The 56,605-nt window shown below is 69.9% G+C and carries 50 protein-coding genes, 1 tRNA gene and 1 riboswitch (2 of these 52 running past the window's edge); of the genes, 29 read left to right on the plus strand and 22 right to left on the minus strand.

What is annotated here, in order from left to right:
* From BLT25_RS02965 to uvrB, 6 genes are all read left to right on the plus strand, one after another.
* Window positions 1–282 carry the 3' portion of a hypothetical protein gene (locus BLT25_RS02965; RefSeq protein WP_218131217.1) on the plus strand. It extends 885 nt beyond the left edge of the window, so 282 of the gene's 1,167 nt are visible here — the last part of the coding sequence; its start codon lies off the left edge, out of view; its stop codon occupies window positions 280–282.
* A gap of 59 nt (window positions 283–341) precedes the next feature.
* Window positions 342–2,702, plus strand: a complete 2,361-nt coding sequence (locus tag BLT25_RS02970) for a serine/threonine-protein kinase (protein WP_091041707.1) — start codon at window positions 342–344, stop codon at window positions 2,700–2,702.
* A 40-nt stretch (window positions 2,703–2,742) separates the two neighbouring features.
* Complete coding sequence (locus tag BLT25_RS02975) at window positions 2,743–3,537, plus strand: SDR family oxidoreductase (RefSeq protein ID WP_091041710.1); 795 nt, start codon at window positions 2,743–2,745, stop codon at window positions 3,535–3,537.
* The gene (locus BLT25_RS02980) at window positions 3,530–4,699 is read left to right on the plus strand and encodes a sulfotransferase family protein (protein ID WP_091041712.1); all 1,170 of its coding nucleotides are present in this window, start codon (window positions 3,530–3,532) and stop codon (window positions 4,697–4,699) included. The genes BLT25_RS02975 and BLT25_RS02980 overlap by 8 nt, the downstream gene beginning before the upstream one ends.
* Before the next feature lie 102 nt (window positions 4,700–4,801).
* Complete coding sequence (locus BLT25_RS02985; protein WP_091041715.1) at window positions 4,802–6,502, plus strand: phospholipid carrier-dependent glycosyltransferase; 1,701 nt, start codon at window positions 4,802–4,804, stop codon at window positions 6,500–6,502.
* Window positions 6,503–6,512: 10 nt separating this feature from the next.
* Window positions 6,513–8,654, plus strand: coding sequence for an excinuclease ABC subunit UvrB (uvrB, locus tag BLT25_RS02990; protein WP_091042448.1), 2,142 nt, complete (start codon window positions 6,513–6,515; stop codon window positions 8,652–8,654).
* A gap of 273 nt (window positions 8,655–8,927) precedes the next feature.
* Here uvrB and BLT25_RS02995 read toward each other — a convergent pair whose 3' ends face one another.
* Window positions 8,928–10,121, minus strand: coding sequence for a macrolide family glycosyltransferase (locus BLT25_RS02995; RefSeq protein ID WP_176883557.1), 1,194 nt, complete (start codon window positions 10,119–10,121; stop codon window positions 8,928–8,930).
* A 146-nt stretch (window positions 10,122–10,267) separates the two neighbouring features.
* Between BLT25_RS02995 and BLT25_RS03000 the strand changes: the two genes are divergently transcribed.
* From BLT25_RS03000 to BLT25_RS03015, 4 genes are read left to right on the plus strand one after another with little or no spacing between them, the layout of a single operon-like run.
* Window positions 10,268–11,893: an ArnT family glycosyltransferase gene (locus tag BLT25_RS03000; RefSeq protein ID WP_143033618.1), complete on the plus strand. Its 1,626-nt coding sequence runs from the start codon at window positions 10,268–10,270 to the stop codon at window positions 11,891–11,893.
* 9 nt (window positions 11,894–11,902) lie between these two features.
* Window positions 11,903–13,201 carry an MFS transporter gene (locus BLT25_RS03005; RefSeq protein ID WP_256328420.1) on the plus strand — a complete coding sequence of 433 codons (1,299 nt, stop codon included), beginning with the start codon at window positions 11,903–11,905 and terminating at the stop codon, window positions 13,199–13,201.
* Window positions 13,202–13,249: 48 nt separating this feature from the next.
* Window positions 13,250–14,809, plus strand: coding sequence for an ArnT family glycosyltransferase (locus BLT25_RS03010; protein WP_256328421.1), 1,560 nt, complete (start codon window positions 13,250–13,252; stop codon window positions 14,807–14,809).
* A 45-nt stretch (window positions 14,810–14,854) separates the two neighbouring features.
* Window positions 14,855–16,840, plus strand: a complete 1,986-nt coding sequence (locus tag BLT25_RS03015; RefSeq protein WP_091041727.1) for a phosphocholine-specific phospholipase C — start codon at window positions 14,855–14,857, stop codon at window positions 16,838–16,840.
* Here BLT25_RS03015 and BLT25_RS03020 read toward each other — a convergent pair.
* A complete protein-coding gene (locus tag BLT25_RS03020) occupies window positions 16,837–17,454 on the minus strand; it encodes a DUF1707 SHOCT-like domain-containing protein (RefSeq protein ID WP_091041729.1) in 618 nt (205 codons plus the stop codon). The two genes, BLT25_RS03015 and BLT25_RS03020, sit on opposite strands and share 4 nt — an antisense overlap.
* Window positions 17,455–17,583: 129 nt before the next feature.
* On the opposite strand from BLT25_RS03020, the gene BLT25_RS03025 reads away from it, so the two are divergent.
* Genes BLT25_RS03025 through BLT25_RS03035 form a run of 3 tightly spaced genes read left to right on the plus strand, consistent with a single transcriptional unit; the run spans window position 17,584 to window position 20,725 of the window.
* Window positions 17,584–18,840, plus strand: a complete 1,257-nt coding sequence (locus BLT25_RS03025) for a glycosyltransferase family 4 protein (protein ID WP_091041731.1) — start codon at window positions 17,584–17,586, stop codon at window positions 18,838–18,840.
* A 3-nt stretch (window positions 18,841–18,843) separates the two neighbouring features.
* Window positions 18,844–19,611: a class I SAM-dependent methyltransferase gene (locus BLT25_RS03030; protein WP_091041733.1), complete on the plus strand. Its 768-nt coding sequence runs from the start codon at window positions 18,844–18,846 to the stop codon at window positions 19,609–19,611.
* Between the two features lie 7 nt (window positions 19,612–19,618).
* A complete protein-coding gene (locus BLT25_RS03035; RefSeq protein ID WP_091041736.1) occupies window positions 19,619–20,725 on the plus strand; it encodes a prenyltransferase in 1,107 nt (368 codons plus the stop codon).
* Here BLT25_RS03035 and BLT25_RS03040 read toward each other — a convergent pair.
* The gene (locus BLT25_RS03040) at window positions 20,702–21,337 is read right to left on the minus strand and encodes a class I SAM-dependent methyltransferase (RefSeq protein ID WP_256328422.1); all 636 of its coding nucleotides are present in this window, start codon (window positions 21,335–21,337) and stop codon (window positions 20,702–20,704) included. The genes BLT25_RS03035 and BLT25_RS03040 overlap by 24 nt on opposite strands.
* Window positions 21,338–21,411: 74 nt before the next feature.
* Between BLT25_RS03040 and BLT25_RS03045 the strand changes: the two genes are divergently transcribed.
* Entirely contained in the window at window positions 21,412–21,984 is a 573-nt protein-coding gene (locus BLT25_RS03045; RefSeq protein ID WP_091042449.1) for a 2'-5' RNA ligase family protein, read from the plus strand.
* On the opposite strand, the gene BLT25_RS03050 is transcribed toward BLT25_RS03045, so the two are convergent.
* From BLT25_RS03050 to BLT25_RS03060, 3 genes are all read right to left on the minus strand, one after another.
* The gene (locus BLT25_RS03050) at window positions 21,948–22,805 is read right to left on the minus strand and encodes a DnaJ domain-containing protein (RefSeq protein WP_091041741.1); all 858 of its coding nucleotides are present in this window, start codon (window positions 22,803–22,805) and stop codon (window positions 21,948–21,950) included. The two genes, BLT25_RS03045 and BLT25_RS03050, sit on opposite strands and share 37 nt — an antisense overlap.
* Before the next feature lie 191 nt (window positions 22,806–22,996).
* Window positions 22,997–23,072, minus strand: a tRNA-Gly gene (locus tag BLT25_RS03055).
* Between the two features lie 57 nt (window positions 23,073–23,129).
* Entirely contained in the window at window positions 23,130–24,224 is a 1,095-nt protein-coding gene (locus BLT25_RS03060; protein WP_143033619.1) for a coiled-coil domain-containing protein, read from the minus strand.
* Between the two features lie 100 nt (window positions 24,225–24,324).
* Between BLT25_RS03060 and BLT25_RS03065 the strand changes: the two genes are divergently transcribed.
* Entirely contained in the window at window positions 24,325–25,287 is a 963-nt protein-coding gene (locus BLT25_RS03065; protein WP_218131218.1) for a tyrosine-type recombinase/integrase, read from the plus strand.
* Between the two features lie 3 nt (window positions 25,288–25,290).
* Here the strand turns inward: BLT25_RS03065 and BLT25_RS03070 are convergent, their stop codons facing one another.
* The 4 genes from BLT25_RS03070 to BLT25_RS03085 all read right to left on the minus strand — a co-directional run bounded on the left by BLT25_RS03070 (window position 25,291) and on the right by BLT25_RS03085 (window position 28,972).
* Window positions 25,291–25,893, minus strand: a complete 603-nt coding sequence (locus BLT25_RS03070; RefSeq protein WP_091041745.1) for a TetR/AcrR family transcriptional regulator — start codon at window positions 25,891–25,893, stop codon at window positions 25,291–25,293.
* A gap of 66 nt (window positions 25,894–25,959) precedes the next feature.
* On the minus strand, window positions 25,960–27,414 hold the full coding sequence (locus BLT25_RS03075) for an amidohydrolase (RefSeq protein WP_091041748.1): 1,455 nt from the start codon (window positions 27,412–27,414) through the stop codon (window positions 25,960–25,962).
* A gap of 23 nt (window positions 27,415–27,437) precedes the next feature.
* Window positions 27,438–28,178, minus strand: a complete 741-nt coding sequence (locus BLT25_RS03080) for a hypothetical protein (protein ID WP_091042455.1) — start codon at window positions 28,176–28,178, stop codon at window positions 27,438–27,440.
* A gap of 32 nt (window positions 28,179–28,210) precedes the next feature.
* A complete protein-coding gene (locus BLT25_RS03085) occupies window positions 28,211–28,972 on the minus strand; it encodes a DUF5058 family protein (protein ID WP_091041749.1) in 762 nt (253 codons plus the stop codon).
* A 133-nt stretch (window positions 28,973–29,105) separates the two neighbouring features.
* Window positions 29,106–29,197, minus strand: a riboswitch (glycine riboswitch).
* A gap of 214 nt (window positions 29,198–29,411) precedes the next feature.
* Between BLT25_RS03085 and BLT25_RS03090 the strand changes: the two genes are divergently transcribed.
* Together BLT25_RS03090 and BLT25_RS03095 are read left to right on the plus strand one after the other, a co-directional pair.
* Window positions 29,412–30,995: a GMC family oxidoreductase gene (locus tag BLT25_RS03090; RefSeq protein WP_091041752.1), complete on the plus strand. Its 1,584-nt coding sequence runs from the start codon at window positions 29,412–29,414 to the stop codon at window positions 30,993–30,995.
* Window positions 30,996–31,047: 52 nt separating this feature from the next.
* Window positions 31,048–32,658 carry an AMP-binding protein gene (locus BLT25_RS03095; protein ID WP_091041753.1) on the plus strand — a complete coding sequence of 537 codons (1,611 nt, stop codon included), beginning with the start codon at window positions 31,048–31,050 and terminating at the stop codon, window positions 32,656–32,658.
* Window positions 32,659–32,670: 12 nt separating this feature from the next.
* On the opposite strand, the gene BLT25_RS03100 is transcribed toward BLT25_RS03095, so the two are convergent.
* From BLT25_RS03100 to BLT25_RS03110, 3 genes are all read right to left on the minus strand, one after another.
* Window positions 32,671–33,444 carry an anti-sigma factor family protein gene (locus BLT25_RS03100; protein WP_091041755.1) on the minus strand — a complete coding sequence of 258 codons (774 nt, stop codon included), beginning with the start codon at window positions 33,442–33,444 and terminating at the stop codon, window positions 32,671–32,673.
* 76 nt (window positions 33,445–33,520) lie between these two features.
* On the minus strand, window positions 33,521–34,024 hold the full coding sequence (locus BLT25_RS03105; RefSeq protein WP_091041757.1) for a sigma-70 family RNA polymerase sigma factor: 504 nt from the start codon (window positions 34,022–34,024) through the stop codon (window positions 33,521–33,523).
* A 39-nt stretch (window positions 34,025–34,063) separates the two neighbouring features.
* On the minus strand, window positions 34,064–34,735 hold the full coding sequence (locus tag BLT25_RS03110) for a YceI family protein (protein ID WP_091041759.1): 672 nt from the start codon (window positions 34,733–34,735) through the stop codon (window positions 34,064–34,066).
* Window positions 34,736–34,874: 139 nt separating this feature from the next.
* Between BLT25_RS03110 and BLT25_RS03115 the strand changes: the two genes are divergently transcribed.
* Window positions 34,875–36,059, plus strand: a complete 1,185-nt coding sequence (locus BLT25_RS03115) for an acyl-CoA dehydrogenase family protein (protein WP_091041762.1) — start codon at window positions 34,875–34,877, stop codon at window positions 36,057–36,059.
* A gap of 58 nt (window positions 36,060–36,117) precedes the next feature.
* Entirely contained in the window at window positions 36,118–37,110 is a 993-nt protein-coding gene (locus BLT25_RS03120; protein ID WP_176883559.1) for a DUF389 domain-containing protein, read from the plus strand.
* Window positions 37,111–37,245: 135 nt separating this feature from the next.
* Here BLT25_RS03120 and BLT25_RS03125 read toward each other — a convergent pair whose 3' ends face one another.
* Complete coding sequence (locus BLT25_RS03125; RefSeq protein WP_091041764.1) at window positions 37,246–38,133, minus strand: AurF N-oxygenase family protein; 888 nt, start codon at window positions 38,131–38,133, stop codon at window positions 37,246–37,248.
* Between the two features lie 55 nt (window positions 38,134–38,188).
* Here BLT25_RS03125 and BLT25_RS03130 point away from each other — a divergent pair, with 55 nt between their 5' ends.
* Both BLT25_RS03130 and BLT25_RS03135 read left to right on the plus strand, forming a co-directional pair.
* Window positions 38,189–38,869, plus strand: coding sequence for a TetR/AcrR family transcriptional regulator (locus tag BLT25_RS03130; protein WP_176883561.1), 681 nt, complete (start codon window positions 38,189–38,191; stop codon window positions 38,867–38,869).
* A gap of 79 nt (window positions 38,870–38,948) precedes the next feature.
* Window positions 38,949–39,224, plus strand: a complete 276-nt coding sequence (locus BLT25_RS03135; protein WP_091041767.1) for a DUF4873 domain-containing protein — start codon at window positions 38,949–38,951, stop codon at window positions 39,222–39,224.
* Window positions 39,225–39,236: 12 nt separating this feature from the next.
* On the opposite strand, the gene BLT25_RS03140 is transcribed toward BLT25_RS03135, so the two are convergent.
* Window positions 39,237–39,998, minus strand: a complete 762-nt coding sequence (locus tag BLT25_RS03140) for a sulfite exporter TauE/SafE family protein (protein WP_091041770.1) — start codon at window positions 39,996–39,998, stop codon at window positions 39,237–39,239.
* The gene (locus BLT25_RS03145) at window positions 39,995–40,696 is read right to left on the minus strand and encodes a FadR/GntR family transcriptional regulator (protein WP_091041773.1); all 702 of its coding nucleotides are present in this window, start codon (window positions 40,694–40,696) and stop codon (window positions 39,995–39,997) included. Before BLT25_RS03145 ends, BLT25_RS03140 begins: the two co-directional genes overlap by 4 nt.
* Before the next feature lie 110 nt (window positions 40,697–40,806).
* On the opposite strand from BLT25_RS03145, the gene BLT25_RS03150 reads away from it, so the two are divergent.
* Entirely contained in the window at window positions 40,807–42,135 is a 1,329-nt protein-coding gene (locus BLT25_RS03150; RefSeq protein WP_091041775.1) for an SLC13 family permease, read from the plus strand.
* 5 nt (window positions 42,136–42,140) lie between these two features.
* Window positions 42,141–43,322, plus strand: a complete 1,182-nt coding sequence (locus BLT25_RS03155) for a CaiB/BaiF CoA transferase family protein (RefSeq protein WP_091041777.1) — start codon at window positions 42,141–42,143, stop codon at window positions 43,320–43,322.
* 73 nt (window positions 43,323–43,395) lie between these two features.
* Here the strand turns inward: BLT25_RS03155 and BLT25_RS03160 are convergent, their stop codons facing one another.
* The gene (locus BLT25_RS03160; RefSeq protein WP_091041779.1) at window positions 43,396–44,139 is read right to left on the minus strand and encodes an SDR family oxidoreductase; all 744 of its coding nucleotides are present in this window, start codon (window positions 44,137–44,139) and stop codon (window positions 43,396–43,398) included.
* Between the two features lie 158 nt (window positions 44,140–44,297).
* On the opposite strand from BLT25_RS03160, the gene BLT25_RS03165 reads away from it, so the two are divergent.
* The 4 genes from BLT25_RS03165 to BLT25_RS03180 all read left to right on the plus strand — a co-directional run bounded on the left by BLT25_RS03165 (window position 44,298) and on the right by BLT25_RS03180 (window position 49,089).
* Window positions 44,298–45,800 carry an MFS transporter gene (locus BLT25_RS03165; RefSeq protein WP_091041781.1) on the plus strand — a complete coding sequence of 501 codons (1,503 nt, stop codon included), beginning with the start codon at window positions 44,298–44,300 and terminating at the stop codon, window positions 45,798–45,800.
* Window positions 45,801–45,902: 102 nt separating this feature from the next.
* Entirely contained in the window at window positions 45,903–47,633 is a 1,731-nt protein-coding gene (locus BLT25_RS03170; protein ID WP_091041783.1) for an L-aspartate oxidase, read from the plus strand.
* 76 nt (window positions 47,634–47,709) lie between these two features.
* On the plus strand, window positions 47,710–48,585 hold the full coding sequence (locus BLT25_RS03175; protein ID WP_218131219.1) for an RNA polymerase sigma-70 factor: 876 nt from the start codon (window positions 47,710–47,712) through the stop codon (window positions 48,583–48,585).
* A 24-nt stretch (window positions 48,586–48,609) separates the two neighbouring features.
* Complete coding sequence (locus BLT25_RS03180; RefSeq protein WP_091041787.1) at window positions 48,610–49,089, plus strand: OsmC family protein; 480 nt, start codon at window positions 48,610–48,612, stop codon at window positions 49,087–49,089.
* Here BLT25_RS03180 and BLT25_RS03185 read toward each other — a convergent pair.
* The gene (locus BLT25_RS03185; RefSeq protein WP_091041790.1) at window positions 49,086–49,604 is read right to left on the minus strand and encodes a potassium channel family protein; all 519 of its coding nucleotides are present in this window, start codon (window positions 49,602–49,604) and stop codon (window positions 49,086–49,088) included. The genes BLT25_RS03180 and BLT25_RS03185 overlap by 4 nt on opposite strands.
* Window positions 49,605–49,822: 218 nt before the next feature.
* Between BLT25_RS03185 and BLT25_RS03190 the strand changes: the two genes are divergently transcribed.
* A complete protein-coding gene (locus BLT25_RS03190) occupies window positions 49,823–51,541 on the plus strand; it encodes an AMP-binding protein (protein ID WP_091041792.1) in 1,719 nt (572 codons plus the stop codon).
* Here the strand turns inward: BLT25_RS03190 and BLT25_RS03195 are convergent.
* Entirely contained in the window at window positions 51,532–52,092 is a 561-nt protein-coding gene (locus tag BLT25_RS03195) for a TetR/AcrR family transcriptional regulator (protein WP_091041795.1), read from the minus strand. The genes BLT25_RS03190 and BLT25_RS03195 overlap by 10 nt on opposite strands.
* 99 nt (window positions 52,093–52,191) lie before the next feature.
* Between BLT25_RS03195 and BLT25_RS03200 the strand changes: the two genes are divergently transcribed.
* Entirely contained in the window at window positions 52,192–53,634 is a 1,443-nt protein-coding gene (locus tag BLT25_RS03200) for an MFS transporter (protein WP_091041797.1), read from the plus strand.
* Between the two features lie 4 nt (window positions 53,635–53,638).
* On the opposite strand, the gene BLT25_RS03205 is transcribed toward BLT25_RS03200, so the two are convergent.
* From BLT25_RS03205 to BLT25_RS03215, 3 genes are all read right to left on the minus strand, one after another.
* Entirely contained in the window at window positions 53,639–54,418 is a 780-nt protein-coding gene (locus BLT25_RS03205; RefSeq protein WP_256328423.1) for a thioesterase family protein, read from the minus strand.
* Entirely contained in the window at window positions 54,415–56,043 is a 1,629-nt protein-coding gene (locus BLT25_RS03210; protein WP_091041802.1) for an AMP-binding protein, read from the minus strand. Before BLT25_RS03210 ends, BLT25_RS03205 begins: the two co-directional genes overlap by 4 nt.
* Window positions 56,044–56,108: 65 nt before the next feature.
* Window positions 56,109–56,605, minus strand: the final stretch of a protein-coding gene (locus BLT25_RS03215; RefSeq protein WP_091041804.1) for an MFS transporter. The gene runs 820 nt beyond the window's last position; 497 of the gene's 1,317 nt are visible here — the last part of the coding sequence; its start codon lies beyond the right edge, outside the window; its stop codon occupies window positions 56,109–56,111.

Raw genomic sequence — 56,605 nt, forward strand, 5'->3', positions numbered from 1 at the left:
CCCGACGGCGTGATGCGCTTCGTGATCTCGGAAAGCCCACCCCTGGACGGGCAGCCGATCGCCAACTGGCTCGAGACCACCGGCCACCGCACCGGCTCGTTGATGCTGCGCTGGCAGCGGCTCGAACGCGACCTCACCGCGGCCGACGGACCGGTGGTCCACAAGGTGGGTCTGGCGGACGTGGCCGACCTGTTGCCGCACACCGAGACGCTGAACCCTGGGGGGTATGCGGAGCGGATCGCCGCACGTCAGCGGGCAGTTGCGCGCAGAATGCTGAGCTGATCTCGGGGATGAGGAGGGGTCCGCGACGCGATGGCGTTCGGCCCCTATGATTGCCGCCCATGGCCAGCCCCCACCTCGAGCCACCGACGATTCCGGGATTCCGGCACCGCCGGCTGATCGGCGCCGGCGGGTCCTCCGATGTCTTCCTCTACGAGTGGTCCCAGGAGAAGGCGGACGTCGTCGTGAAGGTCTGGAAGGACCGGCTCAGCAGCGAGACCCAGGACGCGCTCGCCCGGGAGACCAAGGAGGTCGCCGAGCTCGCCGCCCACCCGCACGTGCTGCCTCTGCACGCCGTCGGCGTCTCCGACGACGACCGCAGCTTCGTGGTGATGGACTACCGATCCGGTGGAGACCTGAGCCCAGCCTGGGAGGGTGAACGGCTCTCGGTCGCCGAGGCGCTGAGCATCACGATCAAGATCGCGGGCGCGCTCGACATCGCCGCCCGGCACGGGATCCTGCACGGCGACGTGAAGCCCGCGAACATCCTGCTCACCGCGGCCGGAGAGCCGCAGCTGGTCGGCTTCGGCGGCCTCTCCTCGGCCGGGCGTCCCGGTGGCGCCGGCTCGACCTCGCTGCCGTGGATGGCGCCGGAGATGCTCTCGGACCCACCCGAGCCGAGCGCGTGGGCGGACATCTGGAGCCTGGGCGCGACCTGCTACACGCTGCTGGCGGGACGTACGCCGTTCGACGGGGCGCGCGAGGCGCCCGAGGCGCTGCCGGAGCGGATCCGGGAGCAGGACCCGGTGGCCATCGACCGCGACGACATCCCGGCCTCGTTCGAGGAGGCGCTGCGCAAGGCGATGTTCAAGCGCCGCGCCGCGCGGCACTGGAGCGCGGCCGACTTCGCCAAAGCGCTCCAGGCGGTCGAGGAGGAGATCGGGCTGCCGGTCACTCCGCTCGCCGAGATGCCCGAACCGGGGTCCGAGGTCAAGGTCACCGAGGTTCCCGAGGTTCCCGAGGTTCCGGAGGTTCCTGCGGCTCCTGTGATCGAGGTGGCGCCGGACCCGGCCCCGGTCCTGGAGCAGGCCGAGTCGTCGGCCGCGGGGGACACTGCCGAGGTGCCGATCGTGACCGGCCCTGTCGCCGGCCCTGTCGCCAGCCCTGTCGTCGAACCGGAGTGGGTCGACCATGACGACGACGTCCTCGGCCACCGGTTCGACGTCGACCGCATGGCCCGGCTGCTGGCCTCCGCCTACACCCAGCTGCCGATCACGGTGGCCGTCCAGGGGCTGCCCAGGAGCGGCCGCTCGACCTTCATGCGCAGGGTCGAGGAGCGCATCGAGTGGCTGGGCGAGAACGACGCCGCCTATGCCACCCGCGCCAGGCACGTACGCATCGACGCCCGTCACTACAGCGACGGCGACGTCGCCGGCGCGGTGCTCGACAGCGTCCGAGGTGCGGGGCGGAGCCAGCCGCCGCCGCTGGTCGCGAAGCATCAGGCGGCGCAACGGCGGAAGGCCGAGCTGCAGGCGGCGCTGGCCGGGGTGACGGAGGACGACGGTCAGCGCGGCAAGCGCCGGTCCCAGCCGATGGGCGCCACCATGGCGCTCGCGGCGATGGATCGGGAGGTCGCGGCCTACGAAGCCGCGCTCCGGGCGGCGCCGCCCGGTCCGCCGCCGGGCCCGCAGTCGAGCCGGACCATCGTCTACGTCGACGACCTGGACAGGTGTGATCCGGCCACGGCGGCCGGAGTGCTGCGGGCGATCGACGAGCTGGGCGGCCGGGAGGGTGTCGCGGTCGTCGCGGCCGTAGATGCGCGGATGCTGCGGCGGTCGCTCGAGGGACGGGTGGCGGAGCCTGCGGCGTACCTCTCCCGGATCTTCGACGTGCCGTTCGCGCTGCGGGCGTTCTCGGGCGATCCGGCGGTGCGGTTCATGCGGTCGCTGATGCGCCAGGCCGTGCCTTCGTGGCCCGCGGCGCTGGCCACGGGCACCGGCGACCGGTCCGGGCGCCAGGTCGTGGTGGAGAGCTTCGAGCTCTCCCCGGGGGAGGCGCTGTTCACCAGCGAGCTGGCGCGGTTCTGCGCGACGCCGGGAGGCGCCAGGAAGCTGCTCACGCTCTATCGGCTGGCGCGTACGGCGCCGGTCGCGAGCACCACCGCGGAGCCCTCGGCGCTGCGCGCCCTCGGGATCCTGATGGCGATCCTGGTCGGCGCCCCCGCCCAGGCCGCGCAGGTGCTCGGCGCCGTGGTCGAGGCGCTGGCGGAGGGCGATGACGCCGCCACGTTCCGGAAGGTCCTCGAGAAGGTCGCCCGCGAGCACACGGCCGGTTGCGGGCGGGCGACGTGCGGCTCGTGTGCCGACTGGTCCCGGGTGCACCGCGCCTTCGCCGACCTCGTCCGCACGCAGGACGTGCCGCAGGAGGTCGGGGCGTACGCCGAATGGGTCGACGAGGTCGCCAGATTCGCTCTTCCTGACTGACCCCTTACAAAAAACTGAAACACGTTCTAGTCTAGGCGCCATGACTGGACTCCTGGATGGCAAGGTCGTCGTACTCTCGGGGGTCGGCCCCGGCCTCGGCCGCTCGCTGGGCGAGCAGGCTGCGCTGATGGGCGCCGACCTGGTGCTCGCCAGCCGCACCGAGAAGCGACTGCAGAAGATGGCCGGCGTCATCGAGGAGCACGGACGCCGTGCGCTGGTGGTGCCGACCGATATCACCGAGGAGGACGCGCGCCGGCACCTGGTCGACGCCGCGCTGGAGGAGTTCGGGCACGTCGACGTGCTCCTCAACAACGCCTTCGGCATCCCGCCGATGGACCCGCTCACCCAGATCCCGCTCGACGCGCTCCGGCTGGCCCAGGAGTCCAACGTCTACGCCCCGCTGCGGCTCTCGGCGCTCTTCGCCGACGCGCTCGCGGCCACCCCGGACAAGCCCGGCGGCGCGATCGTGATGATCAACTCCGCGGTGCTCTACCAGAGCCAGCCGGAGTTCGCGGGCTACAAGCTCTCCAAGGGCGCCCTCGCGCACCTGTCCTCGTCACTGGCCACCGAGCTCGGCCCGCGCGGCATCCGGGTCAACTCCGTCGCGCCGTCCTACATCTACGAGGACGTCAACAAGTCCTACTTCGACTGGATCGCCTCGGAGTCCGGGCGGACCCATCAGGATGTCTACGACGAGAAGGCCGCCCCGACCGACCTGAAGCGGCTGGCCACCCCCGAGGAGGTCGCCCGGGCGGCGCTGTTCCTGGCCAGCGACCTCGCCTCCGCGGTCACCGGGACCGTGCTCAACGTGGACTGCGGGGAGTTCCATGACTGAGGCGCGCCCGGAAGAGAGCGCACCGCGCGAGCGGGCGGATGTCGGGACGTACGAGGACATCTGCGCCGCCGCCACTCGCACCACCGGGCTGAGCGACTTCAACGGGACCGACCACGAGGAGGGGCTGCGGCTCCTCGTCGAGGACCTGGCGAGCCCCGAAGCCGGGCTGACCCCGGTCGGCAACTACTTCCAGCGCTCCCAGGTGAAGTCGGCCCTGGTGGGCCGGCTCATGACGCAGGCCCGGCTCGCGGAGTTCCCCCAGCACCAGGACGTACGCATCGAGCGCCCGATCTTCGTCACCGGGCTCGTCCGCACCGGCACCACCGCGCTGCACCGGCTCCTGGCCGCCGACCCGGCGCACCAGGGGCTGGAGACCTGGCTGACCGAGTTCCCCCAGCCGAGGCCTCCGCGCGAGACCTGGGAGGACGACCCGATCTTCGCGGCGATCCAGAGCGCCTACCGGCAGCACCACGTCGCCAACCCCGAGTTCATGGGGATCCACTACATGGACGCCACCAGCGTCGAGGAGTGCTGGCGGCTGCTGCGGCAGAGCGGCAAGTCGATCTCGTTCGAGTCGCTGGCCAACGTCCCGCGCTACTCGGCCTGGCTGGCGAAGCAGGACTGGCGAGACGCATACGAGGTCCATCGCCGTTCGCTGCAGCTCATCGGGCTCAACGACGCCGAGAAGCGCTGGGTGCTCAAGAACCCCTCGCACCTGGTGGCCCTCGAGGCGCTGATGGAGGTCTACCCGGACGCGCTCGTGGTGGTCACCCACCGCGACCCGGTCGTCTCGGTCGCCTCGGGCTGCTCGCTCTCCGCCGAGGCGACCGCGGGGATGTCGACCACGTTCGTCGGGGAGACCATCGGGAAGACCCAGCTGGAGATGCTCTCCCGCTCGTGGCGCTCCTTCGGCGAGACCCGGAAGAGGTACGACGCGGCGCAGTTCCTCGACATCGACTACCGCGGGTTCGTCAAGGACCCGGTCGGCACCGTCGAGAACATCTACGCCCACTTCGACATCCCCTGGAGCGAAGCTGCCCGAGCCGAGGTCTCCCGCATCGACGCCGAGTCCCGTTCGGGGAGCGCCCGGCCCAAGCACGACTACAGCCTGGCCGACTACGGGCTGACGGAGGACGAGGTTCGCCAGGCGTTCACCCTCTGATTCCGCACGGCCTCCACCACTGCTCCACCGAGGTGTCCTACGGTTCGACGCGAGCTCACGGGGGTGCGGCTCTCGACGCCGTCCGACCAGGGGAGCCATGTGATGAGCCATGCCGCTGCGGTGCTCAGTGCCGAGCCGACGGACGCGCCGGCCAGGCCGTCAGCCAGGCCGTCAGCCAGGCTGGTCACGGTGCTCGCCCTGCTGGCCGCCTTCGCAGCCTCGATGAGCCTCTACGTCGCCACCACCCAGGCGCTGTCGTACCACGCGCGTGACGAGGGCCCGAACGCCTCGTACGCTATCTCGCTCCACGCGGGCGACCTGCCCACGATCGACACCCCGGTAGCGCACGACAGGGAGCGCTTCCCCCAGATCGCCCGCGGCGCGAACCGGGAGGAGTTCGATCGCCACCGGATGATCTGGACCGCGAACCATCCACCGCTCTACTACCTCCTCGGCGTGCCGTGGGTCGCCCTGGCCGACGCGCTCGAGAACCCGCAGGTGCTGATCGTCGGGATGCGTGCGGTGAGCGCCCTGGCGTACGGGGCGCTGGTGTTCCTGGTCGGTCTGATCGCCTTCGAGGTCACCCCGCGGCGCCCGGCCGCAGCGATGCTCGCGACCGCGATCACGGCCTCGCCGGCCGTGCTGGCGGTCGCCGCGGGGTTCGTCATGAACGACAGCGTCGCGGTGGCGGCCTCGTCGCTGACCGTGCTCGCGACCCTGCGCATCCTCCGCCTCGGGGTGACCCGGAACCGGATGATCGTGATGGCGGTCGCCGGCACCCTGGCCGCCGCGACGAAGGCGCCCGGCGTGATCACGGCGATCATGTGCGGGGCCGCGCTCGGGGTGACGCTGCTGCTCCGTGACCGCACCCGGAAGGGCTTCCTCCGGGCCACCTGGCTGACCGCGATCGCCACCGGGGTTCCTGGCCTGGCGATCGGCTGGTTCTACGTACGCAACATCGTGCTCTACGGCGACGCGACCGCGAGCTCGGCGCTCCTGGAGCGCTACCAGCGGGTGCAGATCGACACCTGGTTCGAGGTGATGACCGCGCCGCGCTTCTGGCACGGCTGGTACGACCACCTGTGGGTGCCGCTTCAGCTGCGTGGCACCGGGCTGCACTGGGTCATTGACGTCATCACGTTCGTGGCGCTGCTCGGGCTCGCCCTGGGAGTCGTCGCGCGCCTGCGGGACCACGGTCGCGAGCGGGGCCTCGTGGTCAGCGCTCCGCGGGTGCCGTCGGTGGCGACCGTCGGTCTGCTCGTGCTGATCGCGCACGCGTTCGTGATCATCGTCAACCTCGCGCAGTTCCGCTCCGGCGGCGGCAATCCGCACGAGCGCTACCTGATGACGATCATGCCGCTGGTCGCGATCATGCTGGCCGTCGGCCTCCTGGCCATCGTCGGCGCGATGCCGTGGGGCGAGATCCGCCGGCGTGAGGAGATCGCGGCAGCACTCATCTCGGCGTTCCTCGTGGGGATGACCGCCGCGACCTTCGCCACCTGGGTGCGCACGCAGGTCCGGCTGGGGGCCGATGTGATGCTTCCCGAGATCCGGCCGGTGCCGTACGTCGTTCTGGGCGTCGGGGCGGTCTGCGCGGTCGTCGGGGTGGTGCTGCCGCTCGTTTGGCGGCCGCGTGGTGACGCTCCGGGAAGCAGCACGGGTCTCGACCCGCTTCGCGGGTTCGCAGGCTCACCCGCTGCGCTCGCTCGACCCTTCGACAAGCTCAGGACATCGCCTTCTCGCGTTGCTCCGTCGCTCGTTCCTCGCGACGGAGCAGGCTCGAATGTCGGTGGTGCCGCGTAGCCTTGGTGACATGCGTCCAGTCACCGATCTCGAGCGTCGTGTCGCCCCGTTCAAGGTGGTCTCCGACTACCAGCCCTCGGGTGACCAACCGGCGGCGATCGCGGAGATCACCAAACGGATCCAGGACGGCGTCAAGGACGTCGTCCTCCTCGGCGCGACCGGCACCGGAAAGACGGCGACCGTCGCTTGGACCGCCGAGCAGCTGCAGCGGCCGCTACTGGTGCTGCAGCCCAACAAGACCCTCGCCGCCCAGTTCGCCAACGAGCTGCGCCAGCTCTTCCCGGACAACGCGGTCGAATACTTCGTCTCCTACTACGACTACTACCAGCCCGAGGCGTACGTCCCTCAGACCGACACCTACATCGAGAAGGACTCCTCGATCAACGAGGAGGTCGAGCGGCTGCGCCACTCGGCCACCAACTCGCTGCTGACCAGGCGCGACGTGATCGTGGTCTCGACCGTCTCCTGCATCTACGGTCTCGGCACCCCGCAGGAGTACGTCGACCGGATGATCCGGCTGCGGGTCGGGGAGGAGCACGACCGCGACTCGATCCTGCGGCGGCTGGTGGAGATCCAGTACACCCGCAACGACCTCTCCTTCACCCGGGGCACGTTCCGGGTGCGCGGCGACACCCTGGAGATCTTCCCGGTCTACGAGGAGCACGCGGTCCGGATCGAGTTCTTCGGCGACGAGATCGAGCGGCTGATGACGCTGCACGCCGTCACCGGCGAGGTCCTCACCGAGGACCAGGAGCTCTACGTCTTCCCCGCGACCCACTACGTCGCCGGTCCCGAGCGCATGGAGCGCGCGATCGACGGCATCGAGGCCGAGCTCGACCAGCAGCTGAGCACCTTCGAGAAGCAGGGCAAGATGCTCGAGGCGCAGCGGCTGCGGATGCGTACGACCTACGACATCGAGATGATGCGCCAGGTCGGGTCCTGCTCCGGGATCGAGAACTACTCGATGCACATCGACGGCCGTGAGCGCGGCTCGGCGCCCAACTGCCTGCTCGACTACTTCCCGGAGGACTTCGTCCTCGTCGTCGACGAGTCCCATGTCGCGGTCCCGCAGGTCGGCGGGATGTACGAGGGCGACATGTCACGCAAGCGCAACCTGGTCGAGCACGGCTTCCGGCTGCCCAGCGCCCAGGACAACCGGCCGCTGAAGTGGGAGGAGTTCCTGGAGCGGATCGGTCAGACGGTCTACCTGTCCGCGACGCCGGGCAACTACGAGCTGGACCTGGTCAGTCGCGACGGCGGCGAGCCTGATGTGGTCGAGCAGATCATCCGCCCGACCGGCCTGATCGACCCCGAGGTGATCATCAAGCAGACCAAGGGCCAGATCGACGACCTGATCGGCGAGATCAACGACCGGGTCGCCAAGAACGAGCGCGTCCTGGTCACCACGCTCACCAAGAAGATGTCCGAGGACCTCACCGACTATCTCCTCGACGCCGGGATCCGCACGCGCTATCTCCACTCCGAGGTCGACACGCTCAAGCGGATCGAGCTGCTCCGCGACCTGCGGCTGGGGGAGTACGACGTCCTGGTCGGCATCAACCTGCTCCGTGAGGGGCTCGACCTCCCCGAGGTGTCGCTGGTCTCGATCCTCGACGCCGACAAGGAAGGCTTCCTGCGCTCGGACAAGTCGCTGATCCAGACCATCGGACGTGCGGCCCGAAACGTCTCCGGCCAGGTGCACATGTACGCCGACAAGATCACCCCCTCGATGGAGTCGGCGATCGAGGAGACCAACCGCCGCCGCGCGATCCAGATGGCCTACAACGAGGCCAACGGCATCGACCCGCAGCCGCTGCGCAAGCGGATCGCCGACATCACCGACATGCTCGCCCGCGAGGAGGAGAGCACCCAGGAGCTGCTCAACACCTGGGCCGGCACCGAGGCAAAGGGCCGTGCGGGCAAGACCGCCGCCAAGTCCCCGACGCCGATGCTCGGCGACGCCGCCCGCGAGGCCCGCGAGCGCGGCCTCGTCGGCCTCCCCTCCTCCGACCTCGCCCAGCTCATCGGCGACCTCACCGAGCAGATGAAGGGCGCCGCCGCCGAGCTCCAGTTCGAGGTCGCCGCCCGCCTCCGCGACGAGATCTCCGACCTCAAGAAGGAGCTCAGGCAGATGATGGAAGCGACGAAGTGAGGAGGGGGTCGGCGTAAGCCTCTTCGCGCCGAAGGCGCCTTCTGGGTTTATGCCGACCCCCGACGAACGAGGAGCTGCGCGCGAGCGAAGCGAGCGCGCTGGCTACTAAGTAAGAGCTCCGCCGCTGGTCGAGCCGCCGTAGCCGCTAGGCGGAGGCGTGTCGAGACCAACACGGTCCCATCGAGCGAGCGCCTATGGGACCGTGTTGGTCTCGACACGCTCGCTGGCGCCCGCGGCTCGACCAGCGGGGTCGCTGGGTAGCGACCAGCGGGATCAGCGGGGGAGCATGCCCTCGATCAGATCAGCAGCCCGCCGGGTGCCGCCCTCGGCGAGCGCGTCGGCACGCAGCTGCGCGGACCGCGCGGCACGCTCCGGGTCGGCGAGCAGCCCCTCCAGCGCCGTACGCAGCGCAGCGGCCGTGACGTCCTCGGCGTCGATCCGCCGGGCGACGCCGAGCTCGACGAGCCGGTCGGCGTTCATGAACTGGTCGACCGCCTGCGGGACCGCGACCATGGGCACGCCGGCCATCAGACCCTCGCTGCTCCCGCCCATCCCGGCGTGGGTGACGAACGCGTCGGCCTGGGCGAGGACGGCGCGCTGGGGCAGCCACGAGTGGACCTCGACGTTGCCGGGGAGATCGCCGAGATCGGCCGGCTCGAGCTGGGTGCCGATCGACATCACGACGTGCCAGCCGGGGAGGCCGGCGTACGCCTCGATGCAGGCGCGGAAGAAGCCCGCGTCGGCGGTGTAGGCCGAGCCGAGGGAGACCAGCAGGACGTGATCGGCGTCGGCGGGTCGGTTCCAGGTCTCATGCTCGGAGTCGAGCGCGAAGCACGGTCCGACGAAGGTGACGACCTCCTCGTCGACCTTGTCGGCGTTGGGCTGCATCGCCCGCGGGATGAGAGCGAGGGCCCGCTTCGGCGCTCCGGCGAACGTCTCCGGGTCGGTCGTGGCCGCCCCGGCGTCGGCGAGCCAGGCCCCGAACCGGCTCAGGTAGTCGTCGTAGCCCGGCAGCTGCCGCACCTGGGCACCGACCTCCTCGGCGTACCCGTCCCAGGCGACGAACGTCGGCGAGAGCTGCACGAACGGGCGCTGCTGCTTCTCCGCGAGGGCGCGGGCGGCATAGCCGCCGATGTCGTAGAGGTAGAGATCGGCCGGCTCGGCCACGTAGAACGACTCCAGGTGCGGGAGCACTCCGATGGCGTCGTCGAGGAAGATGCCCATCCCGGCGACCGGCTCCTCGGGCCAGAGCCGGTCCTCGACCGGCAGCACCGTCGGCACCGGAACCAGCTCGGCACCGGTCGGCTTGATCGCGTCCGACATCGACTCATGGGTAGCGTACGTGACCCGGTGGCCCCGCACGACCAGCTCCTTGATCAGCTCGAGGCTCGGCAGCAGGTGGCTGATCGCGGGGGAGGCGACCATGGCGATGTGGCGCGGCGACGACCGCGGCGGTGAAGTAGTCATGACACCTCCGGACGCTATCGGCCCGTCAGAGGCCGACGCGACCGAGTTTTGCGTCAACGTTCGCTCACCTGCCCGTCGCGCTCTGTTCACCGCCTGTGAGCCGTGGCCCGCGTGTCTCGTCAGTTTCGCCGGTTAGCGTCGCGGATGTGACTGTTCCACGGGTCTCGATGTCCCAATCCACGATCTGCGTCCTGCTGCTGGGTGTGCTCGGCTTCGCGATGAGCGCCCAGGTGGCGATCGCGATGCCGGCCCTGTTCAAGGCCGACGAGCGCGCGCACGCGGCGTACGCGGTGGCGCTGTCCCAGGGGACGCTACCGACGATCGACACCGACATCCCCGACGACCCGGCTCGCTACCCGCAGCTGGCCGAGAGCCTCTTCGGGGCCGATGAGGCCCACCGCGACATCTGGGTCGCCAACCACCCGCCGCTGTTCTACGCGATGAGCCTGCCCCTGGTCTGGCTCGGCGACGCCGTCGGATCGCCGGGCCTCACGCTGCTCGGGATGCGGCTGCTCAACGCGCTCGGCTTCGCGCTGACCACGATCATGGTCGGCCTGCTGGCGCGCGAGCTGGTGCCACGACGGCCGGCGGTCCCGGTGATCGCCTCGGCGATGTGCATCGGCTGCGGGGCGATGACCTTCGTGGGCGGCGGGATCTACAACGACGGCTGGTCCTCGGCGGCGGCCTTCGCCACGCTCTACCTCGGGTTCCGGATGATCCGCCGGGGAGTGACGCGCGAGCGCCTGATCGCCGCGGCCGCGGTCGGTGTCGCGGCCGCCGGGTTCCGCTCGACCGGCCTGGTCGCGGTCCTCTTCCTCGGCGCGTGCGTGCTGGTGGCCATGTGGCTGCGGGAGCCGTCGCTGCGTACGTTCCTGCGCGGCACGTTCTGGCGCGCTGTCGGGATCGCGGCCTGCATCGGCATGGCGCCGGTGGTCGTGTTCGGCTGGTTCTACGTGCGCAACATCCAGATCTACGGCGACCCGACCGCGTCGAGCTCGCTCTTCGAGAAGTTCGGGCGTGAGCCCAACGGCACCACGCTGTTCCAGCTGGTGAACCCCGAGTTCTACGGCCACCTGCTCGGCAGCCTGTGGACCGACGGCAACATCGGGAACCACTGGAGCCAGGCGGCCGTCGTCGTGCTCACCCTCACCCTGGTCGGCCTCGTGCTCGATGCGGCCGCGAAGGCCAACCCACGCTGTACGGGAGTCCTGCGGCGCATCCACCTCGCTCCGCAGAGCACGATGCAGCACCGTCAGGACCTGGCCATCTGGGCGCTCCTGGGCGGCTACTGCCTGCTCATCCTGGTCAACGTCGCCGGGTTCATCGCCGGCGGCGGCTGGATCCACGCCCGCTACGCGGTGCCGTTCCTGCCGTTCCTCGCCGCCGGCGCCGGGATCGCCGCGCTGCGCCTGGGGCGGCTCCTGCCGCTGCGCGTCCCGACCGGTTCCCGCACCGGTGTCACCGCGCTCGACGAGGCGCGCGACCTGCGCATCGGCCTGGGTGTCTCGCTGGCATTCATGGTCGTCGGGCTGGTCTGCCACCTCGACACCGAGCAGTACGTCGACGGGCCGGTCTCCAGCACCTTCGCGCTCGTCGCCCTGGTGGCCGCCGACCTGGTGATGTTCGCGGTCGCCGCGTACGTCGCCACCGAGCTGCGCCGGCGAATGCGGCCCGGCACTTTCGACACTCCCCGCACCCTCGCCGCTCCTGTGACCGAGATCGCGCGTCCACGACAGGTCGCCCGTACCTCGACGGGCCTCCAGGCAAAGTAGCCTCTCTATGTGAACGAGCACGATCCCCAGCAGACAACACGAGCATGGTTCGTGTGGGGCATCGCCCTCGCGGTCTACGGCTTGGCCGTCTTCCACCGCAGCAGCCTCGCGGTGGCCGGTCTGGTGGCGACCGAGCGCTTCGGGATCGGCGCCGGACAGCTGGCGACCTTCGTCATGCTGCAGCTGCTCGTCTATGCCCTCATGCAGGTGCCGGTCGGCCTGCTGGTCGACCGGTTCGGGTCGCGTACGGTCCTCTCCGCGGGCGCGCTGATCCTGGCGCTCGCTCAGGCCGGGTTCGCATTCGCGGACTCCTACCCGCTGGCCCTGCTCGCCCGTACGTTCGTGGGGATGGGCGACGCGATGACGTTCATCTGCGTGCTGCGCCTGGTGCCGTCGTGGTTCCCGGCCCGGAAGGTGCCGCTGGTCAGCCAGCTGACCGGCACCGTCGGGCAGCTGGGCGCGATCGCGGCAGCGGTCCCGATGACCTGGGCGCTCGGTCATCTCGGCTGGACCCGGGCCTATCTCACCGCCGCGCTGATCGGCCCGGTCCTTCTCGTGCTGCTGCGCCTCTTCGTCCACGACGGACCCGGTGACCGACACCGCCGAGGCACCACCCTCAAGCCGCGCGAGCTCGGCCGGAGCCTGATGGCGTCCTGGTACCAGCCGGGCACCCGCCTCGGCTTCTGGATCCACTTCTCGACCCCGTTCAGCTCCCACCTGATGGGGCTGCTGTGGGGTTTCCCGTTCCTGGTGACCTCCGAAGGGCTCTCCGACACCCTCGCCGGCACGCTGCTGTCGGTCACCGTCATCGCTGCCCTGGTCGCGGGCCCGGCGATGGGCGTCCTCGCCGGGCGCCACCCGTGGCACCGCTCGACGGTGGCGCTGGCGATGATCGCCGCCATGGTGTCGGTGTGGACGCTCGTGCTCGCCTGGCCGGGCGAGGCGCCGCTACCGGTGCTGCTGCTCCTGATGGTCGTGGTCGGCTTCGGCGGACCCGCCTCGATGATCGGCTTCGACGTCGGCCGCACCAGCAACCCGCCCGCGCGGATGGCGAGCGCCAGCGGGATCATCAACCAGGGCGGCTTCGTCGCCGCGCTGCTCGTGATCGTGCTGGTCGGCTGGATCCTCGACTGGCGTACGCCGGGGGCCTCGAACTCCTACACGCCGGAGGCGTTCCGCTGGGCGATGTCGGTGCAGTACCTGTTCTGGGGCCTCGGGGTGGTGCAGATCTGGCGTCACCGGCGCGACGTACGGCGGCGTACGACCAGGGAGCAGGTCGCCGCCGGCTCCTCGATGGTCACCGACTGATCGCCCGCTCGTCACCTGAACGGCATCCCGGGCCACTAGCTTGTCGAGGTGCTCAGGCCCTCGCGCTCGCTGTCCCAGGTGACCATATGCGTGCTCCTGCTCGGGGTGCTCGGCTTCGCGATGAGTGCGCAGTACGCGATCGGGATGCCGCCGCTGCTGAAGGCCGACGAGAAGCAGCACGCGGCGTACGCCATCGTCCTCTCCCAGGGCGTCCTGCCGACGATCGACACGAACACCCCGGCCGACCCGGTGCGCTACCCGCAGTTCGCCGAGGCGCTCTTCGGGCTCGACGAGCCCCGCCGCGACATCTGGGTCGCCAACCACCCGCCGCTGTTCTACGTGATGAGCCTGCCGCTGGTCTGGCTCGGCGACGCCGTCGGCGGTGCGGCAGGAGTCGGGGTGACGCTCCTGGGGATGAGGCTGCTCAACGCGCTCGGCTACGCGCTGAGCATCATCCTGGTCGGGCTGCTGGCGCGTGAGCTGGTGCCCAGGCGACGGGTGGTGCCGGTGCTGTCCGCGGCGATGGTGCTCGGCTGCGGTGCGGTTACCTACGACGGCGGCGCGATCTACAACGACGGCTGGGGCACGGTCGCCGCCTCGCTGACCCTGCTGCTCGGCTTCCGGATGGTCCGCGAGGGCGTCACCCGGGACCGGCTGATCTGGGCGACCGTCGCCGGCGTCGCGGCAGCCAGCTTCCGCTCGACCGGCCTGGTCGCGGTGCTCGTGCTGGGCGCGTGCGTGCTGGCCGCGCTGTGGCTGCGAGACCCGACTCTGCGTACGTTCCGCCGGGGTGTGGTCCTGGCGATCCGGATCGGGCTGGCGCCCGTGGTGGTGATCGGCTGGTTCTACGTACGCAACATAGTGCTCTACGGCGATCCCACCGCCTCTGCGGCGCTCTTCGAGAAGTTCTCCCGCCAGACCCACGGTGACACGCTCTTCCAGCTGGTCAACCCGGAGCTCTACCTGCACCTCTACGGCTCGCTGTGGGCAGACGACGTGATCCCGAAGATCTGGATCCTCGCCGCCGTGGCCACGCTGGCCGTCACGGTCACCGGCATGGTGCTCGACGTCAACGCGAAGGCCCGGCCGAGGCCGGACGGGGTGATGCGCCGCGTCGTGATCCCCGGTCCGGAGCCGACCGTCCTGGAGCGCCGGCTGGAGGTGGCGGTGCGGGCGCTGATGGGGATCTACTGCGTGATCATCATCGTCAACCTGGCCTCGTTCCACGCCGGTGGCGGCTGGATCCACGCCCGCTACGCGGTGCCGTTCCTGCCGGTGATAGCGGCGTTGACCTCGCTCGCGATCCTGCGGGTCGGCCGCCACTGGGTGGATGGGGTCGACGAGGAGAGAGTCGACCTGCGCATCACGCTCTACGCCGGCGTCGGATTCATCGTCTCGGCGATGGTCGCCCACCTCCACATCCAGCAGCGGATCGACGGACCGGCCGACGCCTCCTGGCTGATCGCGCTGATCGCGGCCGACCTGGTGATGTTCGTCGTCGCCGCGTACGTCACCGCGCAGCTGCGCCGCCGGCTGCGGCCGGACGGCGAAATCTTCGCCGGCCGGTCATCTGGCGACCAGTCACCTGTTGCCGCGGTGAACATCTGAGCCGCGATGGTGGCCGCTCACCCCCACCACCATCAAGGAGCTCTTGTGGTTGACATCGATCGTCGTAGGTTCCTGGGCCTCGCCGGCGGCGCGGCCGCGCTGACCATGCTCGACCAGAGCATCGCGCGAGCCGCCTCCATCCCCGCCGCCCGCAGGACCGGAACGATCCGCGACATCGAGCACGTGGTCGTCCTGATGCAGGAGAACCGCAGCTTCGAGCACTACCTGGGCACGCTGCGCGGCGTACGCGGCTTCGGCGACCCGCACCCGGCGATCCTGCCGTCGGGCAACCCGGTGTGGCACCAGCCGAACGGGGACAGCACGCTGCTCCCGTTCCACCCCGAGGTCGACGACCTGGGCGCGGCGTTCCTCGAGGGTCTCCCGCACAGCTGGACCGACGGCCAGCAGGCGATCAACGGCGGCCGCTACGACCAGTGGGTGCCGGCCAAGGGCACCACCACGATGGCGTACCTCCAACGGCAGGATGCCGCCTTCCACTTCGCGCTGGCCGACGCGTTCACGGTGTGCGACGCCTACTACTGCTCCTTCATCGGCAACACTGACCCCAACCGCTACTACATGCTCTCGGGCTGGACCGGCAACGACGGCAAGGGCGGCGGGCCGGTGCTCTACAACGACGAGGCCGGCTACGACTGGACCACCTACGCCGAGCGGCTCGAGGAGGAGGGGGTCAGCTGGAAGGTCTACCAGGACGAGGGCACCGGCCTCAACGCCGAGAACGGCAACTGGTGGGGCTGGACCCAGGACGCCTACATCGGCAACTACGGCGACAACTCGCTGCTCTACTTCAACAAGTTCCAGGACGCCCAGCCCGGGGACCCGCTCTTCGAGAAGGCCCGCACCGGCACGCGGGCGGTCGACGGACAGGACTACTTCGAGATCCTGCGCGCCGACGTCGAGGCCGGCAACCTGCCCTCGGTCAGCTGGATCGCGGCACCGGAGGCGTTCTCCGAGCACTCGAACTGGCCGACCAACTACGGCGCCTGGTACATCTCCAAGGTCCTCGACGCGCTCACCGCCAACCCCGAGGTGTGGGCGAAGACCGCGCTGTTCATCACCTACGACGAGAACGACGGCTTCTTCGACCACCTGGTGCCGCCGCACATCAACAGTCCGCTGGTGCCGGGGGAGTCGACCGTCTCGACCGAGCACGAGCTCTACACCGGCTCCCACGGCGACGGCCACTATGGTCTGGGCCCGCGGGTGCCGATGTTCGTCGTCTCCCCGTGGAGCGTGGGCGGGTACGTCGCCTCGGAGACCTTCGACCACACCTCGATCCTGCGGTTCATGGAGGAGCGCTTCGGTGTCGCGGAGCCGAACATCACGCCCTGGCGCCGCGCCGTGTGCGGTGACCTGACCTCGGCGTTCGACTTCGCGCGCACCTCCGAGCCGCCGACGCTGCCGGACACGAGCGGGTGGGAGCCGGCCGACCGCGAGCGGCACCCCTCCTACTCGCCGGAGACTCCTGCGACCGGGACGATGCCGACCCAGGAGCGCGGCACCCGCCCGGCTCGTCCGGCGCCCTACCAGCTCGAGGTGATCGAGACCGCCGCCGGCGGCGAGATCGCGCTCGAGATCCGCAACACCGGCACCGTCGGTGCCCACTTCCAGGCTCGGCTGCTCGCCCCGGAGGGCGCTCCGCACAGCTACACCGTCGGTGCCGGCGACACCCTCTCGGTGCGCTGGCCGGTCAGCGGCGACTACGAGATCCACCTGCACGGCCCCAACGGGTTCTTCCGCTCCTACGCCGGCACCGCAGGCACCGACCCCGCACCCGCCCACGTCCGACGGGAAGGCCGCTCGCATCGACTCACCGTCGCCGCGCCACGCAAGGCCGAGATCACCAGCGCGTACGCCGGCCCGATCCGCTCCCGCCACCTGGACACCCGCGCGACAGGGGGCTGGTACGACCTGACCCTCACGCTCCCGGGCACCACCTGGGCGCGCGGGTTCGCCGGCCACCTGGAGAACGGACGTCCCTCCGTGAGCGACCCGCAGCTGGGCGCCTAGGAGGGATCGCCGGGCCGGTCCTTCTCGGACTGAACCGGCGGGTCGAGGATCGGGGCAGCTGTCTCGGGGGCTGCCTCGATCTCGGCCTTCGCCGCCTTCCTCTCCGCCTTCTTGGCAGCCTTCTTCTCGAGGCGGTGCACCTCGCGCTGGATGATCGCCTCGCGGCGTACGCCGGTGCCGACCAGGTTGACGACGAGGAAGAGCATCGGATAGATCGGCCACGGATGCCCGTCGGGGGCCGAGGTGAACAGCCAGATACCCCAGGTGATGAGGCTGACCATCAAGAAGGTGGCGATCGCCTCCTGGAACTCCTTGCGGTAGGCGGCCGCACCCTGCTCGCGGAAGCCCGAGCTCTCGGGCAGGTTCGCTCCGGGCTCGCCCGGAGCGGGCTCGACGATCCCCAGATCGTCCACGAGACCGGGCAGCTCCCCGAGCGTACGAGCCTCCAGGAGGATCCCGACCCGCTCGTCGTGCTCCTCGCGGGTCAGCCGACCGTCGGCGAAGGCATCGGCGAGAACGGTGCGCACAACCTCCCGATCGGCATCGGAGGCGCGCATCCGTGCATTGTCGGCCTGTCTCGGGTCGAGACGGAACCGGGTCCAGAAACCGTCCACACCACCAGCGTAGACGCCAAGCCCGACACCGTCTGGTGAAGCGCCTGCATTAGAGTGACTCGCGCTGGCTACCTGCTAGTATAGAACACGTTCTAGTTTTGCTCTGCCTAGGTTTGAGGGAGGTGGCGGATGCGGATCGCTCTGCTGTCGTATCGCAGCAAGCCGCACGTCGGCGGTCAAGGCGTCTATATCCGCCATCTGAGTCGGGAGCTCGCCAAGCTCGGGCACACGGTCGAGGTCTTCTCCGGTCAGCCCTATCCCGAGCTCGACCTCCTGGGGGAGGGCGTGACCCTCACCAAGGTGCCGAGTCTGGGTCTCTACGAGGAGCCCAACCCGTTCGGCAACCCGAAGCTCTCCGAGATCCGCGACCGGATCGATGTCGAGGAGTGGGCCCGGATGCGCACCGGCGCCTTCCCCGAGCCGCTGACGTTCGCCAAGCGCGTCCTGAAAGTGCTGAAGAAGCGGACCGACGACTTCGACATCGTCCACGACAACCAGACGCTCGCCACGCCGCTGCTGAGCATCGAGCCCGAGCTCGGCCTGCCGCTGGTGACGACGATCCACCACCCGATCTCCTTCGACCGGCGCATCGAGCTGGAGAGCGCCGAGGGCTGGAAGAAGAAGTTCGGTGTCTGGCGCTGGTACTCGTTCGTGAAGATGCAGGCGAAGGTCGCCTCACAGCTGCGGCGCGTGATCACGCCCTCGGACAACTCCAAGCGCGACATCCTCACCGACTTCGGCGTCCCCTCCGAGCGGGTGCAGACCGTGCACCTCGGCGTACCGGAGGAGTTCGTCCCGCCGACCGGGCCCCGCGTCTCCGGCCGGATCCTGGCCATGGCCAGTGCCGATGCCCCGCTGAAGGGCATCGCCTTCCTGCTCGAGGCCTTCGCCAAGCTGCGTACCGAACGCGACCTCGAGCTGGTCCTGGTCTCCAAGCCCAAGAAGGGCGGGCCGACCGAGCAGCTCATCGAGAAGCTCGCGATCAAGGACAACGTACGTTTCGTCAACGGCATCTCCGACGCCGAGCTCGTCGAGCTGATGGGCTCGGCGGAGATCGCCTGCGTGCCCTCGCTCTACGAGGGGTTCTCGCTGCCCACCGCCGAGCTGATGGCCTGCGGCACGCCGCTCGTCGTCTCTCGTGCCGGCGCGATCCCCGAGGTCGTCGGCCCCGACGACCTGTGCGCGAAGCAGGTCACCCCGGGCGAGACCGAGGAGCTCGAGCAGGCCATCGCGGCACTGCTCGACGACCCCGAGCGCCGGGCCCGCTACTCGACCGCCGGGCGCGCCCGGGTCGAGGAGCACTTCTCCTGGCACGCCGTCGCCGAGCGGATGACGGCGATCTACCAGCAGTCCATCGACGAGTTTCACACAGACGAGAGGAAGTGAGCCGTGCTCACCGTTGACTTCGACCGCCTTGGCCTTCAGCCCGGAGAGCGCGTGCTCGACATGGGTGCCGGCGGCGGCCGGCACGCCTTCGAGATGTACCGCCGCGGCGCCGATGTGATCGCGTTCGACCAGGACGCCGAGGAGCTGGCCAAGGTCAGCGACTGGTTCTTCGCGATGCGTGACGAGGTCCCCGCGGGCGCGAACGCGGAGGTCAAGGAGGGCGACGCCCTGTCGCTGCCCTTCGCCGACGGCGAGTTCGACCGGATCGTGGCCGCCGAGGTGCTCGAGCACATCCACCGCGACGTCGACGCGATCAAGGAGCTCGTCCGGGTGCTGCGTCCCGGTGGCACTCTCGCCATCTCGGTGCCGCGCTGGCTGCCCGAGGTCGTCAACTGGAAGCTCTCCGAGGACTACCACAACACGACCGGCGGCCACATCCGGATCTACACCGACCACGAGCTCATCGACAAGGTCACCAAGGCTGGCCGGCCCAACGACGGCACCCCTGGCGAGGCGATGATCTTCGAGGGCAAGTCCTACGCCCACGGCCTGCACGCGCCCTATTGGTGGCTGAAGTCGGCCGTCGGTGTCGACAACGACAAGAACGTCCTCGTGAAGGCGTACCACCAGGTCCTGGTCTGGGAGATCATGAAGAACCCGCTGCCGCTGCGCCTCGCCGGGAAGGTCCTCGACCCGATGATCGGCAAGAGCATGGTGCTCTACTTCCGCAAGCCGGGCCCGATCGCCTCCGACCCGACCTCGGCTGCCTGATTCGCGGATGAGAGTCGAGATCCCGTACGTCGACGGGGTGCTGACCCCTGCCCAGATCGTCGCCACGGCCGGGTCGATCGCCCGCGCCCAGGAGGCGTCGGGCGCGATCCCGTGGGTGCCGGGTCAGCACACCGACATCTGGAACCACGTCGAGGCGGCCATGGGCCTGCTCGTCGGTGGCCTGGTGGAGGAGGCCGAGGCCGCGTACGACTGGATCCCGTTCCTGCAGAACGGCGACGGGTCCTGGCCGATGAAGATCGTCGCCGGCTCGCCGGTGGAGACGATCGGCGAGTCGAACATGTCGGCCTACTTCGCGGTCGGACTCTGGCACCACTGGCTGATCCGTCGGGACCGGGCGTTCGTGGAGCGGCTGTGGCCCTCGGTGCGCGCCGGACTCGACTTCGTCGTCGGGCTGCAGCTGCCCTTCGGCGGAATCGCCTGGACCCCGCGCGACCCGTTCGCCCTGCTCACCGGCTCGTCCTCGATCTACCAGTCGCTGCGCGCCGGAGTCGCGCTGGCCGACCTGATGGACGACCCGCAGCCGGAGTGGGAGATCGTCGGCGGCCGGCTCGGCCACGCCCTTCGCCACCACCGTGACTCGTTCGAGGACAAGTCGCACCACTCGATGGACTGGTACTACCCGGTCCTCGGCGGCGCCGTCGTCGGTGCCGCCGGGCACGACCTGATCGAGTCGCGCTGGGACCATTTCGTACGCCCCGGCCTCGGCGCGCTCTGCGTCGACACCAACCCGTGGGTGACGGGCGCGGAGACCTGCGAGCTGGCGATGGCTCTCGACAACATCGGCGACCACCGCCAGGCGTTGGGGCTCGTGAGGGACATGCAGCACCTGCGTGCCGACGACGGCGGCTACTGGACCGGGTGGGTCTATGAGTCGCCCGAGTACCCCAACCCCAACCCCAACGCCTACTGGCCCGAGGAGCACTCCACCTTCACCGCCGCCGCCGTCATCCTGGCCGCGGACGCGCTGGGGGAGCGTTACGGCGGGTCCACCCCGGGCTCGGCCATCATGCGTGGCACCTCCCTCGCCGCTCCGTTCGAGGAGCTGGCGCTGGAGTGTGGGTGCGAGACCTCAGAGGCGTCGCAGCACGCGTAGCGAGCCGACCGCGTCGATCTCCTCGAACTGCTTCGAGGCGAGCGCGGGGAGATAGATCTCCTCGTACGGCGGCCGGCCGCCCTCGGCCGGGTCGGGGAAGACGTCGTGGACCAGCAGCAGCCCGCCGGGCATGACCTTCGGCGCCCAGCCGCGGTAGTCGAGCTGCGCCGGCTCGACGCCGTGGCCGCCGTCGATGAAGAGGAACGAGACTGGAGTCGTCCACCACCGGCTCACCGTCGTGGAGGCGCCGATCACCGCTACCACCTCGTGCTCGAGGCCGGCCTGCTCGATCGTGCGCCGGAAGGTCGGCAGCGTGTCCAACCGCCCGGAGCGCTCGTCGACGAGGGTGGTGTCGTGGTGCTCCCAGCCCGCCTGGTTCTCCTCGCTGCCGTGGTGGTGGTCGACCGTGAACACCGTGCCGCCGGTCAGCTTCGCCGCGGCGCCGAGATAGACCGACGACTTTCCGCAGTAGGTGCCGATCTCGACGGCCGGCCCGTGGGGCAGCCGCTCCACGGCGTACTCGAACAGCGCGAGGCCCTCCTCGGGAGGCATGAACCCCGTGGCGTCGAGAGCGTGCTTGAGCAGGTCGGCGGGCATCTCAGGCGTAGACACCCGGGCACCTTAGCCGAGTGGCGAGCGGTCCGCGTCGAGTGGTCATCAACCTGGGCCACGGGGAGAATCCGGGCATGAGCAGAACCTCGGCCGGGCACTCGGTGCTCGTGGTCCCGGTGCCCGAGCTGGAGACGTACGTCCTGGAGCGGACACGCCACTATGACGACTCGTTCGTCTCCGCGGACCCGGCGTTCGTGCACGCGCACATCACGCTGCTCGCGCCCTTCGTGGCCTCGCCAACCACGGACGATCTGGAGCGGGTCGGGAAGATCGCGGCCGCGGCGGCCGCTTTCGACTTCCGGCTGGACGAGGTACGTGTCTTCGCCGGCGGCACGATCTATCTGGCTCCTGAGCCCGCGGAGCCCTTCGCGGCCCTGACCGCCGAGCTGAGCGCGGCGTTTCCGCAGTGCCCGCCCTATGCCGGGCTCTTCGAGCCGCTACCGCACCTGACCGTCGACCACATCGCCGGGGGAGTGGACCTCGGCTCGACACGTACGTCCCTGACGCCCTTCCTCCCCGCGCGATGTCACGCGGACCGGGTCAGCCTGCAGTGGTACGCGAACCACGACTGCCGGGTGATCGCCGAGTGGCCCTTGGGCGGATCACCGCGTCACGGCGAAGGTGCGGAGATCGCCTGCATCACGTAGCCGATGGCGACCAACATCGTCAGGCTGCTGATGGCGATGCCGGCGACCGCGGCCCAGCGGCCCCGTCGCTTGTCGTCGGCGGTGCGGGCCAGGCCGATGATGCCGAGGATGAAGCCGAGCGGGCCGCACATCAGCACACTGGTGAGAAGCGACGCGACCGAGACCGCGTCGAGCGGTGCGGAGTAGAGCGACCAGGCGTTGGTCGGCTTGTCGGCCGACGGCGCGGTCTTCTGCTGCGGGGGAGCCGGCTGTGAAGACACCGGCTGAGGGCTCGCGGGCTGCGGGGCGGCGGGCTGGGGAGCCGGCGGCTCGGTCACCGTGGGAGGGGGTTTCGGTGCCGGGGTCCGCTGTCGCGAGGAGAGCGCGGCGTTCGCCGCTCGAGCCTGCCGCGTGGCCTGGCGAAGCCGGCTGGCCGACGGGCGAACCCGAGCGGGTGGCGGCACCGGGGCCGGCGAGCTGCTGCCGGCCGGCGGGGCGGGCCGAGGAGTCGTTGCGCCCCACTCCGCTCGCCAGCGCCGGTCGCGGCTGAGTGGCGGAGTCGCGGGCGAAGCGGCCGAGGGCGCCTTCCCCGCGGCTGCCGAGGCAGCGGCCTTACGGCGGCGCCGGGCGAGCTCCTCGTCGAGGGTGGCCCTGGCGACCGGGTCGAGCAGTACGTCGCGCGCCCGGTTGATGCGCATCATCAGCTCGCCGTCGGCAGCGCGGCCGCCACGGTCGGGGTGGAACTGCTTGGCGAGCTCGCGATGGCGAGCTCGGACAGCCGCGTCATCCGCGTCCGAAGGGATCTCGAGCACGGCATAGGCGTCGATGAACTTACCGCTCACTCAACGCCCCCCACGCACAGTCCTTCGGTTGTCGGCCTCGCCCCCAGGCTCATCCACACCTGGTGCCATAAATTCCAGAGCAGTGAAATCCTAGAGCAGTCGCGGCGAGATGCTGGTTTCGCCACGGGAAATTGATCGAGGGCCGCCCGACTGGGCGGCCCTCGATCTATGCATCATCGCCTTCGGCGAAGTGGAGCGGACGACGAGGCTCGAACTCGCGACCTCAACCTTGGCAAGGTTGCGCTCTACCAACTGAGCTACGTCCGCTTGCGAGAAGAACAGTAGCGGATGTGGTCCGTTCACCTCCAACTGGGGGCCCGCGTGTCACGCACCATCGTCGGGGACATCGGGTGATGCCGTACGCCGCTCGATCTGTTCCACCAGCTGGGTGACCTGGGCCTGGTGCGCCGCCCGCAGGTCCTCGAGCCGCTCGCGCGCATGCGCGCGCTCACGGTCCAGCTCGGCGCGGGTGGCGTCGCGATCCGCCTTCGCCGCCGCCTCGCTCCCGCGGAGGTCGGCCACCTGGTCCCGAAGAGAGTCGATCTGCTCGCGGGCGGCGTCGCGCTGCGTACGCAGCCCGGAGATCGTCACCTCTGCACTCGCCGCCGCCTTCTCAGCGGCCTTCTTCTCCGCGATCAGCTGCTCCTGCAGCCGTGCCGTGGCCTTCTCGGCGTGGTCGGCGCGCGCGGTCTCGCTCCGTCGGCGCTGCACGGCCGAGGCGTGCTCGGACTGCAGCTTCTCGAGCTTCTCGGCCAGGGCATCGCGCGCGGAGGTCGTCTCCTCGGCGCGCTTCTCGAGGGCGGCGATCGTCGCGGAGGCGGCCTGTGCCGCGGCTGTCGCGTCCGACTCCGCTCTCTCCCGCGCGGCCTGCTCGGCCTGACGGGACTCTTCGGCCGCGGCCGTGGCGGACAGCGCCTCCCGCAGGATCTCGGCCGAGCGCTCGGACTCCTCCAACGCCTCCGCGGCAGCTGCGTCCGCCTCGTCGCGCTCCGCCTCCGCCGTCCGCTGCGCGTGCTCGGCGCGCACAGCACGAGCGCTCGCGGCGGCGACCTGCTCCTGGGCCTCGCTCTGCACCGTGGCGATCTGGGCCTCGGCAGCGGTCAGGTCGCCGAGCGTACGCAGCTCCTCGAGGGCCTTCGGGAGCTGATCGAGGAACCTGTCGGCGAGCTGGGTCAGCTGGGTGGTGATCTCCGCGGCCCGCTGCTGGGCTGCCTGCACCGGTCGAGCGGTCTCTCCGGGGTCCCGCGTCTCGGTGAGCCGCTGCAGGCGCTTCCGCTCGCGCCAGGCCGCGGCCCGGTTGTGGGCCGGATCGTCGCAGTACTCCGGCGGCCGGCCGCTTCCGCTCTCCGACGTTGCCGCTGCCATCGGGCAGCCGGGGAAGCGGCAGAGCTTCTCGTCGACAGCAATCGTTTCCGTCATTACGTCAGCATAGCGTGACGAAAGACGTAACGAATACTGAATACTGCTCATTTGAGATCCCGATGCGGCGCACAACATAACCGGCATTATGATGTGTGGTGTGAGCGCGCTCGAGCCCCGTCAGCAGACCCCCTCCACAGACCTCTCGGTGACGGAATCCGTCAGGGAGCTGTTCCTTGACGACCTCGGAGACCTGCCCCGCGAAAAACGTGCCGAGGCTCTCGCCAGAAGGTTCCTGCTCTCCTACGCGGGCCACACCCGCGCGGCGTACGGCCGAGACCTCGCCGACTGGTTCGGCTGGTGCGCCGCGCTGGAGATCGACCCGCTCGCCGCCAACCGAGCGATGGTCGACGGCTACGCCCGCCATCTGGAGACCCGGCGGAGCCCGGCGACGATCGCCCGACGACTCTCGGCGATCGCCGGCTTCTACCGCTACGGCGTGGCGGAGGACGTCCTCAGCGCCTCGCCGGCCGAGCACATCAAGCGCCCCAAGACGAGCAACGACTCCCAGACCCTGGGTATGGACAGGGGAGAGGCGCGCGCGTTCCTCGCTGCCGCCCGCGAGCACTCCAGCCGCGCAGCCGCGCTGGTGACCCTCCTGCTCCACGACGGCCTGCGCATCTCCGAGGCTCTGGGCGCCGATGTCACCGACCTCAGCCACGCCCGCGGCCACCGCATCCTGACGATCACCCGCAAGGGCGGCGCCCGGCGCGACGTCGTCCTCAACCCGGCGACCTCACAGGCCCTCGACGCCTACCTCGACGCCCGCGCCGAAGGCCCGGTCTTCGTCACGAGCACCGGCAACCGCTGGCACCGCTCCGAGGCGTTCCGCCTGATCCGCAGGCTCGGAGCCTCGGCCGGCATCGAGCACGGCGAGAAGCTCTCCCCGCACAGCCTCCGCCACACCTTCGTCACCCTGGCCCGCGAGGCGGGCGTACCTCTCGAGGACGTCCAGGACGCCGCCGGCCACGCCGACCCCCGCACCACCCGCCGCTACGACCGCGGCCGCCACAACCTCGACCGCCACCCCGCCTACGCCCTGGGTGCCTTCCTGGCCGACTGAGCCTCAGTCCCGGAAGTCGGGTGGAGCGATCGCGATGAGCGCTCGCGCGAGGTCCTCCACGGTGCGGTCGCCGTCGTCGGTGAGCCACCACGTGATGACCGCGAGCATCCCCGCCGCGAGGTAGCGCGCCGTCACCTCGGGGTCGGCGGCGAGCGTCTCGCGGGTGCGGAGGGTGACCAGGGTCGAGGCGACCATCCCCTCGGCGAGAGCCGCACCGAACTCGGGGTCGGCGATGAGCAGGGCGCCGTAGCTTCGCCGATGCTCCGAGATGAACCGCGTGATCTCGTAGATCACCTGTTCGTTGACCGTCGTCTTGGAGGCGCCGGCCCGGATCGTAGCGCGCGCGTCTGCGATGATCGTCTCCGACAGGTCGCTGAGCGCTGTCGCGGCGAGGTGTCCGACCCCGGAGAAGTGCGCGTAGAAGGAAGAGCGGGTGACTCCCGCGGCGCGGACGATCGAGGTCACCGTGAGGGTGTCGACATCTCCCGAGTCGAGGCGGTCGCGGAACGCGGCGATGAGCTTCTCGCGCGTCTTGAGCACGCGCCGATCACTGCTGTCGACGCGCCGCTCGCGCAGCGACTCCTGCTTGGACTCGCCGACTGTCATATCTCGCCTCCCGGACGGTGTGCGGCGGGCTCCTCCGCCCGCCGCACACCATCCGACCACATCCGCTCAGGCAGGGCGGTATGTCGGTCGAAGCGACGGCGGTACGAGGCCGTCCGGAAGCGGCTTGTCATAGGGGGTGAGCGCGATGATCTCCTCGAACTCCGCTCGGGCCGCGGCGAGCAGCTCCGGTTCGGTCAGCAGGTCGATGGCCGTCGCCGCCATGACCTTCGCGCCGTGGACCATGCCCTTGTGGGCAGCCGGTGTCTTGCCCTGGGCGACCATCTGCCAGGAGTGCCCGGGCGTGCCGACGATCGCAGTGCCCGCGCCCATCTGCACGGTGGGGGTCACCCAGCTGACGTCGCCGACGTCTGTCGATCCGGTCATCTGCTGCCGATGCGCCGGCGGCGCGAGCGGCAGTACGCCGTCGAAGTAGACGGGGGAGTCGGTAGGCAGCCCGAGCATCCGTTTCATCGACTCCGCGGCGCCGTCCGGGAGCCCCGCCGACAGCACCCGACCGTACTCCTGGTCGGCGTCGTCGAAGGGGACTCCGCCGAGCTCCTCGAAGTTCGCCTGCATCCGCTGCTCGAGGACGAGGTTCGGAAGGACCTCGGCGCAGGCTCCGTCGAACTCGATCTCGATCTCGGTCTCGGTCATGAGCGCCGCGCCCTGCCCTACTTTGACCACCCGCTCGTACAACGTACGCATCTTCGCGACAGTGGGTGAGCGCACGATGTAGTACAGCTCGGCAGACGGCTGCACGACGTTCGCGGACGGACCGCCCGCGTCGATGAAGGCATAGTGGATTCGGTCGGTGTCCTCCATGTGCTCGCGCAGGAAGTTCACGCCGACGTTCATGAGCTCGGCGGCATCCAGTGCGCTCCGACCGTGCTGCGGGTTGGCTCCAGCGTGCGAAGGCAGACCCCGGAACCGGAAGTACGCCTGCGCGTACGCGAGCGTCTTCCACTGGGAGGCCGACGCCATCGGGGTCGGGTGGTTGGTCACCGCGGCATCCACGTCCTCGAATGCGCCGCCCGCGACCATGAAGGTCTTGCCGGCCGCACCCTCCTCCGCTGGGCAACCGTAGTAGCGGACGGTTCCCGGAAGCCCCGCCGCAGCGAGGTGCTGAGCGGTCGCGACCGCGGCGAGAAGGGAGCCTGACCCGAGCAGGTTGTGATGGCAGCCGTGACCGGCCGAGGATCCGCTGTCGGGGTCGGGGCGGCGCTCGGTGGCACCGGCCTCCTGGCTGAGCGAGGCCAGCGCGTCGTACTCGCCGAGGAATCCGATCACGGGGGATCCCGAACCCCACTCCGCCGTGAAAGCGGTGGGGACGCCTCCAGCGGCGCGAGTGATCCTCGCGCCGTACTCCTCGGCCGCGGAGATCTGCTTGGCCATCGACGCGTGCTCCTCCCAGCGGAGCTCGGGCTCAGCCCAGATCTCGTCGCTCAGGCGGGTGAAGCGCGGTGCGAGGTCGTCCACGATCGGAGTGATCGCCGCGATCGAGGTGATTTCTGTTGTCGTCATTGTCTCTTCTCCAGGGTTCGGGGTCAGGACGGGTCGGCTGCCGACGGGTCGGCGGTATCGGGGTCGGCCTTCGTGCGACCCGGCAGGAACAGCGCGAGCAGGATCGTCGCCACGACCGAGACCGCGATGCCGAAGTACGCCATGACCGGGAACAGCGGCGTCAGCAGGAGCTGAACGACCAGGCCCACCACGATCGCGATCGCGAGGATTCTCGTGTTCGGGTTGGACGCGATCATCTGGACGACGACCGCGCCCATGACGGCCGGCAGGACGAAGGTCTGGACCTGCGCCACCAGTTCGGGCGGGAACGCGTTCAGCAGCAGGTTGCCGAGGACGCCCACGAAAACGGCGAGGCTCAGCAGATGCGTCGTCGCGGCCCCGCAGATCGCAAGCACCGCGGCGAGCTGGCCGCGCTTCGTGCCGGGCTTGGCGCCGATCGTCGACTGCGCGACGATCGCGGCGGGCACGAGCTTGTTGCTGATGTTGCCGATCATGAACGCCTGATACATGCTCGCGGCTCCCAGGATCGGGAAGTACGAGAACGGTTCGACGAACCACAGGATGCCGAAGACGAGCGCGATCGCCACGACGCCTGCGGCGACGTCCCCCGGATCGACGCCCAGCTGGATCGAGAGGACCAGCGGGCCTGCGAGCATGAGGCAGAGAGCCGCGATCATCGTGATCCGCCCCCACCGTGAGGTGGTCGTGTCGAACTGGCTCCAGGCGTCAGCCACCATCGGGCTGGGCGTAGCGAGAGTGCTCATGGTCGCGCTTCCGTTCTGATCGTCGGTGGTGCTCACTGGATGCCTGCGTTCGAGACGACGACGCCGACGGCAATGGCGCCGATCATCGAGAGGCCGAGGCCCCACTCCCTGAGCCAGTTCTGCTTCGCGGCCTTCGCGGTCCACAGGCAGACGATCATGATCGCGGCGCTCGCCAGGACGACGATCGCAGCAGCCCAGCCGTGCTGGAGCTGCTGGATGCCGAACGTTCCGAACGCGCCGAGAAGAGCCGCGGTCGGAATGACCGCCATGGCTCCACCGGTCTTGGCCGCATCGCGCGCCTCGAGCCGGTCGGTTCCGCGCTTGAGCAGAGGCGTGACGATGAGAGTCACGAGCATCCAACCCGAACCGGCCAGCGCGATGCACAGCATCACCGTTGCGAACGTCTGCTGGGTGTAGCCATCGCCGCCAAGGGTGGCGCCCTGTGCTCCGGCGGCGATACCTGCCGCACCGACTTCGAACGCAGCCGATCCGATCAGGCCGATACGGGTGAGAACCCCCGGCGTACCGAAGACGCTCAGCAGCGTGACGGCGACGAGGACGACGGCCAGCGACGGACCGATCGCGGCGATCGCACCCGCACGGAAGGATCGTGTCACGTCGGCTTCTGTCATCTCGACGGCCGGCGCGACGCGTTTGACTGCACGGTAGTAGATGGCGGTCTGGACGGCGATGGTGACGAAGACGCCTGCGGCGCACAGCCACAGCACGAGCTGGTTGGCGGCCGAGAGGATGTCGGTGGAGCTGGGGTCGAGCGAGGTGGAGACGAGGCGCATGGTCGGGCTCCTTCATATGGGTGTGTCGGAAGTCGGACGGAGTTCCGCTGCCCCTCTGTCCATGTGCCTGAGAGCTTCGCGCGGTGCGCTTCCCCCTTCGGCGGGCCCCTCGCAGAGCCTCTCTCCAGAGTTCCCCAGTCGACGGGTCCTTCTGCCTGAGAGATTGGCGGGTGGCTTGCCCCTTCGGCGTCCGCATCGGATGCGGATCTCTCCCCGGCGACTGCTCGGGCGTCGGCCCGGAGTGCGCGGCCGGCGTTCGTATTCGGTTGTGGGTCAATAATGGACACTGTCCGATTACGAGCGAAGGTGTCAATGGTTACAGTCATGAAACCGGGCAGCGGCGCCCGCGCATGCCGGCGCGATGCACAGGCTCTCCCCAATCGCGTCTGACGACGGTAGCCTTCCCAGAACCCGTCATCGTTGACGAAGGAGATCCGGTATGAGCCAGGAACTGACCAGCGACTACGTGGTGGTGGGGGCGGGTTCGTCAGGTGCTGTGCTCGCGGCGCGCCTCAGCGAGGACCCGAGCGTCCAGGTCACCCTGCTGGAGGCGGGACCGCGCGACAAGAGCTTGAACATCCACATCCCGGCGGCGTTCTCGAAGCTCTTCCGGACCGAGCACGACTGGGACTACACCACCGAGCCGCAGCCGGCACTCGGCGGCCGGCGGATCTACTGGCCGCGCGGCCGGATGCTCGGCGGCTCGTCCTCGATGAACGCGATGATGTGGGTCAAGGGCCTCCAGGCCGACTACGAGGAGTGGGGCGCGGCCGCCGGACCCGAGTGGGGCTGGGAGACCGTCAAGAAGACGTACGCGAAGCTCGAGGACGTCGAGGACGCCACCGCGCTCGACGGCACCGGCGGTCCGATCCGTGTCGAGCGGCAACGCAGCCCCCGTCCCTACACCGAGTCCTTCCTCCAGGCCGCCGAGCAGGCCGGTTACCGGCGCGGACGGGCCAACGGCCCCAACCCCGAGGCGTACGTCGAGACCATGGTCACCCAGCGCCGTGGCTCCAGGTGGAGCACGGCGTCGGCCTACCTCAAGCCCGCCGCCAGACGCGCCAACCTGAAGGTGGTGACCGGCGCCGCGGTGTCTCGGGTGACCTTCGACGGCACCCGCGCGACCGGGGTCGAGGCCGTCGTCGACGGCGAGCGGACGACCGTCACCGCCCGGCGGGAGGTGATCCTCTCCGGCGGCGCGATCAACACCCCGCAGCTGCTGATGCTCTCCGGGATCGGACCTGCCGCGCAGCTGACGGGCCTCGGCATCGATGTCGTCCGCGACGCGAGGGAGGTGGGGGAGAACCTCACCGACCACCTCGTCGCCGGCATCGGCTGGGAGGTGGAGCAGGGGTCCCTGGCGACCGCGGAGTCGGCGCGTCAGCTGCTCAACTACCTGCTGCGCAGGCGCGGGATGCTCACCTCCAACGTGGGCGAGGCGTACGGCTTCATCCGCTCGCGCCCCGACCTGGAGGCGCCCGACATCGAGATGATCTTCGCTCCGGTCGGCTTCTTCGACGAGGGTCTGGTGCCGTTCGTGGGGGAGGCGGTCGTCGCCGGCCCGATCCTCGTCGACCCGGCCAGCCGCGGCCAGGTCACGCTCGCCTCCAAGGACCCGGCCGCCAAGGCGGTCATCGACCCGCGCTACCTCTCCGACCCCGACGGCAGGGACCGCGCCGCCATGGTCGAGGGTGTCCGGGTGGCGCTGGAGATCGCCTCCCAGCCCGCGCTCAAGCCGTTCCTCGGCAGATTCCTGCGCCCCGATGTCCCGGTGGACTCGTCCGCGGAGGAGGTAGCCGACGCGGTCCTGACACGTCACGCGCACACGCTCTACCACCCGACCGGCACCTGCCGGATGGGCTCGGACGAGGCCAGCGTGGTCGACCCCCGGCTGCGCGTACGCGGCGTCGAAGGCCTCCGGGTCGCCGACGCCTCGGTCATGCCCAGGATCGTGCGCGGCCACACCAACGCGCCCGCGATCCTGATCGGCGAGCGCGCCGCGGAGCTGATCACCGGCGACTGACACTCTCGGCCGACCCTTGGAACCCACCCGTGACTCAGGTCACACTGGTCTCATGACGGATTCCTACGCTGCCGGAGAGACCACCACCCCGCTGCTGGAGGAGACGATCGGCGCAAGCTTCGACCGCACCGTCGCCGGATTCGGCGAGCGGGAGGGGTTGGTCGAGGTGGCATCCGGCAGACGCTGGACGTACGCAGAGCTGAGCCGTGACGTCGATGCGCTGGCCGTCGGGCTTCGCAAGGCCGGGATCGCGAAGGGCGACCGGGTCGGCATCTGGGCGCCCAACTGCGCGGAGTGGACGCTGACCCAGGTGGCGACCGCGAAGATCGGCGCGATCCTGGTGAACATCAACCCGGCCTACCGCACCCACGAGCTGGCGTACGCCTTGACCCAGTCGGGCATCAGGCTGCTGGTCTCAGCGCCGGCGTTCAAGACGTCGGACTACCGCAGCATGGTGGCCGAGGTGCGCGGCGACTGCGCCGACCTCGAGCAGAGCGTCTTCATCGGCGACCCGGAGTGGACCGCTCTCCTCGAAGCCGGCGCCGGCGAGCGGCTGGCCGACCACGTCACCTACGAGCTGAGCCCCGAGGACCCGATCAACATCCAGTACACCTCGGGCACCACCGGCTATCCCAAGGGCGCGACCCTGAGCCACCGCAACATCCTCAACAACGGCTACTTCACCACCGAGACGATCGGTTTCACCGAGAACGACCGGCTGGCGATCCCGGTGCCCTTCTACCACTGCTTCGGGATGGTGATGGGCAACCTGGGCTGCATCACCCACGGTGCCACGATGGTGATCCCGGGCCCGGCATTCGATCCGGCGGCCACGCTGAAGGCGGTCCAGGACGAGCGGTGCACGGCCGTCTACGGCGTACCCACCATGTTCATCGCCATGCAGAACCACCCCGACTTCGCGACCTTCGACCTCAGCACGCTGCGCACCGGGATCATGGCGGGCAGCCCGTGCCCGGTCGAGGTGATGAAGCGGTGCGTCAACGAGATGCACATGAGTGAGGTCTCGATCGCCTATGGGATGACCGAGACCTCGCCGGTCTCGACCCAGACCCGGATGGACGACGATCTCGAGCACCGCACCGCCACCGTCGGCCGGGTGCACCCGCACGTCGAGGTGCGCGTCGTCGACCCGACCTCCGGCGCGGTGCTGCCCCGGGGCGAGGCGGGCGAGTTCCAGACCCGCGGCTACTCGGTGATGCTCGGCTACTGGGCCGACGAGGAGAAGACCCGGGCGGCGATCGACGAGGACGGCTGGATGCACACCGGCGACCTCGCGGTGATGAACGCAGACGGCTACTGCAACATCGTCGGCCGGATCAAGGACATGGTCATCCGTGGCGGCGAGAACATCTACCCTCGTGAGATCGAGGAGTTCCTCTACACCCACCCCGACATCGAGGACGTCCAGGTCATCGGCGTGCCCGACGAGACCTACGGCGAAGAGCTCTGCGCGTGGGTCCGCCTGCGTCCCGGCGCGGAGCGAATGACGGCCGAGACCCTGAAGGCGTACGCGACCGGCAAGCTCGCCCACTACAAGATCCCGCGCTACGTCCTGGTCGTCGAGGAGTTCCCGATGACCGTGACCGGCAAGGTCCGCAAGGTCGAGATGCGGCAGAAGACCGTCTCCGAGCTCGGGCTCTAGGAGCTCAGGAGGTCAGGTCAGCGAGGCCGCCGCGACCGCGGTGTCCTTGCCGACGAGGGTGATCTCGACCCGCTCGACGTCGGTGATCGGCACCGCGGAGGAGGCGTCCAGCCCGAGCGTCTCCCCACCCGACCAGGTCCACGACCCGGCGACCGTGCGTGACCCGTCGCGGCCGACCAGCACCAGGTCGTACGTCACCGGCTCACCCTGATAGTCCGAGGACGCCGGCGGGTTCTTCCCGGGCTCGGGCGGGTAGTGGCAGCTCCAGTTGAGCTTGGTGCCCCACGACGTCGGGGTGACGACGAGCTGGGCCCACATGTCGACGCTGCCCACGGGTCGCAGATCGACGGTGCGCACGTTCGCACCCGCCGAGCTGGTCGGGGTGACCTGGGCCGAGGGGTCGGCGACCGGCGAGCGGCTGCCGTCGCGACCGATGGCCACGCCACCGATCGCCGTACCGCCCGCGAGCAGGACGACCGCGGCCGCGACCGCGAAGGCCCGGCGACGCACCCGCGACCTGCGTACGGCTCCGGCCAGCTCTGCCAGCGGCGGCGCCACCACCTCCGCGGCAGTCTCCTCGAGCAGCTCCTCGGCCTCCTCGCGGGAGAGCGCGCCGAGCAGGCCGGGCATGCCGGCGAGCTCGGCGACGGCGCCGCGGCACACGCCGCACCCGGTCAGGTGTCGCTCGTAGGCCCGCCGGTCGCTCGGGCTCAAAGCGCCGAGCACGTAGGACGCGTCCCAGTCGGCGTACGTCTCGTGTGCGGAGGCGTCCAGGTCGTCGTTCATGCCGCCACCTCCGTAGTGCAAGCGCAATGGTACGGACGTGGCGGCCTGAATCCCATGGTCGTTCGCTGGCGCTCACTCATGAGGTGACCCCCTTCTCTTGCAGGGCGAGACGCAGGGCTCGCAGACCGTAGTGCAGCCGGGACTTGACCGTGCCGGGCGGGATGTCGAGCTCGCGGGCGAGCTCGGTGACCGACCGGCCGCCGTAGTAGGCGCCCACCACCACCGCCCGGTGCTCGGGGGAGAGGGCGAGCAGCGCATCGGCGACGACCCAGGAGTCGAGCACCGCCTGGGTCTGGTCGGCCCGGCTCTGCTCGGGCGGCGACTCGGCTGCGTACTCCCGCTTCCGGCGCGCGCTGCGCAGGTCGTCGATGACGAGGTTGCGGGCGGTGGTGAACAGCCAGGCGCGTACGCCCTCGTCGGGCCGCTGCAGCACCTCGGGATGGCGCCAGGCGCGCAACAGCGTCTCCTGCACCACGTCGCGCGCCTCCTCGGCGTCACCGGTGCGGCGTACGACGTAGCGGTAGAGCGCCTCCGAGTGGGCGTCGTGCACCGCTACGAGCAGCTCGTCCTCCGCACCCATGTCACCTCCCGCACGCTTCCAGGATCCCAGAGTCCCGGATCAGCCCTTGGCCAGGTCGAGCGAGAACTCGATGCTGCCGGTGTCCTCGACGCTCACGAAGCCCAGGTTCGGCGCCTCGACACCGAAGTCGGCGAACGTGATCGGCACGCTCCCGACGACCTGCAGGGCGCTGGCGCCGTCACCGCCGACCTCGGCGTCCACGGTCACCGACTTCGTCTCGCCGCGCACGGTGAGGTCACCGACGAGCTGGACCTCGGTCGCGCCCTCCTCGAGTGCTGCGGGCTCGGTCAGCTCGAAGGTGGCCGTCGGGAACTGCTCGGCCTGGATCGCGTTCTCGCGGAAGTAGCCGTCGCGGTTGCCGGAGTCGGTGGCGATCGTCGCGACCTCGACCTCGATGCTCGCCTCGGTGACCTCGGCGTCGGCGATGGTGACCTCGCCGGTCACGTCCTCGGTGCGGCCGGTGACTGTGACGTCCTCGCCCCGCAGCACCTCGTCGACGCGGTAGCCGGCGAAGGAGCCGTCCGAGACGGTCCAGGTGCCGCTGCTGTCCGCGCCGTCGGCAGGCGCGGCCGACGCGCTGAGGCTGGGCTCGTCCGCAGCCGCGTCCTCGGCCCGGTCCGCGTACCACCCGGGCCCGAAGATCACCGCGACGCCGCCGACCACGACCACTGCCGCACCGATCCCGACTGCTGCTTTCGTACGTGTCCGCACGCCGTTTCCTCTCGCCTGGAGGCCGGCCCGATGCCGGCCTTCACCCCCTACTACGGAGCGCTGCGCCGAACGGTTCAAACGACTTCCAGTGACGGGTGACACAATCGACAGCGCCCTCTCTCGACCCCAAGGAGACCCCATGCCCCAGACCCCGCTCGAGCTCTTCGGCACCGAGGCACTCATCGGCGAGGAGGACCGCGCGATCCGCGACACGGTGAGATCCTTCGCGGAGAAGGAGATCAAGCCGCACCTCGCCGACTGGTTCGAGGCGGGCTCGGTCCCGGTCAAGGAGCTGGCCCCTGAGCTCGGCAAGCTGGGCGTCCTCGGGATGCACCTGGAGGGCTACGGCTGCGCGGGCACCAGCGCCACGGCGTACGGCCTGGCCTGCCTGGAGCTCGAGGCGGCCGACTCCGGGATCCGCTCGTTGGTCTCCGTGCAGGGTTCGCTGGCGATGTTCGCGATCTGGAAGTGGGGCAGCGAAGAGCAGAAGCAGGAGTGGCTGCCGCGGATGGCGGCCGGCGAGGCGATCGGCTGCTTCGGCCTCACCGAGCCCGACTTCGGCTCCAACCCGGCCGGGATGCGGACGCGGGCGCGCCGGGACGCCTCGGGCGACTGGATCCTGTCCGGCACCAAGATGTGGATCACCAACGCCCCCGTCGCCGACGTCGCGGTGGTCTGGGCGCAGACCGACGAGGGGCCCGACGGCAAGGGCATCCGCGGCTTCGTGGTCCCCACCGACACCCCAGGCTTCTCCGCCCCGGTGATCAAGCAGAAGCTGTCCCTGCGGGCCTCGGTGACCGGCGAGATCGTCCTCGACGACGTACGTCTCCCGGACTCTGCCGCGTTCCCCGAGGTCAGGGGCTTGAAGGGTCCGCTGTCGTGCCTGAACGAGGCGCGCTTCGGCATCGTCTTCGGCGCCGTGGGCGCGGCCCGCGACTGCCTCGAGTCCGCGATCGCGTACGCCGCCTCCCGCGAGATCTACGACAAGCCCCTGGCCGGCTACCAGATCACCCAGACCAAGCTCGCCGACATGAGCCTGGAGCTCGGCAAGGCGATGCTCCTCGCGCTCCACCTGGGCCGCCTGAAGGACGAGGGCACCCTCCGCTCGGAGCAGATCTCGCTGGGCAAGCTCAACAACGTCCGCGAGGCCATCGCCATCGCCCGCGAGTGCCGCACCATCCTGGCTGCCGCCGGTGTCACCCTCGAGTACCCGATCCTGCGCCACGCCAACAACCTGGAGTCGGTGCTCACCTACGAGGGCACCAGCGAGGTCCACCAGCTCATCATCGGTCAGGCGCTCACCGGGGAGTCCGCCTTCCGCTGAGGTTCGATCACCTGCTCCGGGGGAGCCGCGGCGGCTGCGTTCGGCGGATCCTTCGTACATGGCAGGAGCTCTGGCCGTCACGGCTGCCGACGTCACACGCATCACCGAACGCCTCTTCCTGACGTTGGGCGACCGGCGGCGCAACCTCACCGCCTTCTGGGTGCTGCTCGTGCTCGCCGGCGTCATCGCCACGGCGGGCGTGGTCGCCGACTCCACCGCGACCGTCATCGGCGCCATGATCGTGGCTCCGCTGATGACGCCGATCCTCGGCACGGCGTTGGCGCTCGTCCTCGCCGACCGGCGCCAGCTGGCGACGAACATCGCGCTGGTGGTCGGCGCCGCGATCGCGGTCGTCCTCATCGGGTTCGTGATCGGACTGACCGTGCAGATCGATGTCGTCGCCGCCACCAACAGCCAGGTCGCGGGCCGGGTGAGCCCGCGGCTGATCGATCTTCTCGCCGCCGTGGCCACCGGTATGGTCGGAGCGTTCGCGCTCGTGCGGCCCGACGTCTCCGACACCCTCCCCGGCGTGGCGATCGCCATCTCGCTGGTCCCGCCGCTCGCCGTCGTGGGCCTCACCCTCGAGTCCGGCGCGGCCGGCGAAGCAGCCGGCGCCCTGCTCCTCTTCGGCACCAACGTGGCCGCGATCATCGCCACCGGTACCGTCGTGATGCTCGCGGCACGTATCCGTCACGTGGCCCCGGAAGCCGGCATCCGCGTCGGGCGGCTCCGCGGACGTTCCCTGGTCGCCGTCGCCGCCTCGCTCGTCCTGGTCACCGTGCCGCTGGCCGCAGGCAGCGTCCACGTGCTGCAGGAGCAGCGTCTGGTCAGTCAGGCCAAACCCGTCGCCACTTCCTGGGCGGAGGCCAAGGGCTGGCAGGTGTCCGACGTGTTCCTCCGAGGGAGCTCGCTCCACGTCGTGGTGATCGGCACTCCACCGGAGCCAGACGGCGGTGAGCTGCGGGAGGCCTTCGACGCCGAGGGCCTCTCCGACGTCGAGGTCGAGCTGACCCTCCTCGTCGGCGGGTCCGAGACTCTGGATGGTGCCTGACCGACACCGGCTGATCGCCGCTATGCCGCTTGCCCCTGCACCGCGGGCGCGGCGAGCGCCGTCCGGTCGGCGTTGCGGGTCTCGCGCAGGATCGAGCTGCTGGTCGACCGCCTCGCCGTGCTATGACGCGTCGCGTCAGTCGCGCGGGACCAGGAAGGACGCCCGCCAGAGCTTGCGGTCCTTCTCCGAGACCAGCCCGTGCTCGGTGAGGTACGGCATCATCTTCTCGCCCATCCAGGCCAGGGTCGCGCGGTAGTGCTCGTTGCCGAGCGCCTCTCGTCGGGCGGCCATCGGGTCGAGGCCGACGGCCGCGTAGCAGTCCGGGTGGACCAGCGAGCGCGCCATCACATAGGCCGAGCGGGCGGTGAGGTTCTGGTGCAGCCGGAGCTGCGTACGCCCCATCTTCTTCGACATCGCCGCGGCGAGCTCCTCGCGGGCGAAGGTGACGTGGCGGGCCTCCTCGGTGACATGGATGCGGGAGGCCATCCGGGTCAGCGGCTGGCAGCGCTCGTCCTTCATCAGCTCGCGCTGCCACCGGTCCAGCGGCTCCTCGCCGACGAGGGTCGCGGAGAAGACGCTGGGTCCGTGCAGCAGCGGAGCGAGCTTCCCGATGCGCAGGACGGCGGGCCTGGGTCCGTACGCAGGTGCTCCCATCGCCGCGATCGCCCGGCCGAACATCACCGAGTGCCGGGTCTCGTCGCCGATCTCGGTCAGCGCGTACTGCGTCCGCGCCGTGCGTGGGTCCGCCCCGTAGACCTCCCGGAGCAGCAGCTGCATCAGCAGCACCTCGAACCACAGGCCGACGCTCATGATGCTGGCCACCTCGTGCCGGGAGAGCTCGATCTGCTGCTCCTGGCTGAGCCGGTCCCAGGTCGGGGTGCCGTAGAGGGAGACGCGCTCGGGCTGCATCCACCACAGTCCCTCGACCGGCGCGGCGTCCCAGTCGAGGTCGACCTCCGGGTCGTAGGACTGACGTGCGGTCGAGCGCAGGAGCCGGTCGGAGGTCGGGTCGGCGGCGGTCATGATTCTCCCAACTAGGTGTTACCAAGAGTTACAGGTAGTTGCTAGAGTGCAGGACATGACACGGAAGGTCAAGGACGACGGTCGCTCCTCGCGCTGGGACGCCCACCGCGAGACCAGGCGGGCGGAGCTGGTGGCGGCTGCCGTACGCGCCGTCGACTCGGTCGGAGCGGAGGTGTCGATCACCGACATCGCCGTGGAGGCCGGTGTCAGCAAGCCGGTGCTCTACCGCTACTTCGCGGACAAGGCCGAGCTGCACGCCGCGGTGGGGATGTGGGCGGCTCGGCAGATCCTCGATGCGGTCGTCGATGCCGTGCTCGCGCCCGCCCCGACGCGTGAGCGGGTCGGGGCCGGGGTCGCGGCGTACGTGGAGACCATCGCCGAGCACCCGAACGTCTACCTGCTCCTGGTGCGCCAGCACACCGGCGGCACCGACCCGCTCGCCGACGGCAAGCAGCTCATCGCGGCCACCTTCGCGCGACTGCTCGGCGACACCTTCGGCCGCCTCGGTGTCGACGCCGCCGGCGCCGAGCCGTGGGCGCACGGCCTCGTCGGGATCGGTGAGTCCGCCGGCCAGTGGTGGCTCGAGCGGCGCACCATGTCCCGCGCGGCGTTCACCCGCTATCTCAGCGAGTTCGTCTGGCACGCGCTGGAGGGCACCACCGCCGAGTACGGCGTCGACCTGAGCGCCCTCGACCGCCCCGAGATCGTCACCCCGCTGCGAAAGAGCCCCCGATGAGCGAGCGTCAGCGAGCGACCAAAGGATCTTTCATCGGGCCGCGTCCGTATTCTGGCGCTTGCGCTACGGAGGTGGCCCGATGAGCGAGCACGAGCCCCAGCACCTCTACGACGGCCCCGCCCGTCTCGAGTCCGAGCACGGCACCTGGGAGGTCGACGTCGCGCTGCGCGGTGTCTTCCAGCCGATCGACGGCCGCTTCCACTGGTACGGCCGCGTCGGCACAGCCCTCGAAGGCGTACGCAACGGCCAGAGCGTGACCGTCCGCACCGACCACGGCGCGGCCGAGGGGCGGCTCTCCGACATCGACCCCTGGGGGCGCTTCCGCGTCGCCGGGACGGGAAAGCCGCCGTTCTGACGCCGAGGAACCTCAGCGTACGAGCATGAGCGTCGCGGCCCCGATCCCGACGACGACGATCAGTGAGCGCAGCACCGTGGCCGGCAGTCGGCGGCCGATGTGCGAGCCGACGTACCCGCCGACGACCGAGCCTGCGGCGAGCAGGCCGACGGCGCGCCAGTCGAGGTCGGCGATGGCCAGGAAGATCACCGTCGCGACCACGTTCGAGGCCATCACCGCGAACGTCTTGAGCGCGTTGACCGTACGGAACTCCAGATCGGTCCCGAGTCCGAGCACGGCCATCATCATCACCCCGGAGCCGGCACCGAAGTAGCCGCCGTAGGCGCCGGTGATCGTGGCGAACACCCCGGTGGCCGGGGAGACCCGCATCCGCGGCCCGTCGCTGCCGGAGTGCTGGCGGACGAAGCGGCTCAGTCGCGGCTGTACCCCCACGAGTACGCAGGTCCCCAGGATCAGCCACGGCACGACCGCCTCGAAGACCGATCCCGGCAGCCACAGCAGCAGCAACGACCCGACGATGCTGCCGGCACCCGCGGTGATCAGCACCGCCGCGGTTACCCGAGGATGCTCGGCCAGCTCACGCCGGTAGCCGAAGGAGCCGCTGAGTCCGGCCGGCGTCATCCCGACGGTGTTGGACGTGTTGGCCACGACCGGCGGGAGACCGACCGCGACCAGGACAGGGAAGCTGAGCAGCGAGGCGACGCCGACGGTGGAGGTGAGGATGCCCGCACCCAGGCCTGCGGCGAGCACGACGAACTGGTCGAACGCCGTCATTCGTCGCGAAGAAGAGCGACGTCGCTGACCAGCATGACGTGGCCGTGCATGGCGGCGGCGGCACGTTCGGCATCACCGTCGGCGATCGCGTCGGCGATCTTCTGATGGCCGGCGAGCGAGGTCCGGGGGCGGTCGGGCTGGGAGAGCGACTCGATGCGGGTCTCGCGGATCAGCTCGCTGATCTCGGACATCATCTGTTCGAGCAGGGGAGAGTGGGCGGCCTGGGTCACCGCCCGGTGGAACAGCTCGTCGCCGTGGACGCCGCGCCCGCCGCCTGCGATGTCCTCGTCCATCGCCTTCAGGGCCGCGTCGATGTGGTCCAGGTCGTTCTGCGTACGCCGCTGCGCCGCCAGCGCGGCGAGCTTGGTCTCCAGTGCGTCACGGGCCTCGATGACGTCCGGGATCCGCTCCGCGTGCGCCCGGATCGCATCGGTGATGCGCTCGACCCGCGGCTTGTCGGTCAGCACCGTGCCGTCGCCGTGGCGAACCGCGACGACGCCGATCACCTCGAGCGCGACCAGAGCCTGGCTGAGGGTCGCTCGGCTCACGCCGAGGCTGGTCGCGAGCTGTCTCTCCGGCGGGAGGCGGTCTCCGGACTTCAGGTCGTTCTCCGCGATCCAGGCCGTGATCTGCTCCGCGACCTGCTCGTACAGGCGGGTTCGCTGCAGTGGACGTGGAAAGCGCGCGGACTCACTCATGGCTACAGGGTATTGACGTTCGTCCCATTGTCCTATTGGCTAGGCCACTGAGCCGTTGGTGATGTGAGTCACACCGGTGCCAGGCGGGGGCCAGACAGAAGGGAAGTCCGATGGGACCGGAATGGGTGGCGATCATCGCGCTGGTCGCCTTGTTCGTGGCAGGCACGTTGCTGCCGATCAACATGGGAGCGCTTGCGTACGTCGCCGCGTGGCTTGTCGGGATGTTCGCGCTGAACCTCGACGAGAAGGAGATCCTGGCCGGAGTCAGTGCCGACCTGATCCTCACGCTGATTGGGGTGACCTATCTGTTCGCGATCGCGAGGAACAACGGCACGGTCGATCTGATCGTCAGCAGTGCCGTACGCGCGGTGGGCGGCAGGGTCGCCCTGATCCCGTGGGTGATGTTCGGCGTGACCGCGCTGCTGACCGCCATGGGAGCCGCCAGCCCGGCGGCCTGCGCGATCATCGGACCGGTGGCGCTCGGGTTCGCGGGCCGCTACAAGATCAACCCGCTGATGATGGGCATGTTCGTCGTGCACGGTGCCCAGGGCGGTGGCTTCTCGCCGATCAGCATCTACGGCACGATCACCAACTCGGTCATGGTCGACAACGGCCTCCCCGCCAGCGAGATGACGATCTTCCTGGCCAGCCTGGTGGTCAACCTGATCATGGCGACCATCCTGTTCTTCGCCCTCGGTGGACGATCGTTGATGAGCATGCGGCTCGACCCCGACGAGGCCGCCAGGGCCGCCGCCGGCGTACCGAGCGACCTGAACGAGGGCGGCGTGACCGTCCCGGCCCGCGGCTACGGCACCGTCGCCCCGACCGGGACCAAGCCCGGCATCCGCACCGAGCAGGTCCTGACCCTGGCCGCCTTCGTGATCGTCGCCGCCGTCGCCCTGTTCTTCGACAAGAACATCGGCTTCGCCTCGATCACCGCGGCGACCATCCTTGCGGCCCTCTCGCCGAGCCAGCACAAGGACGCCATCCGCCAGATCGCCTGGCCGACCGTGCTGCTGGTCGCCGGCGTCTCGACGTACGCCACGATCCTGAACACGGCCGGATCGCCGGAGTTCGTGGGCAGCTGGGCGGCCGGCCTGGGCGTCGCCGCGATCGGCGCCCTCGTGCTCTGCTACGTCGGCGCGGTCGTCTCCGCGTTCGCCTCCTCGACGGCGCTGCTTCCGATCATCATCCCGATCTCGGTCCCGCTGATCGCCGAGGGCGGGATCTCCGCCGCCATGTTCGTGGCCGCGCTGGCGATCTCCTCGACCATCGTCGACGTGAGCCCGTTCTCCACCAACGGCGCGCTGATGCTGGCCAACCGGCCCGACACCATCACCGAGGAGCGCTACTACAAGCAGATCCTCGGCTACAGCGTCATCGTGGTGCTCGTCGGTCCCCTCCTGGTCTGGGCCACCATGGTCCTCCCGGGCTGGTGACGCGCATGCGTGGACCACTCGACGACGTCGTCGTGCTCGACCTCTCCCGCGCCCTGGCCGGGCCGCACGCCGCGATGATGATGGGCGATCTCGGCGCCCGCGTGATCAAGGTGGAGGCACCCGGGCACGGCGACGACACCCGGGGCTGGGGCCCGCCGTTCGTGGGGGAGGCGGGGCAGCAGGAGGCGACGTACTTCCTCTCCGCCAACCGCAACAAGGAGTCGATCACCCTCGACCTCAAGGACACCGACGACAAGGACGTGCTGCTGCGCCTGGTCGACCGGGCCGACGTGCTCATCGAGAACTTCCGCACCGGCGTCCTGGACCGGCTCGGGCTCGGCATCGACGACCTCCAGGCGCGCAACCCGCGTCTCGTCGTGCTCTCGATCACCGGGTTCGGCCATGACGGCCCCGAGGGCGGCCGGTCCGGCTACGACCAGATCGCCCAGGGCGAGGCCGGGCTGATGTCGCTCACCGGATCGGGGCCCGGGGATCCCCAGCGGGTCGGGACGCCGATCGCCGACCTGCTGGCCGGGATGTACGGCGCCTACGGTCTGCTCGCCGCTCTACATGAGCGCGACCGCACCGGCCGCGGCACCGTCGTACGCACCTCGCTGCTCTCCGCCGTCGTCGGCGTGCACGGCTTCCAGGGCACCCGCTGGACCGTGGCCGGCGAGGTCGGCCGAGCGCAGGGCAACCATCACCCGAGCATCTCGCCGTACGGCCTGTTCCGCTGCGCCGACGGGACCGTGCAGATCGCGGTCGGGAGCGAGGGGCTGTGGCGGAGGTTCTGCACCGCCTTCGACATCTCGCCGGACCTCGAGGGGATGGCGACCAACCCCGAACGGGCGGCCAACAGGGAGTTGGTCGTCGAGCTCGTCGAGGCGCTGTTCGCGCCCTGGACGGCCGAGGAGCTGCTCGCCAAGCTCGCCGAGGCCGGTGTTCCGGCCGGCAAGGTGCGCTCCCTGGACGAGGTCTACGCCTGGGAGCAGACCGCCAGCCAGGGTCTGCTGATCGACGTCGACCACTCCACCCTCGGCCACCTGACCCTCCCCGGACCGCCGCTGCGGTTCTTCTCCGCGGGCGCGGAGGTCACCCCGACCGGGCACGCGGCTCCACCCACGCTCGACCAGCACGGCCCGTCGCTGCGTACGTGGGCGGGGGAGGACCTCGACGAGACCGAGTAGAACCTCCGTGGCGGTCCGGCCCTGGTCAGCATTCGCGCTGGTCAGGGCCGGACCTCTGCGTCCTGGGTGCAGGTCAGGATTCGGCGAGCCAGGCGTCGTAGCTGATCTTGCCGATCCGGGCGTCCGGTCCGGTGGTGAGGGAGTCCTCGGCGACGCGCGCGCCGTAGTACAGGGCGTTGGCATCGGCGACGATCGCACGGGAGTCGCTCTCGTGGTCCAGTGCTCGGCGCCCGAGCTCGGCGAGCGGGATCGAGTCCGGTCCGCCGATCTCGACGATCCCGTTGGCCGCGGGCTCCAGGGTCGCGTCGGTCACGAACGCGGCGACGTCGTCGGCCGCGATCGGCTGGAACAGCGAGTCGGTCAGCCGGATGACGTCGCCGTCCACACCCTGCTCGACGATCGCGCGCACGAACTCGTGGAACTGGGTCGAGCGCACGATCGTGTAGGGCTGGCCGGAGTCGGTGATCACCTTCTCCTGGGCGACCTTGGCCCGCAGGTAGGCGCTGTCCTGCTCCCGATCTGCACCGACGATGGACAGGGCCACGTGGTGGCCCACCCCCGCCTCCGTCTCGGCCGCGAGCTGGTTCGTCGTCGAGCTGACGAAGAAGTCCAGGACAGCCTGCGGCTCCCATGAGGGCGAGTTGGTCACGTCGAGCACCACGTCGGCACCCTCGAACGCCTCAGCGAGCCCTTCGCCGGTGATGGTGTTGACGCCGGTGTTCGGCGAGGCCGCCACAGCGTCGTGTCCCCGCTCGGTGAGGTCTGCCACCACCTTGGACCCGATCATGCCCGTGCCGCCGATCACGATGATCCTCATGTTGATCCCGTTCTGTAGTCGAGGTTTGATGTCCGTCGACACACTGACCGGGTCGGTCGCCGGAATGTGACAGCGAGACCTCAACGCGAGCAGACAACGCCGTTGACTGTGATACTGCTGGCACCTGCCTTCGCCTTCGGAAGGGAAGGAGCACGATCATGACCGGCATCGCGCCCGACGGAACGGCGCTGCGGCTGGGCACCCCGCGCGGCCGCTGGGTGTTGGCGACCACAGTGCTGGGCTCCGGCCTGGCGATGCTCGACGCGACGGTCGTCAACGTCGCGCTCGGTCGGATCGGGGAGGACCTCGATACGGGCTTCGCCGGCCTGCAGTGGACGGTCAACGCCTACACGCTGAGCCTGGCTGCTCTCATCCTTCTCGGCGGCTCGCTCGGCGACCGCTTCGGCCGGCGTCGGGTGTTCCTCATCGGTGTGGTCTGGTTCGCCGTCGCATCGCTGTTGTGCGGACTCGCCCCCGACATCGAACTCCTCATCGCGGCGCGCGGGCTCCAGGGGATCGGCGGCGCGCTGCTGACCCCAGGGAGCCTGGCGATCATCGCGGCGTCGTTCCATGCCGACGACCGGGCGGCCGCGGTCGGCGCCTGGTCGGGTCTGAGCGGCGTCGCTGCCGCGGTCGGTCCGCTCATCGGCGGCTGGCTGGTCGAGCTCGACTGGCGACTCGTCTTCATCGTCAACGTCCCGGTCGCGGTCCTCATCGTCATCACCGCCCTGCGCTACGTACCCGAGAGCCGTGACCCGGACGCAACCGGCCGGATCGACGTGACCGGCACCCTGTTGGCCGCCGTCGGGCTCGGCGCGCTCACCTTCGGGCTGACCAGGGCGGGCGAGGTGGGGTTCGCCGGCTCCGTGGCGGCGACAACCGTCCTCGGGATCGCGTGCCTGGCCGCGTTCCTCGTGGTCGAGGCCCGCTCGAGTCATCCGCTGGTCCCGCTCGAGCTCTTCCGCAACCCTCAGTTCAGCGCGGCCAACGCCGTGACCCTGCTCGTCTACGCCGCGCTCGGCGTGATCTTCGTGCTGCTCGTCCTCCAGCTCCAGATCGTCAGCGGCTGGTCGCCGCTCGCCGCAGGCTCAGCGATGCTTCCGCTCACCGTGGTGATGCTCCTCTTCTCCTCCCGTGCCGGAGCGCTGGCCCAACGCATCGGCCCGCGTCTGCCGATGACCCTCGGCCCGCTCGTCGCGGCAGTCGGCGTGCTCTGGATGGGGCGGCTCGGCCCGCAGGCGTCGTACGTCACCGATGTGCTCCCGTCCGTCCTGCTCTTCGCCGCCGGGCTCACCCTGCTCGTCGCCCCTTTGACCGCCACCGTGCTCGACGCCGCCGACGACCGGCACGCCGGCATCGCCTCGGGGGTGAACAACGCGGTCGCCCGGACGGCCGGGCTGCTCGCCGTCGCCGTCATCCCGGCCGCCGTCGGGATCGCGGGCGACGATTACACGGACCCGACCGCGTTCGACGACGGCTACGGCATGGCGATGCTCATCAACGCCGGCCTCCTGGTCCTCGGCGCGGTGATCGCGGTGACGTTCGTACGCCGCCCGCTTGCGGCCGAACCCGAGCCCGAGGACCACCGGATGCACATCGAGACCTGCGTGCACTGCGGCGTCACCGGGACGCAGCTGCACCCGGCCGACCACGACCGCTGAGTCAGGTGTGACTCCGGCGACTTCGGAGCGGAAGGTGTCACGGATCGGCGCCCAGTTCGGTCTTCATGGTGACCGACCTCGCCGACATGAGAAGGAACAGTCGTGAACACACCAGAGACCCGAGTCGCCACCTCCGTGCTGGTCATCGGAACCGGGGGAGCCGGTCTGCGAGCGGCCATCGAGCTCGCCGAGCGCGGCGTCGATGTCCTCGCGATCGGCAAGCGCCCGAAGACGGACGCGCACACCACGCTGGCTGCCGGTGGTATCAACGCCGCCCTGGCGACGATGGACCCCGAGGACACCTGGCAGCAGCACGCCGCGGACACCATCCAGGAGAGCTACCTGCTGGCCGATCCGGAGACCGTACGCGTCGTCACCGAAGGCGCTGCGGAGGGCATCGCGGACCTGGCGAGATACGGGATGCCGTTCCACCGCGAGCCCGACGGCCGGATCTCGCAGCGCTACTTCGGAGCGCACACCTACCGGCGCACCGCGTACGCCGGCGACTACACCGGGCTGGAGATCCAGCGCACGCTCGTCGCCCGAGCCAAGCAGCTCGAAGTCCCGATCCTCGACTCGGTGTACATCACCCGGCTCCTGGTCCGCGACAACGCCGTCTTCGGGGCCTACGGGTTCGACGTGGGCGACGGGACCCGGTACGTCATCCATGCCGACGCGGTGATCCTGGCCGCGGGCGGGCACACCCGGATCTGGCGGCGCACCTCGTCACGCCGAGACGAGAACAACGGCGACTCGTTCCGCCTTGCCGTGGACGCAGGCTGCCGAATCCGTGACGCCGAACTGGTGCAGTTCCACCCCTCCGGGCTCATCGCGCCCGAGAACGCCGCGGGCACACTGGTCTCCGAGGCCGCCCGCGGTGAGGGAGGCGTCCTGCGCAACCAGCTCGGCGAGCGGTTCATGGCGCGCTATGACGCGGATCGGATGGAGCTGTCCACGCGCGACCGGGTCGCGCTGGCCGCCTACACCGAGATCAAGGAGGGCCGTGGCACCCCGGACGGGGGAGTCTGGCTGGACGTGTCGCACCTGCCGCACGACACGATCATGCAGAAGCTGCCGCGCGTCTACCAGACGCTCATGGAGCTGCAGATGCTCGACATCACCAAGGCCCCGATCGAGGTGGCGCCGACGGCTCACTACTCGATGGGTGGCGTGTGGGTGCGGCCTGAGGACCACGGCACCGACGTCGACGGCCTGTACGCCATCGGCGAGGCGTCCAGCGGTCTTCACGGAGCCAACCGGCTCGGCGGGAACTCCCTCATCGAGCTCCTCGTCTTCGGACGCATCACCGGCCGTGCGGCCGCCGAGTACTCCACGAACCTGGAGGCCCAGCACCGCTCTGCCGAGGCACTCGCAGCCGCCCGGGCGGAGGTCGACGTGCTCCTGGCGGCGGACGGCCCCGAGAACGTACGCGCCATGCAGCGCGCCGTCCGCGACATCATGACCGAGCACGCCGGGGTGGTGCGCGACGAGGGCGGCCTGGGCAAGGGGCTCGCGCGGCTCGACGAGCTCGAGACCCGGCTTGCCGATATCGGCGTCCACCCCGACATCGCCGGGTTCCAGGATCTCGCCCACGCCTTCGACCTGAAGGCCGCGCTGCTCTCGGCGCGGGCGACCATCGAGACCGCTCTCGAGCGCAGGGAGACCCGAGGCTGCCACAACCGTTCCGACTACCCGGACCTCGACCCGAGCCTGCGCGTCAACCTCGTCTGGTCGGGTCCCGGGTCCGTCGCGCGCGAGGCGATCCCGCCGATCCCTGCCGAGATCCAGGCGCTCATGCGCGAGGTCTCGGCTGAGGGAAAGCTCGTCGAGTAGCTCCGGATGGTGATCGACATCGGTCAGCACCGCAGGGTGAGTCATGATTGACACCCTGACGACGAAAGGATCCGTGATGGCGCCGGTCGATGAGCTGGACGATGCTCTCGAGGCCTTCAACCAGGCGCGGCCCAGGCTCTTCGGCGTCGCCTACCGCATCCTGGGCAGTGCGGCCGAGGCCGAGGACATCGTCCAAGAGGCATGGCTGCGTTGGCAGCAGCACGATCGAGCATCGGTACGCAGCCCCGCTGCCTTCCTCACCACGGTGACCACGAGGCTGGCGATCAACTCCGTCGGGTCGGCCAGAGCTCGCCACGAGACCTACGTCGGGCCGTGGCTGCCGGAGCCGGTCAGCACCGCTGAGGACCCCACCCTCGGCGCCGAACGAGCCGAGGCGCTGGAGCTCGCGACGCTCCTGCTGATGGAGAGCCTCGGCCCCGACCAGCGAGCGGCCTATGTCCTGCGGGAGGCGTTCGACTACTCCTACGAGAAGATCGCCGAGATCCTCTCGGTCTCCGTCGTCAACGCGCGCCAGCTCGTCAGTCGCGCGAAGAAGCACATCGGATCCGGTCGAAAGCAGCCGGTCGACATGGCGGAGTACCAGCGGCTGCTCGCCGCTTTCGTCTCGGCTGCCCGCAGCGGCGAGGTCAAACGCCTCGAGGCTCTGCTGAGCGAGGACGTCGTCAGCCGTTCAGACGGAGCCGGAATCGTGGCCAGCGCCGCTCGGCGTCCGGTCCGGGGCCGTGACCGGGTCGCGCGGTTCCTCGCCGGCTGGTCCGATCGGTGGTGGCCCGAGGTCACCTTGGAGTGGGCCCAGATCAACGGGCTTCCGGGGTTGCTCATGCGGCGCGACGGCGAGCCGGCCGCAGTCCTCTCGATCTCCGCCTCGCCCGACGGGATCGACGAGATCATGTGGCAGATGGTCCCGGACAAGCTGCATCGGGCGATGTAGATCGACAGGCCCTAGGGTGCGGGTATGGCACTGACCCACGACTACACGGTCTCGGTGGAGTGGACGGGCAACCGTGGCACCGGGACGAGCGGCTACCGCGACTACGCCCGCGACCACGTCGTACGCATCGAGGGCCTGCCCGACATCCTCGGCTCCGCCGATCCGACCTTCCGCGGCGACGCGAGCCGGCACAACCCCGAGCAGCTGCTGCTGACCTCGCTGGCGCAGTGCCACATGCTCTCCTACCTGCACCAGGCGGTGACGGTGGGCGTGGTCGTCCTCGACTACCACGATGCCGCGACCGCCACCATGGAGACGCAGGGGACCGGCGGCCGGTTCACCCGCGCCGTGCTGCACCCGGTCGTCACCGTCGCCGACGCGTCGATGATCGAGGCCGCGACGTCCGCCCACCACCAGGCCCACCTGGACTGCTTCATCGCGAGCAGCGTGAACTTCCCGGTCGACGTCGAGCCGACCGTGATCGTCGGTGGGCCGACTCTCTAGTCGCTGCGTGGGCGGGTCGGAGAAGTGGTCTGGGCGCGGACGAGCGAGGCCACCACCACGATGTTGAAGACGATCATCACGCACACCAACGCCCTCGCGAGCTGACCCTCGGCGTGGACATCGCCGTACCCGACCGTCGTCATGGTGCTCAAGGTGAAATAGAGAGCATCGGTCCGCGTCTCCAGGCCGCTGATCTCGTCCGGACGGATCTCGTTGAGCAGGAAGAAGGTCAGCGACGCCGCCATCACCAGCAGGATCAGCAACATCGCCAGCACGCGCGTGCTGCGCCCCGGCCCGCCCCTGCGGACGGAGCCGAGCTCCCTGATCATCACGGTCCCGACGAGTGAGAGTGCCCCCACCGTCACCAGCAAGCTCGCACCGACGGCCACCACCGAGTCCGTTGCCCACTTCAACGGGAAGGCGTAGTAAGCGACCAGCAGGCCGCCGAAGGTCAGGATCGGACGCGACCAGGCCTTGGACAGCGGATTCCGCTCATCTGATCGACTGCTCGTCACCGGGCTCTCCGCTGGCCAGAGGTAGGCGCCTCGTAGGCGGCTTTCCCATGGAAGTCTCGATTCGTCGTACGAACTGAATCCTCAGGATGCGGGCACGGACGGGGCCGCCGCGTCACCCGTCACGGGTGACACTGCAGCCAGTCGGCCTGGTTCCGCTGCACCTGGCCCCCTCTTCCGGGGGTAGGGCGGGGGTCGGCCTCGCGGCGATGATGACCGCCATGACTGGATCGACCTCGACCGACGCCCTCCTCGCCGCCCGGGACGCGCTGATCGCCCAGCGCCTCGACTACGCCGAGGCGCTCGACACCTTCCGCTGGCCCGACGTCGGGGAGAGCTTCAACTTCGCCCACGACTGGTTCGACCCGATGGCTCGGGGAAACGACGCCCCCGCGCTGGTCATCTCCGAGTCGGACGGGTCGCGGGCTGAGTACTCCTTCGACGAGCTGGCGCGTCGTTCGGACGCGGTGGCCCGCTACCTTCGGCGCCTCGGCGTCGGCCCGGGCGACAGCGTGGTCGTCATGCTCGGCAACCAGGTCGAGCTGTGGGAGACGATGCTCGCGGCGATGAAGGTCGGGGCGGTCCTGATGCCGACGACGACGGCGGTCGGCACGGCCGAGCTGGTGGACAGGCTCGAGCGTGGCCGGGCGAAGGCCGTGGTCTGCAATTCTGAGGACACCGCCAAGTTCGACGGCGTCCCCGGCGACTACGTGCGGATCAGCGTGGGGGAGCGAGAGGGCTGGAACGGGTACGCCGCAGCTGCCGCGGAGAGCGAGGAGCCGCTCGAGCACCCCGGCAACGCCACCACCGACGCGCTGCTCCTCTACTTCACCAGTGGCACCACGAGCCGGCCGAAGCTGGTCGAGCACACCCACTACACCTACCCGGTCGGGCACCTCTCGACGATGTACTGGCTCGGCCTGCGCCCCGGCGACGTGCACATGAACATCTCCAGCCCCGGCTGGGCCAAGCACGCCTGGTCGAACTTCTTCGCGCCCTGGCTCGCCGGAGCGACCGTCTTCGTCCTCAACTACGCGCGCTTCGAGGCGGCCACCCTGCTGCAGCGGATCCGGGAGGAGCAGGTGACCAGCATGTGCGCTCCGCCGACCGTGTGGCGGATGCTCATCCAGGCCGACCTCTCCGGCGGCTGTGGATCGTTGCGCGAGGCGATCAGTGCCGGCGAGCCGCTCAACCCCGAGGTGATCAGCCAGGTCGAGCGGGCGTGGGGCCTGACCATCCGGGACGGCTTCGGGCAGACCGAGATGACCGCGACGATCGCCAACAGCCCCGGTCAGCCCGTACGTCCCGGCTCGATGGGGCGCCCTCTCCCCGGCGTCCCGGTCGTGCTGGTCGACCCGATCGAGGGCACCGTGGTCGAGGGACCAGGGGAGGGCGAGCTGTGCCTCGATCTGGGCCCCGACCTCGCCCACCGGCCCGCGACCCTGATGACCGGCTACCGCGAGGACGAGAAGCGCACCGCCGACGCGATGCGCGACGGCTTCTTCCACACCGGCGACGTCGCCGCCCGCGACGAGGACGGCTACATCACCTACGTCGGTCGCACCGACGACGTCTTCAAGGCCTCCGACTACAAGGTCTCACCCTTCGAGCTGGAGTCGGTCCTGATCGAGCACCCCGCGGTGGCCGAGGCGGCGGTCGTGCCGGCACCCGACCCGGTGCGACTGGCCGTCCCCAAGGCGTACGTCTCCCTGACCGCCGGCCACGAGCCGACCGCCGAGACCGCCCGGGCCATCCTCGAGTTCGCCCGCGACCACCTGCCGCCCTACCTGCGCGTGCGTCGCCTGGAGTTCTTCGACCTGCCGAAGACGATCTCGGGGAAGATCCGGCGCGTCGAGCTCCGGGTGCGTGAGCAGGAGGTCGTCGACCAGCGGCCGACCGGGGAGCACCGCTACGAGGACTTCTTCTCCCGTCAGTCCTGATCCACCAGGCGCCGGACGCTCTCGACGACGATCTCCCGGCATCGGGAGCGGCTCGGCCGGCGCACCAGGGCCAGCTCGGGGGTGTGCAGGTGCCAGCTCATCGCCAGCGCACGAACCTCGGTGAGCAGCTCGAGCGGCGAGTAGGCGGTCGTCAGCTTTCCGGCACGCTGCGCCTCCTCGATCTTGGCCAGCTTCGCATCGTTGGAGGCGACGATCGCCGGGAGCTTCCCGTCGGGGCGCTCGAGCTGGTACCAGGTCGTCAGTCGAAGCGTCGTGGGGAAGCGTTCGTACAGGTCGAAGGACCGCCCGGCATAGGCGGGCAGGTCGGTGGCGTCGAACTCGACCTCGTCGACGAACGCGAGCACCCGGTGGGCGAACACGGCGTCGAAGAGCTCGTCCTTCGTGCCGAAGTACTTGTAGATCAGCGCCTTGTTCGCCAGCGCCGTCTCCGCGATCCGGTCGACGCGCGAGCCGGCGATGCCGTACGCCGCGAACTCGGCCTCGGCAGCGTCGAGGATGCGGACACGGGTCGCCTCGGAGTCTCTGGCCATACGCCCATCCTAAAGCAAGTAACTAGTTAGTTGTCTTTTTCGGCGGAGAGTGATTCACTGAAATAACCAACTCGTTAGTTACATAGGAATGGTGCACTCATGTCTTCGACACCCCCGAGCGCCGGTGCCCGTCACCGGGCGGTGGTCCTCATGGTGATCCTCGGCTGCCAGCTGATGATGACCCTCGACGCCTCGATCGTGACCACGGCGCTCACCCACATCAAGACCGAGCTCGGCTTCACCGACTCCTCGCTGTCGTGGATCCAGAACGCCTACGTCCTGGCCTTCGGGGGCCTCCTGCTGCTCGGCGCACGCGCCGGCGACCTGCTCGGCCGGCGCCGCGTGTTCATCGCCGGCACGGCGCTGTTCACCGCGGCCTCGCTCCTGGCCGGGCTGGCGCCGTCGGCCGGTCTGCTCATCGCGGCGCGCACGCTGCAGGGTCTGGCCTCGGCCTTCGCGATCCCGTCGACGCTGGCGCTCCTGATCACGAGCTTCCCCGAGCCCGAGGAGCGCACCCGGGCCATCGCGATCTACAGCGCGGTGATCGGCGCCGGAGCAAGCGTCGGGATCATCGTCGGCGGCGTCTTCACCGAGTACCTCTCCTGGCGTTGGGGTCTCCTGATCAACGTCCCGCTCGGGATCCTGATCCTGGCTCTCTCACCGCGCTACCTGCCCGAGACCGAGGCTCGGCCCGGCCAGGTCGACATCCTGGGCGCGCTCAGTGTCACGGTCGGCATGTCGGCACTGGTCTACGGACTCGTCGAGGCCGCCGAGATCGGCTGGGGCAGCGCTCGGACCCTGCTCCCGCTGGCCGGGTCAGTGGCCCTGCTCGTCGCGTTCGTGCTCATCGAGCTGCGGGCCACCCAGCCGATCGTGCCGATCCGGCTCTTCCTCAGCGTGCAGCGCTCCGGGGCGTACGTCGGGCGGATCCTGATCGTCGGCGCGATGTTCTCGACGTTCTACTTCCTCTCGCAGTACCTCCAGAACGTACGCGGTCTCAGCCCGCTCGCCACCGGACTCGCCTACATCCCGATGACCGGCATGTTCTTCGCCATGGTGTACGCCGTGCGCTGGGCCGGACCGCGGGTCAGCAAGCCCGCGCTGCTGCTGGTCTCCCTGGTCACTGCCGGGATCGGCATGGCCTGGCTCAGCCGGATCGATGCGACGACCAGCGTGGCGTGGATCCTGCCGCCGCTGCTCGTGCTGGGCATCGGCCAGGGCATCGCGATCATCCTGCTCACCGACCTCGGGATGGCCGAGGTCGACCCGGGTGACGCCGGCGCCGCGTCCGGGCTGGTCAACACCGCCCACCAGATCGGCGGTTCGATCGGGCTCGCGCTCCTCACCGTCGTCTACGGCAGCGCGGTGCACCACGACCCCGCCCCGGACACGATCACCCAGGCCCATGGCTACTCGACCGTCTTCGACGTCGCGACCGGCTTCTACGCCCTCGCAGTGATCGTCGCTCTGGTCATCCTGGTCGCCCACCGTCGCCGCGCGAGCAGGTCGATCACGCCGGTCACGGTGGCCGCCGCCGGCTGAGCCGTCACGGACGTACGGTCAGGCACTGCGTACTGACGCCGAAGGCGCCCTGCTCGTCATGGAGGACGGACGTTGTCACGCCGGCGCCGGCCGGCCCGAAGGAGACGGTCGTGTCGAGGCCCAACCAGCCGGGAGCGGGAGCGCGGAACAGGTGCGCGGTCAGGTCGACGTTGGGGAAGCTGACGACCTTCGGGTCGACCCGGACGGCCACTCCGTTGGTGATGTCGAGCAGCCCGGCGACCTGTGCGAGCCGGCTCACCTCCTCGTCGGCGACGAGGGGGTGAGCCGTACGCACCCAGGACTGCGCCCGCCCGGGGCCGAGGTCGTGGCGGCGCACCTCGACCGAGGCGATGAAGCCACCGCCCCACAGCGTGGTCATGTCCCAGGCGGGCACCTCCTCCGGCGTGGGCATCGGCAGGTGGTGGGTCCCTTCGAGCTCCGCGGTCGGGTAGCCGGCGGTGAGCCAGGCACGGAGGAGCACGACCGGTCGGCCGCCATGGCAGGCGCGGGCCTCGACGAGCTCGATCGTGCGTCCGCCGCGGAGCACGGTGACCTCGATGTCGACCGGCTCCAGCGGGACCGTGCCGAGGATGTCGTAGCCGATCCGGGTGATCCGGAGCCCGTCGTCACGGCGGGCGTCTCGGTCCCGTTCGACCTCGTGCGCGAGCACGCCGAGCAGGGTGGAGATGTGCTGCGTCTCCGGATCCCACGCCCCGCCGACGTGCTCGGTCGGGGTGAAGGTGTGCGGGCCGGTTCGGTGCCAGTAGGCCATCCGGCGGCTCACAGGCCGAGCAGAGCGACGCTCTGCTCGCGCATGTCGATCTTGCGAACCTTGCCGGTCACGGTCATCGGGAACTCCTCGACGAGCAGCACGTAGCGCGGTGCCTTGTAGTGGGCGAGCTTGCCGTTGGCGAAGGCGCGGACGGCCTCGGCGTCCAGGGGCTCGGCGCCGGGACGCATCCGGATCCAGGCGCAGAGCTCCTCGCCGTACCTCTCGTCCGGGACGCCCACGACCTGGGCCTCGGCGATGTCGGGGTGGGTGAAGAGGAACTCCTCGATCTCGCGCGGGTAGATGTTCTCGCCGCCACGGATGACCATGTCCTTGATCCTTCCCACGACCACGCAGTAGCCGTCCTCGCGCATCACGGCCAGGTCGCCGGTGTGCATCCAGCCGTCGGCGTCGATCGCGTCGGCGGTCTTCTTCTCATCGTCCCAGTAGCCGAGCATGACCGAGTAGCCGCGGGTGCAGAACTCGCCCGCGGTGCCGCGAGGGACGACCTCGCCGGTGGCCGGGTCGACGACCTTGATCTCGACGTGCGGTGCGGCCCGGCCGATCGTCTCGGTGCGACGCTCGAGGTCGTCGTCGGTGCGGGTCTGGCAGGAGACCGGCGAGGTCTCGGTCATCCCGTACGCGATCGCGACCTCGCTCATGTGCATCTCGCTGACGCACCGCTTCATGACCTCGATCGGGCACAGTGCGCCGGCCATGATCCCGGTACGCAGCGTGGAGAGGTCGTAGGAGGCGAAGCCCGGATCGTCCTGCATCGCGATGAACATCGTCGGCACCCCGTACAGCGCCGTGCACCTCTCGTCCTGGACCGTCCGCAGCGTGGTCGCAGGGTCGAAGCCGGGACCCGGGATGACCATGGTCGCACCGTGGGTGGTGCAGCCGAGGTTGGCCATCACCATGCCGAAGCAGTGGTAGAAGGGCACCGGGATGCACAGCCGGTCCTGCTCGGTGAAGTGGATCGTCTCGGTGACGAAGAAGCCGTTGTTCAAGATGTTGCGGTGCGACAGGGTCGCGCCCTTCGGGAACCCCGTGGTCCCGGAGGTGTACTGGATGTTGATCGCGTCGTCCGGGTCCAGCGCGTAGTCGACGTGGTCGGCCAACTGCTCGCCACGGCCCGCGGTGAGCAACGCGTCCCACTGCGGCGTACCCAGGAAGATCGTCTGCTCGAGAGCGCCGCAGTCGCCCTCGACCTCGCCGACGAGCGAGACGTAGTCGCTGGTCTTGAACGCCTTGGCGCTGATCAGCAGTCGCACCCCGGACTGGTTGAGCGCGTAGGCGAGCTCGTGGGTGCGGTAGGCGGGGTTGATGTTGACCAGGATCGCGCCGATCTTGGCCGTGGCGAACTGGACCATCGTCCACTCGGCGCAGTTCGGAGCCCAGATGCCGACGCGGTCGCCCTTGCCGATGCCGGCCTTGCGGAGGCCGACCGCGAGGGCGTCCACGTCGGCGTCCAGCTCGGCGTAGTTCCAGCGCCGGCCGGTGGCGATCTCGACGAGCGCCTCACGGTCTCCATGACGGGCGACGGTGCGCTCGAAGTTGGCGCCGATCGTCTCCTCGAGCAGCGGTACGTCGATGTCGCCACGGGCCGACGATGCGGTGATGGATGAGGTCTCGGTCATGCCGCGAGCATGACCGAGACCGTGGTGGCAGCCACACCCCCGAAGGAGGGTGAGCGGGTGCCGGATCAGGCGATCGCAGGCTCCGCGTCGAGCTCCACGCGGCTGGTCTCCTTGGCGACCAGCAGGCAGACGACGCTCAGCAGGGCCAGGGCGGTGAGGAAGTACGCGATGCCGTCGGTGCCCCACCGGGCCAGCAGGTCCTCGGCGATGACGAGCGGGACCGCGCCGCCGAGGATGCCCGCGATGTTGTAGCCGAGCCCGGCGCCGGTGTAGCGGTACTTCGCCTGGAACATCTCGGGCAGGAACGCCGCGATCGGACCGTAGTTGAGGCCGAGCACGCACAGCAGCAGGCTGTTGCCCAGGGCGAAGCTCGCGAAGCTGCCCGGCTCCATCACCCCGAAGGCCAGTGGACCGGCCACGATGCCGAAGGCGGCTCCCATGAGCAGCACCGTGCGGCGGCCGAGCACGTCGGAGAGCCACGCGGAGGCGATGACCGTGACGCTCATGGCGAATGCGGCGACGATCACGCCGAGCAGGGCCTGGGTCATGCTCAGGCCGAGGG

The sequence above is a fragment of the Nocardioides sp. YR527 genome (genome assembly GCF_900101045.1).
Classification (GTDB): domain Bacteria; phylum Actinomycetota; class Actinomycetes; order Propionibacteriales; family Nocardioidaceae; genus Nocardioides.

Excerpts from the sequence above, each read along its gene's own strand:
- BLT25_RS02970 (WP_091041707.1), top strand. The coding sequence starts at position 342 with ATGGCCAGCCCCCACCTCGAGCCACCGACGATTCCGGGATTCCGGCAC.
- BLT25_RS02975 (WP_091041710.1), top strand. The coding sequence starts at position 2,743 with ATGACTGGACTCCTGGATGGCAAGGTCGTCGTACTCTCGGGGGTCGGC.
- BLT25_RS02980 (WP_091041712.1), top strand. The coding sequence starts at position 3,530 with ATGACTGAGGCGCGCCCGGAAGAGAGCGCACCGCGCGAGCGGGCGGAT.
- BLT25_RS02985 (WP_091041715.1), top strand. The coding sequence starts at position 4,802 with ATGAGCCATGCCGCTGCGGTGCTCAGTGCCGAGCCGACGGACGCGCCG.
- uvrB (WP_091042448.1), top strand. The coding sequence starts at position 6,513 with ATGCGTCCAGTCACCGATCTCGAGCGTCGTGTCGCCCCGTTCAAGGTG.
- BLT25_RS02995 (WP_176883557.1), bottom strand. The coding sequence starts at position 10,121 with ATGACTACTTCACCGCCGCGGTCGTCGCCGCGCCACATCGCCATGGTC.
- BLT25_RS03025 (WP_091041731.1), top strand. The coding sequence starts at position 17,584 with ATGCGGATCGCTCTGCTGTCGTATCGCAGCAAGCCGCACGTCGGCGGT.
- BLT25_RS03035 (WP_091041736.1), top strand. The coding sequence starts at position 19,619 with ATGAGAGTCGAGATCCCGTACGTCGACGGGGTGCTGACCCCTGCCCAG.
- BLT25_RS03045 (WP_091042449.1), top strand. The coding sequence starts at position 21,412 with ATGAGCAGAACCTCGGCCGGGCACTCGGTGCTCGTGGTCCCGGTGCCC.
- BLT25_RS03060 (WP_143033619.1), bottom strand. The coding sequence starts at position 24,224 with ATGACGGAAACGATTGCTGTCGACGAGAAGCTCTGCCGCTTCCCCGGC.
- BLT25_RS03070 (WP_091041745.1), bottom strand. The coding sequence starts at position 25,893 with ATGACAGTCGGCGAGTCCAAGCAGGAGTCGCTGCGCGAGCGGCGCGTC.
- BLT25_RS03075 (WP_091041748.1), bottom strand. The coding sequence starts at position 27,414 with ATGACGACAACAGAAATCACCTCGATCGCGGCGATCACTCCGATCGTG.
- BLT25_RS03080 (WP_091042455.1), bottom strand. The coding sequence starts at position 28,178 with ATGAGCACTCTCGCTACGCCCAGCCCGATGGTGGCTGACGCCTGGAGC.
- BLT25_RS03085 (WP_091041749.1), bottom strand. The coding sequence starts at position 28,972 with ATGCGCCTCGTCTCCACCTCGCTCGACCCCAGCTCCACCGACATCCTC.
- BLT25_RS03090 (WP_091041752.1), top strand. The coding sequence starts at position 29,412 with ATGAGCCAGGAACTGACCAGCGACTACGTGGTGGTGGGGGCGGGTTCG.
- BLT25_RS03095 (WP_091041753.1), top strand. The coding sequence starts at position 31,048 with ATGACGGATTCCTACGCTGCCGGAGAGACCACCACCCCGCTGCTGGAG.
- BLT25_RS03100 (WP_091041755.1), bottom strand. The coding sequence starts at position 33,444 with ATGAACGACGACCTGGACGCCTCCGCACACGAGACGTACGCCGACTGG.
- BLT25_RS03105 (WP_091041757.1), bottom strand. The coding sequence starts at position 34,024 with ATGGGTGCGGAGGACGAGCTGCTCGTAGCGGTGCACGACGCCCACTCG.
- BLT25_RS03115 (WP_091041762.1), top strand. The coding sequence starts at position 34,875 with ATGCCCCAGACCCCGCTCGAGCTCTTCGGCACCGAGGCACTCATCGGC.
- BLT25_RS03120 (WP_176883559.1), top strand. The coding sequence starts at position 36,118 with ATGGCAGGAGCTCTGGCCGTCACGGCTGCCGACGTCACACGCATCACC.
- BLT25_RS03125 (WP_091041764.1), bottom strand. The coding sequence starts at position 38,133 with ATGACCGCCGCCGACCCGACCTCCGACCGGCTCCTGCGCTCGACCGCA.
- BLT25_RS03130 (WP_176883561.1), top strand. The coding sequence starts at position 38,189 with ATGACACGGAAGGTCAAGGACGACGGTCGCTCCTCGCGCTGGGACGCC.
- BLT25_RS03135 (WP_091041767.1), top strand. The coding sequence starts at position 38,949 with ATGAGCGAGCACGAGCCCCAGCACCTCTACGACGGCCCCGCCCGTCTC.
- BLT25_RS03140 (WP_091041770.1), bottom strand. The coding sequence starts at position 39,998 with ATGACGGCGTTCGACCAGTTCGTCGTGCTCGCCGCAGGCCTGGGTGCG.
- BLT25_RS03145 (WP_091041773.1), bottom strand. The coding sequence starts at position 40,696 with ATGAGTGAGTCCGCGCGCTTTCCACGTCCACTGCAGCGAACCCGCCTG.
- BLT25_RS03150 (WP_091041775.1), top strand. The coding sequence starts at position 40,807 with ATGGGACCGGAATGGGTGGCGATCATCGCGCTGGTCGCCTTGTTCGTG.
- BLT25_RS03155 (WP_091041777.1), top strand. The coding sequence starts at position 42,141 with ATGCGTGGACCACTCGACGACGTCGTCGTGCTCGACCTCTCCCGCGCC.
- BLT25_RS03160 (WP_091041779.1), bottom strand. The coding sequence starts at position 44,139 with ATGAGGATCATCGTGATCGGCGGCACGGGCATGATCGGGTCCAAGGTG.
- BLT25_RS03165 (WP_091041781.1), top strand. The coding sequence starts at position 44,298 with ATGACCGGCATCGCGCCCGACGGAACGGCGCTGCGGCTGGGCACCCCG.
- BLT25_RS03175 (WP_218131219.1), top strand. The coding sequence starts at position 47,710 with ATGGCGCCGGTCGATGAGCTGGACGATGCTCTCGAGGCCTTCAACCAG.
- BLT25_RS03180 (WP_091041787.1), top strand. The coding sequence starts at position 48,610 with ATGGCACTGACCCACGACTACACGGTCTCGGTGGAGTGGACGGGCAAC.
- BLT25_RS03190 (WP_091041792.1), top strand. The coding sequence starts at position 49,823 with ATGACTGGATCGACCTCGACCGACGCCCTCCTCGCCGCCCGGGACGCG.
- BLT25_RS03195 (WP_091041795.1), bottom strand. The coding sequence starts at position 52,092 with ATGGCCAGAGACTCCGAGGCGACCCGTGTCCGCATCCTCGACGCTGCC.
- BLT25_RS03200 (WP_091041797.1), top strand. The coding sequence starts at position 52,192 with ATGTCTTCGACACCCCCGAGCGCCGGTGCCCGTCACCGGGCGGTGGTC.
- BLT25_RS03210 (WP_091041802.1), bottom strand. The coding sequence starts at position 56,043 with ATGACCGAGACCTCATCCATCACCGCATCGTCGGCCCGTGGCGACATC.